Origin of the sequence: Umezawaea sp. (genome assembly GCF_036375055.1) — a bacterium.
In the GTDB taxonomy this organism is placed as follows: Bacteria; Actinomycetota; Actinomycetes; order Mycobacteriales; family Pseudonocardiaceae; genus Umezawaea.
Genome location: NZ_DASUSQ010000002.1, coordinates 57,672 through 106,618, shown reverse-complemented (window position 1 = coordinate 106,618; position 48,947 = coordinate 57,672). Strand labels below are relative to the sequence as shown.

The window sequence follows — 48,947 nt, the reverse complement described above, 5'->3', positions numbered from 1 at the left end:
CGCGGGGTCAGCTCTCGAAGTTCGGCATCGCGGCGCGGGCGTTGTCGCTGCGGCCCTTGGGCAGCTCCCACTCCTCCTGCCTGCCCAACGCGGTCAGGTCCAGGTAGTAGTACGACCCGCCGGTCGCCTCGGTGCCGCGGGCGAACGTCGAGTACGTGTGGAACACCCGGTCGCCGTCGCGGAGGAAGAAGCTCTGACCTGGTGCTTCGCCGGGGGTGGCGTCCTCGACCGGGCTGTAGTTGTACTCGGCCGGGGCGACGGACGGGTCGAGGGTGACGTGGAAGTCGTAGTTGAAGTCGCTGCGGAACGACGAGTACCAGGGGAACGTCCAGCCCTTCTTCGCCTGGTAGGCCTCGATCTTCGCCAGCGGCGCGCGGGAGACGAAAGCCATCGACGTGTCGCGGACGGCCAAGTGCCTGACCAGGCCGTCGGACACCTCGTCGGCCCCCGCGCTGCACGACGAGCAGCCCTCGTCCCAGCTCGGGTCGAACATGAAGTGGCCCAGCACGAGTTGGCGGCGGCCCTCGAACATGTCGAGCAGGCGGACCTCGCCGGACGGGCCGTCGAAGACGTAGTCCTCGTCGACCAGGACCATCGGGAGCGAGCGGCGTTCGGCGTTCAGCTCGTCACGGGCCCTCGTGGCGGCCTTCTCCTTGACCAGGAGCGCCTTGCGGGCCTCCAACCACTCCGAACGGGACACGACCTCGGGCAGGCTCATGGGAATCTCCTCTCGTCACAGGGGTAGACCTCCCGAGGACCGGACAATCATCGGTGTGGATGCGATCGAGCACGTGGCGGCCCTGTCCAGCGGGCCGCCGATGGACCCGGACCTGCGCGTCGACCTGCACTTCCACCCCGACCGCGCGCTCGCGGAGATCGTGCGCGACGGCGTGTACCGGTCGCAGTTCGAGACGGGCACGAGCAACGGCGGGTTGACGGCGCATCCGGGTGGGGACCGGTGGCGGTGGGAGAGCAGGCTGTTCGGCGGCGTGTACGACGAGGCGCCCGCCGCCCGGCGACCGAAGTACGGGGCGCTCAACCACCGGCGTCGGCCGGAGGGCGGGGCGATCCGGTTCGGGTCGGCGCACCTCCGGCTCACGGCGGACACGCTGACGCGCACGACGTTCTGCTACCCCGACAGCGTGTTCGAGCCGGTCCACTTCGGCGTGGCGGAACGGATGTCGTTGATCGAACTGGTCGAGGCGGACGACCGGGACCTGCTCGACGACTACGTCGAAGCCCACGTCCACGGTCCGGTGCGCGTCGACCGGGACGTGGAGGCGATCGTGCTCGACCCGTGCTTCCGGGGCACGGCCGTCGAGGACCTGGCGGGCGAACTGCCGTGCGCGGTCGAGTGGCACCGCGGGTTCCGCCTGCCCGTTCGGGACCTGACGGCCGACTACCGGGGCGCGGAGGTCGTCGAACTCGGCAGGAGGCTGGCGGTGGACGGGTTCCTCGACGCGCGGATCATCGGGCGTGCGCGCGGCCACGAGCACCCGCGGCTGGTGAAGATGCTGTGGCACCACGTGGCCCGGTTCGGGCTGGGCTAGAGCGCCGCGAGCTGCGCCCGGCCGTGCCGGGACAGCCACCTCTCGAACGTCATCAGCCCTGGGTGCAGCGCTCGCAGCGCCGGGACGTCGGCCCGGTCCGCCGCGGGGGAGTCGAACACGTCGGCGAGGCCGGGGTCGTGCTGCCTGATGATGTCCAGCGGGATCTGGTGGTAGGCGACGGGGTGGCCGAGCGCGCGGCCCAGGACCGTCGCGAGTTCACGGGGTGTGCGCTCGTCGCCCGCGATCGTCAGCGAGCGGCCCACGTAGGTCTCGGGGTCGCCGAACGCGAGCGCGGCGAACGCGCCGATGTCGTCCACGGCGATCATCTGGTACTTCGTGTCCGGGTCGAGGAGGTGCGTGAACGAGCCGTCCAGCACGTCCTTCGAGACGGCCAGGCCCTCCATGAACGTCGCCGGGCGCAGCACGGTCGCGGGCAGGCCGATGGCCGCGATGTGCCGTTCGACCTCCCACTTGCTGTCGAACGACGGCACGCCCGTGCGCGCGGAGGCCTCCACGAGCGACGCGTAGACCAGGTGCTCGACGCCCGCGGCCTTGGCCGCGTCCGCGACCGCGCGGCCCCAGCGCACCTCGGTCTCGGTGCCGTACCCCACCGGGGCTCCGGGGTCGTGCGGCGCGGGCTGCACGCTGAACGCGCCGTGCGCGCCGGTCATGGCCGCGACCAGCGACGACGGGTCGTCCATGTCGGCGGCCACGACCTCGGCACCGGCTTCGGCCAGTGCGCGGGCCGCCGGACCTGTGGTGTTCCGGGTGAGGGCGCGGACGTGCCACCCGCCCGCGAGGAGGTGGGCCGCTGTCGCGCCGCCCTGCTTGCCGGTCGCCCCGACCACCACGACGGTCTCGCCCAAAACTGCCTCCAAGGCCGGACTGTTTCGTCCCATACTATCTAGTACGGGACGAAACGGGTCAGGGCGCGGGAGGAGCGGTGCTGTGCCGCACGACCAGCGTCGTGGCCAGCTCGATCCGCCGGTGCTCAGGCTTCTCGCCGCGCGCCAGCGTGATCGCCAGCCTCGTGCCCGCGGAGGCCATGTCCTGCAACGGCTGCCGCACGGTGGTGAGCGGCGGGCCGACCCACTCGGCCAGCGGCAGGTCGTCGAAGCCGACCACGCTGAGGTCCTGCGGCACCCGCAGGCCTGCGGCGCGCGCCGCCTCGTACACGCCGAGCGCCTGGAGGTCGCTGCCCGCGAAGATCGCGGTAGGACGGTCGGGTCGGGACAGCAGCACGGTCGCCTGCTTGAAGCCCGACTCGACGTGGAAGTCGCCGTACCGCACCAGGTCGGGGTCGACGGTCAGGCCCGCGGTCTCCATCGCGGCGCGGTAACCGTCCACTCTGGCCCGACTGCACAGCACGCGCTCCGGGCCGCCGATCATGCCGATCCGGGTGTGCCCCAGTTCGAGCAGGTGGCGGGTGGCGGTGAGGCCGCCGTTCCAGTTCGTCGCGCCGATCGACGGGGTCTCCGGACCCGGTTCGCCGACCGGGTCGACCACGACGACCGGGATGTCACGGGCACGCAGCTTCGCGAGCTGCGTCGCGCTCAGGTCGGAGAACACCGCGATCACACCGAGCGGTCTGCGCGCGATCACGCTCTCCAACCAGCCGTGACCGGGAGTCAGCCTGCCCTGCGACTCGGACATCACCACGGCGAGCCCGTGCTCGCGGGCGACCTGCTCGGCGCCCCGGATGATCTCCAACGCCCACGCGCTCTCCAGCTCGTGGAACATCAGTTCGACCAGGGTGGACCGACGCGACCTGTCGTCGCCCCTGCGCTGGTACCCGTGGCGCCGGATGATCGCCTCGACGCGTTCCCGCGTGTGGGCGGCGACATCCGTGCGGCCGTTCATCACCTTCGAAACTGTCGGTACCGACACGCCAGCCTCTGTTGCGATGTCGGCGATGGTGATCTTTCCCGACACGGGCCCGCCGGCTGCGGAGGGCTCGGCTTTCGCTGACATGCCGGCAGTCTACGTCAGCAGACTGCCGGCCCGAAACTATCGACAGTTATTTGCCGAATCCGGCAGTCAGGCCGCTGAGCAGGTAACGCCTGCCGATCAGGTACACCACGAAGATCGGCATCACCGACAGCGTGACCGCGGCCAGCAGCGCGGGCACGTTGGTGCCGAACTGGCCCTGGAAGTTCCACAGCCCGAGCGTGAGCACGCGGCTCGACTCCGACTGCGTCAGCACGAGCGGGAACAGGAACCCGTTCCACGCGTTGAGCGCGGTGTAGACGACGACGGTCACGATGGCGGGCCTGGCCAGCGGCAGCACCAGGTACCGGAGCACGCCGAACGCGCTCGCCCCGTCGATCGTCTGCGCCTCGTACAGCTCCTTGGGCACGTCGCGGAGGCTGTTGGTCAGCACGAGCGTCGCCACCGGCAGCGCGAACGCCGCCGTCGGCAGGATGATCGCGGTGAGGCTGTCGTACAGGTTCAGCCTGGTGATCAGCAGGTAGACCGGGATGATCGTGGCCTGCGCGGGGATCGCCAGCCCGGCCAGCAGCAGGGTGAACCCGCGCTGCACGAGCTTGCTGCGGCTCCGCGCGACCGCGTAGGCCGCGGGAACCCCGAGCAGCACCACGATCGCGACCGTCGCCGCGGTGACGACGACGTTGTTGAACAGGTAGCCGCCGAACCCTCCACCCAGGACGGTCCGGTAGTTGTCCAGCGTCGGGTCCGACGGTGGCTTGAGCGGGCTGGAGGTCAGGTAGTCGGCCCGGCCGCGCAGGCTCGCCGCGACCATGAAGTACAGCGGTCCCACGACGAGGACGAGCCACACCAGCGCCGACGCCCCCGCGGGCCAGTTGCGCTTCACGCGCCCTCCTGCTGACTGGTCATGGACCGGAAGCCGGTCACCCGCATCACGAGCAGCGACAACCCGGTCCCGACGACGACGAGCAGCACGGCCATGGTGCTGGCGTAACCCATCTCGAACCCGCTGAAGCCGGTGATGTACATGTGCAGCGGCGCGATCCGGGACGCGGTGCCCGGTCCGCCGTTGGTGAGGATCAGCACGGTGTCGAACGTGGTCAGCGACCCGACGATCATGAGGATCGACGACGTGATGATCGTGTAGCGGAGCTGCGGCAGCGTGATGTGGAAGAACTGCCGCACCCGTCCCGCGCCGTCGATGGTGGCGGCCTCGTACAGCGTCTTCGGGATCGCCCGTGCCGCGCCCTGGTAGAGCAGCGTGTGGAACGGCACGTACTGCCAGGTGATCACGAACGCCACCGTGTACAGCACGATGGACGGGTTGCCGAGGAACTGGACGTCGCCGAGCGGTCCGCCGAGCGACTGGAGCACGCCGAAGTTCGGGTCGAGCATCACCTGCCACAGCAGGGCGATGGCGGCCGTGGACAGCAGCAGCGGCAGGAAGAAGATGGAGCTGAGCACCGCGCGGGAGCGCTGGCGGCCCGCGGCCCAGACGCCGATCAGCAGTGCGATCGGCGTCTGGACCAGCCACGAGACCACCATGAGGATCGCGGTGCGACCCACGGCGTCGTACGCCTGACCGTCGTCGGCCAGCCGCGCCCAGTTGTCCACCCCGTTCGGTTGCGGTGTGCCCAGCCCGTCCCACGACGTGAAGCTCAGCACCACGACGAGGACCATGGGCAGTGCCGCGAACAGCGCGAAGAACGCGAAAGCGGGTGCGGCGTACCAGAACGAAGGTCGTTGGTGCATCGTCAGCCCGCCGCCAGCGCGTCGACGAAGGCCTGCGGGGACGTCTTGCCCAGGAACAGCTCCTGCAACTGGGTCAGCATCTTGGTCGACTGGTCCGCGGTCAGGTCCTGGTCCCAGGAGAGCTGGAACACCGACGCCTTCTCGACCAGCTCGTAGATCCACGTGGTGTACTCGGAGTTCGCCGCCTTCGCGAGCTTGTCCTTCACCCCGGTCACCGCGGGCACGTCACCGGCGTCGATCAGCGACTGCACGTACTTCTCGTCGTTCAGCGCGGTCGCGACGTACTTCTTGGACGCGTCGAGCGTCTTCGACGCGGACGTGACCGAGTAGTAGTTGGACGCGTTGCCCACCACGGTGTCCGGCTTGCCCTTGCCACCCGGCAGCGTCGGGAACGGCACCCAGCCCAGCTTGCCGTTCTTCACGAAGTCCGGGCTCTGGCCGAGCTGGTTCACGTACTCCCACGATCCCATCAGGTGCATGGCCGCCTTGCCCTGCGCGAGGATGGTCGACGCGCCGCCCACGTCGTAGCCGACGGAAGCGTAGTTGGTGCCGAAGCCGCCGCGGTCGACGAGCTCCTTCACCTTGGTGGCGGCTTCGAGGACCGCGGGGTCCTTCCAGCCCGCCGGGCCGTTGTCCCTGATGTTCTTGAACACGTCGGCCCCGCCGATCCGGTCGAGCAGGTACTCGATCCACATCAGCTCGGTCCACGCCTGCGAGCCCGCCAGCGCGATCGGCTGCACGCCCGCCGCCTTGAACTTGTCCACGAGGGCCAGCAGTTCGTCCCAGGTGGTCGGTGGCGTGGCGCCCGCTGCGGAGAAGACGTCCTTGTTGTAGAAGAGGACGACCGGCTGCATACCGCGCATGGGGAGGCCGTAGTACTTGCCGTTGATCTTCGCGCCGTCCAGGACGCTGGGCAGGAACGCGCTCTTGAGGGAGGGGTTCTCGTCCAGCAGCGGGGTCAGGTCGGCGATCTTGTCGGCGTCGACGTACTCCTTGAGGTTGCCGCCGCCCCAGTTGAAGAAGACGTCCGGTGCGTTGGGCGAGCCGATCGCGACCCGCAGCTTCTGCTTGTACGGGTCGTTGCCGAAGGTCTCCAGCGTGCCCCCGGAACCCTCGACCGACGTCTTCTCGATCGGGTTGAGCACCGGGTCCTGCAAGGCCCACACCTTGAAGGAGCCGCCACCGCCGCTTCCCGCCGCGGGGCCCGAGGTACCGCACGCGGCTACCGCGGCGACCATCGCGACCATGGTGATCAGGGCGTGTGTTCTAGACCGGCGGAACATGCGACCGCCTTCCTCTCTGCCACGGTGCCGAGTTCGAAACATTTCGAAACCTGTTCGACTTGCGCAGACAGTAGGGCTACGCCAATAGGGTGTCAAGGGTCACTTTCGTGGCCCATTTGAGCCGTTCTCCCAGCTCATTGTGTTTCGAAGTGTTTCCGATAGTATCGGTCACAATTCAGGAACTTGCGTTGAGGAGGAGTTGGAGTGCATCCCGATTCCCGCACCACCGGAGCGGCGTGGGCCGATCCGAGCCGTCCCGTCGACGAGCGGGTCGACCTGCTGCTCGCCGACATGACGGTCGAGGAGAAGCTCGCCCAGTTGGTCGGGGTCTGGGTGGGGGTGTCCCCCGACGCCGCGGAGGTGGCCCCCGCCCAGCACGAGTTCTCCGAGCCGCTGCCGGAGTGGTCCGAGCTGACCAAACCCGGTCTCGGGCAGCTCACCCGCGTCTTCGGCACGAGCCCGCTCGACCCGGCCGTCGGCGCCAGGGTCCTGGCCGACACCCAGCGCAGGCTGGTGGAGGGCAGCAGGCTCGGCATCCCCGCGATGGCGCACGAGGAGTGCCTGTCCGGCTTCACCGCCTGGCAGGCGACCGTGTTCCCCATCCCGCTGGCGTGGGGGGCGACGTTCGACCCCGACGTGGTCGAGCGGATGGCCACCGCGATCGGCGAGCAGCTCCGCGGCATCGGCGTGCACCAGGGCCTCGCGCCGGTGCTCGACGTGACCCGCGACCCCCGCTGGGGGCGCACCGAGGAGACGATCGGCGAGGACCCGTACCTGGTCGGGCTGCTCGGCGCCGCCTACACCCGCGGCCTGGAGTCGACCGGGGTCGTGGCCACGCTCAAGCACTTCGCGGGCTACTCGGCGTCGCGGTCGGGCCGCAACCACGCCCCCGTCTCGATGGGGCCGCGCGAGTTCGCCGACGTGGTGCTGACGCCGTTCGAGATGGCGCTGCGGCTCGGCGGGGCCCGGTCGGTCATGCACTCCTACGCCGACGTCGACGGCGTGCCGCCCGCGGCGAACCCGATGCTGCTGACCGAGCTGCTGCGCGGCACGTGGGGCTTCGACGGGGTCGTGGTGGCCGACTACTTCGGCGTCTCGTTCCTGGAGAGCGCCCACGGCGTCGCGTCCTCACCCGGTCACGCCGCCGCGCTGGCGCTCGCGGCCGGTGTCGACGTCGAGCTGCCGACCGTCCGCTGCTTCGGCGACCCCCTCCTCGACCTCGTCCGCAACGGCGACGTGTCCGAGGAGCTGGTCGACCGCGCGGTCGCCCGCGTGCTGCGGCAGAAGTGCGAACTCGGCCTCCTGGACGCCGACTGGGCGCCCACCCCGGCGCCCGAGTCGATCGACCTTGACCCGCCCGCGATGCGCGACCTCGCCAGGACGATGGCGGAGCGGTCGGTGGTGCTGCTGGACAACAACCGCAACACCCTGCCGCTGGCGGCCCCGCGCCGCATCGCCGTCGTCGGTCCGTGCGCGGACGACGTGCTCACGCTGATGGGCTGCTACTCGTTCCCCAGCCACGTGGGCGTGCAGCACCCGGAGGTGCCGATCGGCGTCGAGATCCTCACCGTGCTGGAGGCGATCCGCGAGGAGTTCCCCGACACGGAGGTCGTGCACGCGCAGGGCTGCGCGGTCGACGGGGACGACCTCGGCGGCCTGGCCGAGGCGATCCGGGTCGTCCGCGACGCGGACGTGTGCGTCGCCGTGCTCGGCGACCGCGCCGGTTTGTTCGGCCGCGGCACGTCCGGCGAGGGCTGCGACGCGGAGGACCTGACGCTGCCCGGCGTGCAGAGCGACCTGCTCACGGCGCTGCTGGAACTGGACGTGCCGGTGGTGGCGGTCATGGTCGCGGGCAGGCCGTACGCGCTCGGCGAGTTCCGCGGCGCGGCGGCGACCCTCCAGACGTTCTTCCCCGGTGAGGAGGGCGCGGGCGCCATCGCGGGCGTGCTCAGCGGGCGGGTCAACCCGTCCGGCAAGCTGCCCGTGCAGGTGCCGAACGGGTCGGGCGGGCAGCCGTCGACCTACCTGCACCCCAAGCTCGGCGGGCCCGGCGGGGTCAGCTCGGTCGACCCGACGCCGCGCTTCCCGTTCGGCCACGGCCTGTCCTACACCGCGTTCACCTACCGCAGGCTGGAGCTGTCCCGCGACACCGTGCCCATCGACGGCGAGGTGGAGGTCTCCTGCGTCGTGCAGAACACCGGTCTGCGCGCGGGCGCCGAGGTCGTGCAGCTCTACCTGCACGACCCGGTGGCCTCGGTGACCAGGCCGGTGCGGCAGCTCGTGGGCTTCACCCGCGTCGAGCTGGAGGCGGGCGAGTCCGTGCGCGTGACGTTCACGGTCCACGCGGACCGCACCTCGTTCACCGGCGTCTCGGGTCGGCGGATCGTGGAGCCCGGCGTGGTCGACGTGCACGTCGGCGCGTCGAGCGAGGACACCCGCCTGTCGGGCAGCTTCTGCGTCGTCGGGTCGCCGCGCGAGGTCGGGTACGACCGCGTGCTCACGACCCCGGTGGCACTCGGCTAGCCGCGCGGTCGGCGTCGGCGGTCCGGCGCTGGGACCGGTAGAGGGCGGATGCCCGGCGCCACGCGTCGTGCGCCTCCCCGGTGCGGCCCAGCGCCGAGTACGGGTGGCCGAGGCGGTCCAGCGTCTCGGCCGCGCTGTGCGGTGCGTCGAGCTCGGCGTGCAGCGCCAGGGCTTCGAGGTAGTGCTCGACGGCGTCGGCGTGCCTGCCGTCCTCGTGCGCCACGATGCCCAGCGCGTCCAGCGCTCCCGCCACGCCGTGGCGGTTGCCGTGCGAGCGGGCCAGTGCCAGCGCCGTCGTGCAGTGCCGCCGGGCCCCGTCGAGGTCGCCGAGCCGCGCCGTGGCGGACCCGGCCGCGGTGAGCGCCACGGACTCCCACACGCGGTCGCCGACGGCCCGGAAGAGCCGCACGGCGTCGAACGCCTGCTCCAGGGCACGACCGCGGTCGGAGCGCAGGAACCACGTCGCCGCGAGGCACAGCCGCACGTGGCCCTCGAACCGCCGGTCCCCGGCCTGCTCCAGCGCCCGTTCCAGGTGAGCCAGCGACTCGTCCAGCTCGCCGACCAGCGAGCAGGCGTGCCCGAGGAGCTGGTGCGCCACCGCGAGCGCGTGCGGGTCGCCGAGCCTCCGCGCGGCGTCCAGCCCCCGCCGCCAGGCGTCGACCTGGTGCCCGTGGTGGGCGCGGCGGAGGTGGAACGGGTGCAGCGCCCACACCAGGTGCCACGCCGCGAGGTCGTCGTCGGTGGCGCGCAGCGCGGCGAGCAGGTTCTCGTGCTCGGCGTCGAACCAGCGCAGCGCGGCCGTGTCGTCGGCGAAGGAACCCACGGGGGCCAGCGGGATCGGCGCGGGTTCCGGGTCCAGCGGGAGCCGGGCCGCACCGGCGGTGCGGGTGTGGTGGTCGAGCAGCCGCGCCAGCGCCGCGGGCCGGTCCGGGTCGGGCAGGTCGGCCGCGTACCGCCGGACCAGGTCGTGCATCCGGTACCGGCCGGGGGAGCCTGCTGTGAGCAGCGACACCCGTTCCAGCGCCCGCAGGACGTGCTCCGGCCGCCCGGTCGCCGCCACCGCGGCGTCGACCCCGATGTCCGGTCCCGGCAGGCCGCCCAGCAGCCGGAACGCCGACGCCTCCTCCGGTGGCAGCGCCCGGTAGGACCAGGACAGCACGGTCGACAGGTCGCCGTGGTCGGCGCGCTCCAACGGGAAACCGGGGTGCGCCAGGGCCCGTCCGGCGACGAGCGCCAGCGCCAGGGGCAGGCCGCCGCACCACGCCAGCAGGTCGGCGTCCGGGACCCGCTGCGTGCCCAGCCGCCGGGCCACCAGCGCGCGGGAGTCCACGTCGGACAGCACGTCCAGGTGCACCGGCTTCGCCCCGTGCGCCGTGACGAGCCCGTCCAGCCGGTCGCGACTGGTGACCACGACGGTGCACGCCGACGTGCCGGGCAGCAGCGGCACGACCTGGGCGGCGTCCCGCGCGTTGTCCAGCACCACCAGCATCCGCCGGTCCGCCAGCAGGCTCCGGTACAGGCCCGCCCTCGACCCGGCGTCCGGCGGCACCGCGGAGGCGGGGACGCCGAGCGCGTCCAGGAAGCCGCGCAGCGCCGTGTCCGGGTCCAGCGGCTCGCCCGTCGGGTCGAACCCGCGCAGGTTCGCGAACAGCTGCCCGTCGGGGAAGCCCTGCCCGTGCGCCCAGCGCAGCGCCAGCCACGTCTTGCCCACCCCGCCGGTCCCGGTGATCAGCAGCAGCGGGGCGCCGGGGTCCAGCGCGGCCAGTTCGGCGGCCCGACCGGTGAACTCGGCGGGTGGCGCGGGCAGTTGGCGCGGCACGGGTTCGCTCAGCCGCGGATCCGCGGCGAGGACGCGCCGGTGCAGGTCGGTCAGGTGCGGGCCGGGGCTGACGCCCAGCTCGTCCGCCAGCCGTGCCCGCGTCCGGCGGAGCTGGTCGAGCGCGTCGGCCTGGCGGCCCGCGCGGTAGAGCGCCGTGGCCAGTTGCGCGACCAGCCGCTCGTCGAGCGGGTTGCGCTCCACGCGGCTCGTCAGCGGTGCGATCAGCGCGGCGTGGTCGCCGCGGCGCAGGCCGAGGTCGGCGCGGTCGAGGTCGACGGCGTGCCGCTCCCGCTCCAGCTCCGCCCGCACCCCGGTCAGCCAGGGCGTGTCCAGGCCCTCGAACGGCTCGCCGCGCCACAGGGCGTCGGCCCGCGCGTAGAGCACCTCCGCGTCCTGGTCCGGAGCCGTGCGGGCCAGGCGGACGAGCGAGCGGAACCGGTGCAGGTCAACGGTTTCCGGGTCGACGTCCACCACGTAGCCGCCCGACCGGTGGGTGATCGGGACGCCGGGGAGCGCGCGGCGCAGCCGGGTGAGGTAGGTGTGCAGGGTGCCGCGCACCCGCTGCGGGGGCCGGTCGCCCCAGACGCGGTCGACCACCAGGTCGACCGGCACGACCACGCCCGGCCGCACCAGCAGCGCGGCCAACACGCACCGCTGCCTCGCCGGACCGACGTCGAGCCGGGCACCCTCGCGCCACGCCTCCACCCCACCGAGCACCCGGAACTCCACAGATCCCCCTGAGCAGCGGGTTCAAGCGTTCGTCCAGAATTATCCCCGGTCCGCCGCGCACCGTGGCCCTCATGGGGAAACGCGTGGGGAAGTTTCGGGACCGGGCCGCCGAGGCGGCGTTCTTCGAGGCCTACCGGGAGGCGCTGACGCCGCCCGAGGAGGTCCACGACGTGCCGACGTCGTTCGGCACCACCAGGGTCTACCGGTACGGGCCGTCCGAGGGGGCGCCGATCGTGCTGCTGCACGGGCTCAACTCGACCTCGGCGCCGTGGAAGCCGTTCCTGGGGGCCTTCACCGGGGCGGGCCCGGTGTACGCCGTGGACTCGCTGGGCGAGGCGGGCGGCAGCGTGCAGACGGTGCCGTTCCGCTCCGCGGCCGACCGTGCCCGCGCGCTCGACGAGGTGCTCGCGGGGCTGGGGTTGAGCGGGGTGCACGTGGTCGGGGCGTCCGAGGGCGGCTGGCTGGGGACGAGGCTGGTCGTGCACGCGCCGGACCGCGTGGCGACGCTGAGCCTGCTGGAGCCGACGACCGTGACGTCGCGGTACTCACCGGGGGTGATGTGGCGGGGGCTGCTCGCCGGGGTGACGCGGTCGGAACGGCTCGTGCGGCGGATGCTGGTGTTCACGATGGGACGGGACCTGCTCGACCGGCCGGACGTGCGGGTGGTCCTGCTCGGCGTGAAGGCCTACCGGTCGAGGCTGCCGTTGCTCGTGCCGCTCCCGTCGGAGGAACTGCGGGCGGTGCGGGTGCCCGTGCTGGCGGTGTTCGGGGCGCGGAACGTCGTGCACGACGCCGTGTCGGCCGCCACCCGGTTGGGGGAACTGGTGCCGCACGCCGTGGTCGAGGTGTGGCCGGACGTGGGGCACGACCTGGGGCAGTTCGACGACACCCGGCCGATCACCGATCGGGTGCTGGGGTTCGTGCGGGAGCACGACTCCTGACTTTGTCGGTGCCCGTCGCTATGGTCCGGACGACCTGGTCAGGACTACCGGAGGACACCATGAGCTACGTGACCGGCGTGCAGCCCAACGGCACGCCCACCTGGATCGACCTGGGCATACCCGACCTGGAGCGGGCGAAGGAGTTCTACGGGTCCCTGTTCGGCTGGGAGTTCGCCTCGGCCGGGCCCGAGGCCGGGTACTACACGACGGCCCTGCTCGACGGGCGGCGCGTGGCCGCGCTCGCGCCGAACGAGGGGGAGACCGAGTTCTGGTGGAACGTGTACTTCGCGGCCGACGACTGCGACTCGGCGGCCAAGAGGGTCGTCGAGTCGGGTGGCCGGGTCACCGTCGAGCCGGTGGACGTGATGACGCAGGGGCGGATGGCGATCGCGATCGACCCGACGGGGGCGCGGTTCGGGCTGTGGCAGGGGCGCGACCACATCGGGTGCGAGGTGGTGAACGAGCCGAACTCGCTGGTGCGCAACGACCTCGCCACCCCGTCGCCCGAGCCCGCGCGGGAGTTCTACTCGTCGGTGTTCGGGTTCGCGCTGGACCGCAACGAGGACATGCCGGACTTCGACTTCACGTTCCTGCGCAGGCCGGACGGCCACGAGGTCGCCGGGATCTTCGGCAACCCCGAGGCCACGAGATCCCGGTGGGCCACGACGTTCGAGGTCGCGGACACCGACGAGGCCGTGGCGCGGGCCGTCGCCGGAGGCGGTGGGGCGGGGGAGGCGAGCGACATGCTCTACGGCCGCATCGCGACCCTCACCGACCCGTTCGGCACGGAGTTCTCGGTGATCACCAGGGCCTGACCGGTATTCTGCGGGCGGCTCCTCGACCAGTGCAGCCGACCCCGCGCGCGTGCCAGGCGGAACCACCGCCCCCCCGCGAGCGGGCCCTACCGCGGATTCGAGGAGTCGTTGTGGTGAAGCACGTGTCCAGTTCGCCCGTTCGAGACCTGCTGGCCCTGGTCGACCGGCCGGAGGTGATCTCGTTCGCGGGCGGGCTTCCCGCGCCGGAGCTGTTCGACCTCGACGGGGTGCGGGCGGCGTTCCACCAGGCGCTGTGCGAGCCGGTCGGTCGGCGCAACCTCCAGTACGCGCCGACCGAGGGCAACGCCGACCTGCGCGAGCTGGTGGCCGCCCGCATGACCGGCCGAGGCCTGCCCACCACCGCGGCCGACCTGCTGGTCACGACCGGGTCGCAGCAGGCGTTGACGCTGGTGGCGACCGCGCTGCTGGAGCCGGGCGCCGTCGTCGCCGTGGAGGAGCCCACGTACCTGGCCGCGCTCCAGTGCTTCCGGACGGCGGGGGCCAGGGTCGTGCTCGTCGCCGGCGACGAGCACGGCATGGTCCCCGAAGCGCTGGAGGAGGTCATCAGGGCGGAGTCGCCCTCACTGGTGTACCTGGTGCCCACGTTCGCCAACCCGACCGGCCGCACGCTGCCCGCCGAGCGCCGGACCGCCATCGCCGCGCTGGCGTCGGCCCACGGGCTGTGGGTCGTGGAGGACGACCCGTACGGCGAACTCCGGTACCGCGGGGAGCCCCTGCTCCCGCTGGCCGCGGGGGCGCCGGAACAGGTCGTCCACCTGGGCAGCTTCTCCAAGGTGGGCGCTCCGGGGCTCCGGCTGGGCTGGCTGCGCGCGCCCGCGACCCTGCTGCGCACGCTGGTGATCGTGAAGCAGGCCGCCGACCTGCACACGTCGACCGTCGACCAGGCCGCCGCCGCGATCTACCTGGCCGCCACCGACCTGGACGCCCACATCACCGGTCTCCGAACCGCCTACCGCGCCCGGCGCGACGCCATGGTCGCCGCCCTGCCCGCCGCCACCCCGCCCGGCACGACGTGGACCGACCCGGACGGCGGCATGTTCGTGTGGGTGACCCTGCCGGGTGAGGCCGACACCGCCGACCTGCTCAAGGCCGCCCTGGCCCACGACGTCGCCTACGTCCCCGGCGCGGCCTTCTACGCGACCACCCCGAACCACGCCACCCTGCGCCTGTCCTTCACCACCAACAGCCCGACCGTGATCACCACCGGCATCGCCCGCCTGGGGGAGGTGCTCCGCGGCTGACCGCGCCACCCGAGGGGCGCGGGTCGGGTGCCACGCGGCTCGGGCAGCGGTGCGGGCCGTCCAACCTCGCGCCGCCACCCACCGCGGCCACCCGACGGGCTCTGCTGGGGTGTCCCGTCGACGGACGGGAGCCCAGCGGGTCCAGCGGTGCGGCGTCCTACCCGCGTCGCTCACCGGGTGCCGTGTCCCGTCGACGGCGGGAGTCTCGCGGGCGGTCCCGTGGTGCGAGGCGTTCGACTTCGCGCCGCTCACCGGGTGCCGCGGGTGGTGTGTCCTGTCGCTGCGCGGGAGTTTCGCGGGCGGGGCCGGTGGTGCGGGGCGTTGGACTTCGTGCCGCTCACCGGGTGCTGCGGGTGGTGTGTCCTGTTGCTGGGCGGGAGTTTCGCGGGCGGGGCCGGTGGTGCGGGGCGTCCTACTCCGCGCCGCTCACCGGGTGCCGCGGGTGCCGTGCCCCGTCGGCGGGCGGGAACCTCACCGGCGGGTCCAGCGGTGCCACCAGCGGACCGGGGGCGGGGGCGGTGGTGGCACCGGGACCGCGGCGGGGGTCGGGCGGCGGGTCTCCTCCTGCCAGCGCTCCACCGTCCGGTCCGCGTTCACCGGAGCCAGCGGCACCCGCGGCCCGTCACCGAAGCGCAGCCAGTCCACGATCCGGTGGTTCAGGTCGGCCACCAACTCGCGCACCTCCGCCTCGGTCCTCAGACCGCGCACGGTGCCGGGCAGCGCCTCCACCTCCTTGCGCAGCAGCAGCGGGGTGGGGAGCAGGACGTCGCTCGGCAGGCCTTCCCGCCGCAGGTAGTCCTTGAGCCACCACTGCTCCTCGACGGGCCCCTGGACACCCGGCAGCGGTTTGCCCGCGCCGGGCAGGTCGTCGAACTCGCCCCGGTCGGTGGCTTCGCGGATCTGCCGGTCGACCCACGACTCGAAGGTCACGTCGGCGGGCTTTCGCTCGGTCACCCCTCCGATTGTGCCTGAACCGCCGTGAACGGTCCCGGAGCCGCGACCTCCCGACCAGTGTGTTCGCCGCCGAACCGGCGGGTCGAGCCGAACGGTTACCCTCCTCCGGTGACGGAAACGGATACCCCAGCCCCCACCGAGTCCCGACGGCTTGCGGTCGTGCTGAGCATCGCGGTGGCCGTGCTCGTGCTCGACCAGGCGTCGAAGTACTGGGCCGAATCCGCCCTCACCGGCAAGGCGCCGATCCCGCTGCTCGGCGAGTTCCTCCAGCTCCGCCTGCTCTACAACCCCGGAGCCGCGTTCTCCATCGGCAGCGGCTCGACCTGGGTCTTCACGATCCTCGCCGCCGTCGCCGTGGTGGTCCTCGCCCGCCTGGCCACCCAGCCCCAGCCGCGGCTGCGGGCCGTCGCGCTCGCGCTGCTGCTGGGCGGCGCGTTCACCCACCTGCTCGACCGCCTGTTCCGCGACCCCGGCTTCGCCCGCGGCCACGTCGTCGACTTCATCGACTACAACGGCTGGTTCGTCGGCAACATCGCCGACATCGCGCTCTTCTGCGGCGCGGTCCTCTTCGTCGTCCTCACGTTCCTGCACGACCGCGCGACCGCGGAGAGGTGACCGGGCGCGCGGAGCCGGTGCAGGGGGCTCCGCGCGCCCGGTCGTCCTCACCGGTCTAGCTGAACGGGTCGAGCGTGAGGTAGGCCTGCGCCGGGTTGCCGTCGTGGACGAGCGACTCGTGCGCGCCGACGTCGTCGAAGGCGAAGCCGTACGCCTTGCCGTCGACCATCTGGGCGTGGATCTTCTTGGAGTACTGGTTGGTCACGCCGTCCTGGTAGAAGCCCGAGTTGTTCGCGTCGGGCTGGTTGGGGTTGGACAGCAGCGTCGAGCGGTTGTACCCGGCGCACAGGGTGCGCGAGATCGGGCCGCGCACCTGGTCGTTCGGGGCGTCCAGGAGCTTGTAGCACCCGAAGATGCTGTCCGAGTCGGGCTTCTGGAACGACGTGACGACCTGGCCGGCGCTGTTGGTGAAGTTCATGGTGTTGCCCGAGACCCGGCCGAAGTACTTGAGGTTCGGCTGGTTGCCGAACGGCGTGACGGTGAGCGTGGAGGACGAGTACTTCGTCCACACCCGGTTCACGTAGTCGCTCAGCACGTTGGCGGGCAGCGCGCCCGCCTCGATGCCGTGGCCGGGGGCCAGCGCGCGGACGATCGTGCCGTCCGACCGGGTCCGGATCAGGTTCGCCCAGCCGCCGGGCTGGTTGCGCAGGGAGTTGAAGAAGGCGGTGTAGCCGCCGGGCTTCAACTTGCCGGTGGTCCTGGTCGCGCCGCTCGCGGGCCGCACGCCGACGTTGTAGGGCGCCGAGACGAAGTCGACCTGGGTGCTGTTCAGCCAGATGCCCGAGTCGTTCAGGGTGTACTCGGACCAGTTGAACAGGATGTTCGCGTTCGGGTCGGACGGGTTCTGCACGGCGGGCTGCACGAGGCCGCCCGTGGTCAGCTTGAAGACCAGCTTCTGGCCGTAGGAGAAGTAGACCCGGCCGGAGAACTTCGGCATCCGGATCGTCTTCGACTGCCCCTGCGCGGGCCCCGCGATCGACGCGTCCGGCGCGGCGGTCGGCGGGTTGCCCCCGGCGGGCCACGGGTGGAACCCGCCGTTCGCGTCCGCCCAGCCCTGGCGCCCGGTCGAGAGCTCCGTGCCCAGGTTGTAGATGTAGACCGCGTCGCCGCGACCCGAGTTGTTGGTGATCGTGAGCGGGATGGTGGCGGGAACGGCCTCGGCCGCGGTCGCCAGGGCGGTCATTCCGGACGCGGCGGTTGCCACGGCCGCTACCAGCGAGAACACCTTGCGTTTGACGTGCACCGGCTGTCTCCTCCTCAGGATGGAGTTGTGAGAGCGCTCTCACAGAGTTGCGCGGCAACCGGTGTCGTGTCAACGGCTGATCACGCCGACAAAGCGGACAGGTTTCCCGGATGAGCGGTTGTTGCTTAACCGATAACGGCGATAGCATGTTAATCGGCACCGATGAGGAGGTGGCCCGTGCTCGCCGTGCTGCTGTTGGGAGCCTCGTTGCTCACACCGGTCGCGAACGCTCCGGTCGACCACCACGAGTGGCGCTCCGCGGCCTTCGCGCAGGGCGTCTCCGAAGGGGTGCGCCCCGCGTCGGGCGGCCTGGTCGTCGACCGGCCGATCGGTCGCGAGGCGGGCTACGACTACGCCCGGTGGACGTCGCCGGTCCACCCCACGCGCTTCGGCGCGACGCAGATCGTCCCGTCCTGGAACGCCGACACCCCGGCGGGGACGTGGATCCGGGTCGACCTCCGCGGCCCGGGGACCGACTGGTACGTCATGGGGCGCTGGGCCTACGGCGACTCCGACATCGAGCGCACGTCCGTGCCGGGGCAGTCCGACGAGCACGGGTACGTCGACGTCGACACGTTCCAGGCGGCCGAGGGCCACGCCCAGCGCGAGTTCCAGCTCCGCGTCACGCTCTACCGCAAGGCGGGCACCCCGGTGACGCCGACGCTGTCGATGGTCGGCGCGATGGCGTCGGCCGTCCCCGACAGGTTCACCGTGCCCACCAGCGCGCCCGGCCCGGCCCGCGGCGTCGAGCTGCGCGTGCCGCGGTACTCGCAGAACCTGCACGCGGGCGGCGAGGCCTGGTGCAGCCCCACGTCCACGGCGATGGTGGTCGAGTACTGGGGCCGGGGGCCGAAGCCGGAGGAGCTGGACCCGAACCTGCCCGACCCCCGCGTCGAGCACGCCGCGGAGCACACCTACGACCTCGACTACGACGGCGCCGGGAACTGGCCGTTCAACACCGCGTACGCCGCGAGCTTCGGCCTGCGCGGCCACGTCACGCGGCTGCGGTCGCTCACCGAGCTGGAGCGGTACGTCGCCCGCGGCGTCCCGGTGATCACGTCCCAGTCGTTCCGCGAGGACGAGCTGGACGGCGCGGGCTACGGCACCGCGGGCCACATCATGGTCGTCATCGGCTTCACGAGGGCGGGCGACGTGATCGCCAACGACCCGGCGTCGAGTTCGAACGAGGCCGTGCGCCGCGTCTACCCGCGCGCCCAGTTCGAGACGATCTGGTTGCGCACCAAGCGCTACGCCGCCGACGGCTCGGTGGCGGGCGGGTCCGGCGGCATCGTGTACATCATCGAACCCGCTCGCTGAGCACCGTCCGGCGCGGGCGACCCCTCAGGTCGCCGCAGGCGGTCGGCCCGTGGCGTCGAGGTACTGCTTCGCCAGCCGCTTCGGCGCCCGCACCAGCCACGACTCGACGACCAGCTCCTCCAGTTCCGCCGAGCCGATCTCGTCGAGCCTGACCAGGACCATCGCGTAGCCGTCGAAGTGGGACGTGGTGAAGTAGACGTCCGGCGCGTCGGCCAGCAGCGCCTCCTTCACGCCCGGGTCCGCCACCCGTGCGCCCAGCACCGGCCCGGACGGCGCGTCCGCTCCCAGTTCCAGCAGGTCGGCCTTGCGCAACGGGCGCTCGCAGACGAACCCCTTGCCCTTCACCCGCCAGTCGCGCGGCGACCGCTCCTCCGCCTCCGGCAGCGCCATCGCGATCCGGTGTACCTCGTCCCAGGTGGCCACGTCAGCACTGTAGGACGCGGCGGGCGTTCCGGCCCCGCGAACGGGAACCCCGTCCGCGGGGTCATCCGGTGGCAACGCGCGGCGCGTAGCCTGCACGTCCTCGGCGAGGAGGCGCTCATGCCAGGTCGGAAGCACCCGTCCGTGCTGATCACGCGGTTGGTCAGCGAGCGCCCCGGCAGCTCGCAGGCCGCGATCCTGGCCGAGCTGCGCCGCTGCCTGCTCGACGGCGGCGTCCCGCCCGGCACGCCGATCCCGCTGGACGAGGTCGCGGCGGTGTTCGGCGTCAGCCGCATCCCCGTGCGCGAGTCGCTGAAGACGCTGATCGGCGAGGGGCTGGTGGAGCACCGGCCCAACCTCGGCTACACGGTCGCCAAGCTGACGGCCCGCGAACTGCACGAGCTGTACCTCGTGCGCGGGGTGCTGGAGGCGGCGGCGCTGAGCGCGGCGGTCGCCGCCGCGACCGCGCGGGACGACGACACCGCGCGGGCGGCGCACCGGAACCTGGAGGAGGCGGTGCGGGCCGGGGACGTCCAGGCCTACCACCGCGAGAGCCGCAGCTTCCACCTCGCGCTGGTCGCCCCCTGCGGGATGCTCCGGCTGCTCGGCATGTTCGAGGCCGCCTGGAACGTCACCGAGCCGTTGCGCCCCATGGCGCACGTGCCGGAGGCGGAACGCGCCCAGCTCCACAGCGACCACGACGCCATGCTCGCCGCGTTCGTGGCGCGGGACGGGAAGGCGCTCCTGGACGCCGCGCAGGCCCACCACCGGCGGCTCCAGTCCTCGCTGGAGCTGCTGCCGAGGCACACCGGGCTGTTCGCCGAACCGGACTAGGACGGCCGGAACCCCTGCCGTGGCAGAATATATGTTTCGCGTGATGGTTGCGTAACATCGCGCTCCTAGTTTTACCTGGCGTAGCCGTGATGGACTGGCGAGCCGGGAGTGATCATGACCGAGATCGTGCCGCACGCGGAGGAACTCCTCCCACCCGACCCCGGCGGCGACGCCAGTTCCGTGACCGGGGTCGTGAAGCCGAGCTACGACCCGCGCCTGGCGAACGAGGACCTGGTCCCGCTGGAGAAGCAGACCTGGGGCTCCTACAACATCTTCGCCTTCTGGATGTCCGATGTGCACAGCGTCGGCGGCTACATCACGGCGGGCAGCCTGTTCATGCTCGGCCTGAACAGCTGGCAGGTGCTGGTGTCCCTGCTGATCGGCATCGGCATCGTCCACTTCTTCTGCAACCTGGTCGCGAAGCCGAGCCAGGTCACCGGCGTCCCGTACCCGGTCATCTGCCGCAGCGTGTTCGGCGTGCGCGGCGCGAACATCCCCGCCGTCATCCGCGGCCTGATCGCCGTCGCCTGGTACGGCATCCAGACCTACCTGGCCTCCGCCGCGCTGGAGGTGGCGCTGCTCAAGCTGTTCCCCGGCCTCATGCCCTACGCGAACGTGCAGGAGTACGGCCTGCTCGGCCTGCCGCTGCTCGGCTGGGCCTGCTTCACCGTGCTGTGGATCCTCCAGGCGGCGGTGTTCTGGACCGGCATGGAGAGCATCCGCAAGTTCATCGACTTCTGCGGTCCGGCCGTCTACGTCGTCATGTTCCTGCTCACCGGCTACCTGCTGCACCGGGCGGGCTGGGACTCGATCGACCTGAACCTCGGCGAGGTCCAGCACACCGGGATGCAGGCCGTGCCGGTCATGCTCGGCGCCATCGCCCTGGTCGTCTCCTACTTCTCCGGCCCCATGCTGAACTTCGGCGACTTCTCCCGCTACGGCAGGACGTTCGCCGCCGTCAAGCGCGGCAACTTCCTCGGCCTCCCGGTGAACTTCCTGGTGTTCTCCATCCTCGTGGTGGTCACCGCGTCGCTGACGGTCCCGGTCTTCGGCGAGCTGATCATCGACCCGGTCCAGACGGTCGCCAGGATCGACAGCACGCTCGCCATCGTCCTGGGCGCGCTCACCTTCACCATCGCCACGATCGGCATCAACATCGTCGCGAACTTCATCTCCCCGGCGTTCGACTTCTCCAACGTCAGCCCCCAGAGGATCTCCTGGCGGGCGGGCGGCATGATCGCCGCGGTCGGCTCCGTGCTGATCACCCCGTGGAACCTCTACAACAGCCCCGACGTCATCCACTACACCCTGGAGACGCTGGGCGCGTTCATCGGCCCGCTGTTCGGCGTCCTGATCGCCGACTACTACCTGGTGCGCAGGCAGGAGGTGGACGTGGACGACCTGTTCACCATGTCCACCGCCGGCAGCTACTGGTACAGCAAGGGGTTCAACCCGCCCGCGGTCGTCGCGACGGTGGTCGGCGCGGCCGTCGCCATGGTCCCGGTCCTGTGGACCACCGGCCCCGGCATGAAGGGCGCGGCCCCGTACACCTGGTTCATCGGCATGGCCCTCGGCTTCGCCGTCCACGCCGTCCTCTCGCGCAGGCGGTGACCGTGCGCATCAAGGTCGTCAACCCCAACACCAGCGCCGCGATGACCCGCGGCATCCACGGCGCGGCACTGGCGGTGGCCGCGCCGGGCACGACGATCGAGTCGACCAGCCCGGCGATGGGCCCGGCCTCGATCGAGAGCCACTACGACGAGGCCCTCAGCGTTCCGGGCGTCCTCGCCGAGGTGGCCGAGGGCGAACGGTCCGGAGTGGACGGTTACGTCCTGGCCTGCTTCGGCGACCCCGGCCTGGACGCGGCGCGGGAACTGGCCGCGGGCCCGGTCGTGGGCATCGCGGAGGCCGCCATGCGCACGGCCACCTACCTCGGGCGCACCTTCACCGTGGTGACCACCCTGGCGAGGACCCGCGGCCGGGCCTGGGACCTGGTGGAGCGCTACGGCGTCACCAAGTTCTGCGCGGGCGTGCACGACGTCGACATCCCGGTGCTGGAGCTGGACCAGGACCCGGACACCCTGGAGAAGCTCACCGAGGCCTGCGCGTCCGCGCTGGCACGGGACGGGGCGGACGCCGTCGTGCTCGGCTGCGCGGGCATGGCGGACCTCTGCGCGGACCTCACCAAGGCGCTGGGCGCACCCGTCGTCGACGGGGTCAGGGCCGCGACGCTCCAGGTCCAGTCCCTGGTCGCCATGGCCCTGACCACCAACAAGCACGGCGAGTACGCCGCACCGCTGCCGAAGGCCTACTCCGGGCTGCTGCACCCCTTCACCACGTCACCCGGCTGATCCCGGCCGCACCACGACGGACACCACACGGGCCTGCCCGCGCTTCCACGAGGTGCTCACCGCCACGTACCGCGCGGACGCGCCGACCACCGCGGTCGCCCTGCGACCCCGCCCGAGAGCCGCGGCGGGGTCGTAGGCGCGTCCGTCCACGCTCGTCGCCACAGTCGCCGCGGGCACCGCCCCGGCGGTCCAGGTCACCACGACCTCCCCGACCGCGGCCACGGCACCGAGGTCCACCACCACCCGCCCACCGGGGCCGGGCGTCCACGACGTCCGCGGGTCGTCGTCGACCGCCGCGCCGGGATCGGACATCCCGGCGGGCAGGGGAGCGGACGGGAACGTCACCCGACCCGCGGCCAGGTCCGCCAGCGGGTACGGCCGCCCGCTGGGGAACACGACCTCGACACCGGGCACCACCGGCAGCTCCACGCCGCCGGTCTGCGCGACCAGCAGCATCGCCGCGGGCCCGGTCACCCGCACCCGCTGCCCGTCGAGCACCGCCACGGTGACCCCCGCCGGCACGGCCCCGCCCCCGATCCGCCGCACCGTGAACCGGGGCGCCTCGACCCGAGCCGACCCGGCCTCCAGCACCACGTCGTGGTCCGTGCCGACCGCGGTGGTGCGCTGAACCCCCTGGTACACCTTGACCGCCGTGCGCGACTGCCGCACCGACACCACCCCGGTCACCCGCCGCGCGCCGAGGTTGAACAGGCTCAGGTACCCGTCGGCCGCGCTCGCCCGCACCCCGTCCGGGCACACCGGCGCTCCGGCGCCCGCGATGGCCGCGAGGTCCCGGTCGGCCCCGACGTACCCCTCCACCAGGAACCCGGCGGCGGGCCCGTCGGACAGCGTCACGGTCCCGCCCCGCACCGCGATCGGGGCCGGGGAACCGTGCACGACGAACCCGGCCCGCCCGTCCACGTCCAGCCACTTCCCGGTGCTGCGCAGGTCGTCGCGCGGATAGGTGGCCACCACGTCCCACACCACCCCGTCGGCGGAGGTCTCGACCCGGTACGCCTGCCCGGCGGCGGCCTCCCAGTGCAGCCGCACCCGGTCCACCGGCACCGCGGCCCCGAGGTCCACCGCGAACCAGCTGTCGGACCGGGGCCGGTCCGCCCGCGAGACCGCCCACCGCGTGCCCGCGTCCCCGTCCACCGCGAACCCCGGCTCGCGCCCGGTGTCCGACGAGGAGGCCGACGCCGCGCGCCCGCGGGCCAGGTCCGCGCCACCGCCGTCCCCCACCTCGAAGGAGTAGAGCGAATAGCCGTACACCGGGTGCGGCACCACCCCGACCATCCGCACGTGCCGCGCGGACGTCCGCGCGAACACCAGGTCGTCGCGGCGACCGACGCCCTCGGCGGCGCGCACGGTCGCACTGCCCTCGGCCGCGGTGAACACCCGGTCGCCGTCCAGACCGGGCACGCCCGGCATCGCCAGGTTGTGCACCGACACGCGGCCCTCGCCCTCGGCGACCCCGGAGGTCGCGTAGACGACCGTCCCGGTGGGCAGCGTCGCCATGCCCGCCCGTCCGCTGTCGAACGTCAACACGCTCGCGGTCGCGTCGAACCCGTCCCGGACCCCGGTGTAGGCCCTGGCGAACCGCTCCCGCACCGCCAGCGCGGTGGACGGCAGGAACATCGGCGTGGTCCCGCTGATCACGAACAGCCAGTCGTCGTGCGAGGGCTGCCAGGCGAACTTCACCAGCCCGGCCTTGCTCACCGTCCCGGCCCAGGCCCGTTCCGACTGCTGCGCCAGCAACCCCGGCCCGGCACCGAAGTCCGTCGCCCCGGCGGCGAACCGGAACAGCTCCGCCGACCCCACCGGCACCGGTCGCGGGCGCAACTCGTGCAGCAGGTAGGAGATGGCGATCTCCGCGCGCGCCTCGGGCTCGTACTTCGGCTCACCGGAGAACTTCGCCATCCGGTCCGCGGGCGGGTACGCCTGGTACGCCTCCAACCGCGCCGCCAGGTCCGCCTCGGCCCGCGCCGCGTACCGGTCGCCCAGCACCTGCGCCCGGAACGCCAGCGGGATGACGTCCCGCCCGTACAGGTGTTCCCGGTCGCGCACCATCGGCATCAGCGGCTCGCCCGCGTCGCTCATCGTGCCCAGGATCGTGCGCCACAGCCGTTCCCCGTTCGGCTGGGCGGTGATCACCTCGGGCAGCGGCCGTCCGGCGAGCAGGAAGTGGACGGCGTTGCGCGCCGACGTCCGCCACAGCTCCTCCTGGTAGTGCGGCCCGAACGACCCGTGGTTCTCCACCACGTACGTGTCGTGCAGGTTCGTCGCGGTGTTCGCGCTCACCGCCACCCCGTCGACCAGCGCGGGGTTCGCGAGGTCGGCCGCGGGCAGGCCCGCCATGTTCCGGCTCCACCGCCCGAACGCCGCCCGCCACGCCTCCGGCACGGTCGCCGCCCACGCCAGCCCCGGAGCGAGGGACTGCGCGTAGACGCCCATCTCCTCCAGCTTGGTGTCGCCCCGGTACCCGCCCGCCGGTCCGTTCGGCGTCCAGTCTCCGGACCGCGGGTCGTCGCCGGACCCGAGCGACGTCGTGTACTCGGCCTGGGCCCGTGCGATGGTGTCCACGGCCTCACGGGTGGCGGCGTCCAGGTCGTCCCACAGCAACCGCGCCGCCAGCACGAAGTACGACTGGAACGTCGTGTCCCAGAACAGGGTCTTGCCCCACTCGGTGCCGCCGACGAGCGCGTTCGACGCCGCGAAGTGCCGGATCGTCGCCACTGTCCGCGCCCGCAGCACGTCCCGCTCGACACCGGCGGTCCCCGCGTCGTAGGCACCCCTGGTCACCAGGACCGCGTTGCCCAGCACCACCGCGAACCCGAAGTCCGTCCGCCGGTAGTGCCCGGCGGTGGCGTCGAACTGCGTCTCCGACCACCGCGTGTGCCGCAGCAGCACCCGGTAGTAGGTGTCCGCCACCGGATCGGCTGCCGCGGGCGCGGCCCCCGCCCCGGACCCGTCCCACGCGGTGATCACGGCGCTCGCCCCGATCAGCCCCAGCAACCGCCGACGGTTGAGCAGGAATTCGCCCACACCAGCCCCCGCTCGTTGACAACGTTGTCGCCTGTTCGTGCGGCCATGGAACCACGCGACACCGTTCGCACAGGAGCTTTCTGTCCTGAACCGGTCAGGCCTTGCTCCTGATGGCGGCACCCACGCTGGTCTGCCAGGATGCTGTCCAATCGCGACGAAGGAGCGGGCAATGGCCTCTCGCCTCAACCCCTACATCAGCTTCGAGGACGACGCGCGCGAAGCGATGGAGTTCTACCGGACCGTCTTCGGCGGCACCCTCGTGCTCAACACCTTCGGCGAGTTCGGCGGCGCCGAGGACGAGGCGTTCGCCGACAAGATCATGCACGGGATGCTGGAGACCGAGAACGGCTTCACCCTGATGGCCGCCGACACCCCGCCGGGCATGGACCACAACCCCGGCACCACCATCACCGTGAGCCTCAGCGGCGACGACGCGGACGACCTGCGCGGGTACTGGGAGAAGCTGTCCGAGGGCGGCCTGGTCACCGTTCCGCTGGAGAAGCAGATGTGGGGCGACGAGTTCGGCGCCTGCGTCGACCGCTTCGGCATCCCGTGGATGGTCAACATCACCGGGGGCTGACCGGCTCGCCGATCACCCGTCGGACGACGTCGAGCCGGGGTGCGGCCGACGCGGCTCCGGCCGCCCGCGCCACCACCTGCGCGCGGTCGCCCGATCGTGTGGAACGTCCAGCGCGCGCCGTCCCCGTAGCGGAGCACCGCGTCGTCCAGCGGATCCGGCAGCCAGGTGGCCGGTCGTGGGGGAGGGGTCGGCTGGGGTGCGGGTGGCCGGGTCGTCCGTCACTCACCGCCGTCGTCGGACAGATCGTCGTCCGCGTCCACCGCCGGGGTGCGTTCCCGCCCGCCGCACCTCGTCGGCCGGGTTCACCAGCGCCGAAGTCCGCGACCGCCAGGTGAGGGTGCTGCTCGCCCGATGCGCCGCACGGGCCGCAATCGCCCGGTGAAGGTCATCGGCCTGCGGGAGTTCCGCGACCACGTCGCAGCCGTCGTGGACGAGGTGGGGGCGGGCGAGACGTACCGCGTGACGCGCAACGGCGTTGAGGTCGCCGAACTCCGCTCCCCTCCTCGCCGCGGGCTGACCGCCGAGGAGCTCGTCGAACGGCACGGGAACCTGCCGGGGGGTGGCGTCGCGGAGCCTTCCGGCCGGCTCACGGGATTCCACGCGCCGCGGCGGGGACGCCCAGCCGCGCGGTTCCGCCTACGCGCCGGGTCGCCGCCGCCAACCGCGATCGGGGCCGCCCGAAGAACCACAGGCAGCCCCGATCGGGTGGAGATCACCAGCCGCGCTCGCGCCACTCCCCGAGCTTCGGACGCTCAGCACCCAGCGTCGAATCGTCACCGTGGCCGGGGTAGAACCACGTGTCGTCCGGCAGCTCCCCGAACACCCGCGTCTCCAGGTCGTCCATCAGCGACCCGAACTTCTCCGGGTCCGCCGTCTTCCCCGGCCCACCGGGGAACAGCGAGTCCCCGGTGAACAGGTGCCCGTGACCGGCCGGGTCGCGGTACAGCAGCGCGATGGAGCCCGGCGTGTGACCGCGCAGGTGGATCACGGTCAGCGGTACCTCGCCCACCAGCACCGTGTCGCCGTGCTCGACGAGCTGGTCCGGCGGTACCGGCAGGGGGTCCGCGTCGAGGGCGTGGGCGACGGTGTTCGCGCCGTTCGCGCCCGCCACCGCGCCCAGCGCCTGCCAGTGGTCGGCGTGCTGGTGGGTGGTGACGATCGTCTTGAGCCTCGGCCGGTCCTGCGAGTGCCCGACCAGGTCGGACAGGCGTTCGGGGTCGTTGGCCGCGTCGACCAGCAGGGCCTCGCCGGTCGCCCGGCAGACCAGCAGGTAGGCGTTGTTGTCCATCGGGCCCACGGAGAGCTTCGTGATGGTCAGCGCGTCCAGGGTCCGGCGTGCGGCGGGGCCGCCGGGGTCGACGTGCCCGGTGTAGTCCTCTTGTACGTCCACAATGGCCGACCGTAGTCGCTCGGCCACGGAAACGCGTACTCCTTCAGGGTCCCTACAGGTTGACCCATTAGGCTCAACGAAGATCGTTTCCGCACCCTCCGGACAGGTCCTCCCCCTCGTGTCGAACTCCTCACGCGCCTCCGCAAGGCAGATCAACTGGGACGTCTTGCGCGTGCTCGCCGTGTTCTCGGTCCTGTTGCAGCACGCCACGCACGCGGGCCCGCACGTGCACCCCGAGGTGGGCGCTCCGCCGTTCACCTTCCCCCTGGAGATGGGGGCCAGCGGGCTGGTCGTGATGTCGGCCTACTTCGCCTGCGCGTCGCTGGCGAAGGGCGAACCCGTGCGGTTCCTCCGCAACCGGTTGGCGCGCCTCCTCCCCGCCTACCTGGTGGTGGCGGTCGTCACGTTCTCCGTGCTGCGCTGGCTCGCGCCCACCGGCTGGAGCGGCCTCACGGTCGGCGACCTGGTGCTGAACGTGCTCATGCTCCAGAACTGGGTGCCCGGCGCGGCGCTCGTCGACTACTCGTACTGGACGCTGCCCGTGCAGATCACCGGCTTCGTCGCGGGTGCCGTGCTGTTCTCCAGGGTGCGCGGGCGGTGGCTGCGGGGTCTGCTGTGGACACTCGTGCTCGGACCGCTGGTCATGCGGGTCTGGACGAACGACCCCGGTGTCGTGCGCACGGTCTACGACGGGCTGGGCGTGCACCGCGCGCAGCTGTTCACCATCGGCGTCGCCGTCTGGCTGTGGTCGAAGAACAGGCTCGGCGGCGGTCACCTGGCCGCGCTGGTGGTGGCCGCGCTGTCCGCGCAGGCCGTCCACAGCTCGAACCCAGGGTCGACGCTCGGCCTCGGCGTGCTGATCCTCGGGTTCGCCGCGGCGGCGGCCGGGCCGGACTGGAACGTCGGGCCGGTCCGCGTGCTCGCGACGCCGATCAGGTGGCTGGCGGGCACCACCTACGGCGTGTACCTGGTGCACCAGGAGATCGGCTACGTCGTGATGGCCTACCTCGCTCGCCTCGGCGCCGGACCGGTGACCAGGCTCGGCGCCTTCCTCGGCACGGCCCTGCTGCTCGGCTGGCTGCTCACCAGGTTCGTGGAGCGCCCCGCGTTCTCCCGGCTCACCGCCGCGAGCCGGGGGCCGGTGCTGATCCGCCTGCTGCTCGCGGTCCGGCTGCTGGCACCCCGGTTCGTCGGCGGTGGCCCCGCTCACAGCCAGGCCGGGAGCCTCGGCACGTCGCCGCTGAGCCGCGCGCCGTCGTGGCGGCCGCTGAGCCACCCGATCACGTCCGAGGCGTCACCGCTGACCGTGACGGAGCTGTCCGTGCCCGCCGTGTTGAACTCCCACACCCGCTGACGGCCGTCCGGCAGCGCGACCTCCAGACGCACCGGCGGCACGTCCGGCTCGTCCACGAAGTGCCCGACCAGGCCGTCCACCAGGTCTTCCAGGAACTCCTCCGGGACGTCGTCGAAGTCGACGCCCACGTTCAGGTCGACCAGGTGGAACAGCAGTTCGCGCAGCCGCAGCCACGGCACCTGGTGGGCGAGCACCACCCCGCCGCTCGGCGGGGAGACCTCGGCCTCCCAGGCCGACGCGGGCACGGTCTCGGCGGCCGCGGCGAACCGCAGGCACGCCGAGTCCAGGTCCGCGCGCAGCAGTTGCAGCGTGCGGGTCGACCCCTCCTCGATGTCCGCGTCGCGGTCGCTCCGGCTGGTGTAGGCCTGGTGCTCCACGCCCGTCTTGGCCCACGTGAGCAGGTTGACCAGCGCGTCGGCGTTGCGGGCCACGTGGGTGATGACGTGCGCCCGCGTCCACCCCGGCAGCAGGCTGGGACCCCGCACCGCGGAGGTGTCCAGCTCCGCCACGGCGGAGTAGAAGGCCTCGGTGGCCCGGTCGACGGCGGCGAGGTGCGCGCCGGCGAGCTGCGCCGCGGCGGACTGCTCCCTGGGCGCGGGTACCGCGGGCTGCACCTGGGAACCGGTGTTGGCAAAGCTCATGTGGGTGCCTCTCCCCGACGTTGAGGCTCGGTGTCGTGTGGCGGCCAGCCTAGGAGTGTTCGCCGTGGGTCGGAAGAGCGTCGATCACGGGATGTCCCAGGTGGCGGTGCTTTCGACTCTACTCACGGCCAGGGGCGCGTGCCGAGGGCCGCAAGTCCCACACGAACGAGTGAACTAGGTCTCTTGACGCCGTGATCCGTGGGGCTGGTGGGGCGCAGGGGGCCACGGGGATCCCCGGTGCGGGCTCGGCGGGTCCGTCGCCTGAGGTCAGGGGCACCCGCGCCGTTTTTGTCGGTGCTCCCACCTAGCATGGTCGTCGGCTCACCTCCCGCGGCCAGGCCGCCCCCGCCCGGGGGCCGACCCGTCGCGCGGACACCAGTGGTGTTTAGTACGCTTTTTCGAACGTGTGTTCGGTACCGCACGAACCCGGCGTGTGCCGTACCGGACCGCCAAACCCGTAGCCGAAGGGAACCCAGTGGCCGACCGCCTTGTCGTTCGCGGCGCTCGCGAGCACAACCTGCGGGGCGTGGACCTCGACCTGCCGAGGGACGCCCTCATCGTGTTCACCGGGCTCTCCGGCTCGGGCAAGTCCAGCCTCGCGTTCGACACGATCTTCGCCGAGGGCCAGCGGCGCTACGTGGAGTCGCTGTCCGCGTACGCGCGCCAGTTCCTGGGGCAGATGGACAAGCCGGACGTCGACTTCATCGAGGGCCTGTCACCGGCGGTGTCGATCGACCAGAAGTCGACCAGCCGCAACCCCCGCTCCACCGTCGGCACGATCACCGAGGTGTACGACTACCTGCGCCTGCTCTACGCCCGCGCGGGCAAGGCGCACTGCCCGACGTGCGGCGAGCCGATCAGCAAGCAGACGCCGCAGCAGATCGTCGACCAGGTCCTCGCGATGGAGCAGGGCGTCAAGTTCCAGGTCCTCGCGCCGGTCATCCGCGGTCGCAAGGGCGAGTACCTCGACCTGTTCTCCGCGCTCCAGGCCCAGGGCTACTCGCGCGCGAAGGTCGACGGCACGGTGTACGCGCTGGCCGAGGTGCCGAAGCTCAAGAAGCAGGAGAAGCACGAGATCTCCGTGGTGATCGACCGGCTGTCGGTGAAGGCCAGCTCCAAGCAGCGCCTCACCGACTCGGTCGAGACCGCGTTGAGGCTGGCCGACGGGCTCGTCGTCCTGGAGTTCGTCGACCTGCCCGAGACCGACCCCGAGCGGGAGCGCGGCTTCTCCGAGCACCTGGCCTGCCCCAACGGCCACCCGCTCGCGATCGAGGACCTCGAACCGCGCTCGTTCTCGTTCAACTCGCCCTACGGCGCGTGCCCCGCGTGCACCGGTCTCGGCGTGCGCAAGGAGGTCGACCCCGAACTGGTGGTGCCGGACGACGAGCTGTCGCTCGGCGACGGCGCCATCGCACCGTGGGCGGGCGGGCAGACGGCCGACTACTTCATCAGGCTGCTGGAGTCGCTCGGCGAGGCCATCGGGTACCGGATGGACACGCCGTGGCGCTCGCTGCCCGCGAAGGTCCAGAAGGCCGTGCTGCACGGCGTGAACGAGCAGGTCCACGTCCGGTACAAGAACCGGTACGGCCGCGAGCGCTCGTACTACGCGAACTACGAGGGCGTCATCCCGTTCCTGGAGCGCCGCCAGGAGCAGACCGAGTCCGAGTACATGCGGGAGAAGTACGAGGGCTACATGCGGGAGGTGCCCTGCCCGACGTGCCAGGGCACGCGGCTCAAGCCCGAGATCCTGGCCGTCACGCTGCACCACGGCCGCAAGGGCGACAAGTCCATCGCCGAGGTCTGCGCGATGAGCGTGTCCGAGTGCTCGGAGTTCCTGGACGGGTTGAAGCTCGGCAAGCGCGAGTCGATGATCGCGGGCGCCGTGCTGAAGGAGATCCAGGCGCGGCTGCACTTCCTGCTGGACGTCGGGCTCACGTACCTGTCGCTCGACCGCGCGTCCGGCACCCTGTCGGGTGGCGAGGCGCAGCGGATCCGCCTGGCGACGCAGATCGGGTCCGGGCTGGTCGGCGTGCTGTACGTGCTGGACGAGCCGTCCATCGGGCTGCACCAGCGCGACAACCACCGGTTGATCGACACGCTGATCCGGCTGCGGGACCTCGGGAACACGCTGATCGTCGTGGAGCACGACGAGGACACGATCCGCACGTCCGACTGGGTGGTCGACATCGGGCCCGGCGCGGGCGAGCACGGCGGGCACGTGGTGCACAGCGGGCCGTACAAGGCGCTGCTGAAGAACAAGGAGTCGATGACCGGGGCGTACCTGTCCGGTCGGAAGCAGATCCCGATGCCGGAGGCCCGGCGGAAGGTCGACAAGAAGCGGCAGCTGACCGTGGTCGGCGCTCGGGAGCACAACCTGCGCGGGATCGACGTGTCGTTCCCGCTGGGGTGCCTGGTGTCGGTCACCGGGGTGTCGGGGTCGGGCAAGTCGACGCTGGTCAACGACATCCTGGCCACCGTGCTGGCGAACAAGCTGAACGGGGCTCGGCAGGTCCCCGGCCGCCACACCCGGATCAAGGGTCTGGAGGAGGTCGACAAGCTGGTGCAGGTCGACCAGTCGCCCATCGGGCGCACGCCTCGGTCGAACGCGGCCACCTACACCGGGGTGTTCGACCACATCCGGAAGCTGTTCGCCTCCACCACCGAGGCGAAGGTCCGGGGCTACCTGCCGGGGCGGTTCTCGTTCAACGTCAAGGGCGGGCGCTGCGAGGCGTGCGCGGGCGACGGCACGATCAAGATCGAGATGAATTTCCTGCCGGACGTGTACGTGCCCTGCGAGGTGTGCAAGGGGGCCCGGTACAACCGGGAGACCCTGGAGGTGCACTACAAGGGGAAGACGATCTCCGAAGTCCTGGACATGCCCATCGAGGAGGCGGCCTCGTTCTTCGAGCCGATCAACGCGATCCACCGGCACCTGAGGACGCTGGTCGACGTGGGGCTCGGGTACGTGCGCCTCGGTCAGCCCGCGCCGACGCTGTCGGGTGGTGAGGCCCAGCGCGTGAAGCTGGCCTCGGAGTTGCAGAAGCGGTCGACGGGGCGGACGGTGTACATCCTCGACGAGCCGACGACCGGATTGCACTTCGAGGACATCCGGAAGCTGCTCGGGGTGATCAACGGCTTGGTGGACAAGGGGAACAGCGTTGTGGTGATCGAGCACAACCTGGACGTCATCAAGACGTCGGACTGGGTCGTGGACATGGGGCCCGAGGGTGGGTCCGGTGGCGGGATGGTCATCGCGGAGGGGACTCCTGAGCAGGTCGCCGGCGTGGAGGCCAGTTACACGGGGCAGTTCTTGAGGAATGTGTTGGAGGGGGTTGGGGTTTAGGGGCGACCGTCGGGCGGCCATGCGGGTGGCCCGGCCACGCCATGGCTTCGGTCGACGGTGTCGCGTTGTCTGTGGCGCGCGGGAACGGACGAGACCGGCCGCTGGCGGAATCCTTCTTCCTGGTGGCCTGGTGGCCTGGTGGCCTGGTGGCCTGGTGGTCGGTCCTCTCCGGGGTCACCGCCGTGATCCGGCGGTGAGGCGGACGGTCCGGTGTGCCGTGGAGTCGCCTTGCCCGGACGCCGTGCGCGGCCGACAGCGACCGCCAAGTAGGGCACGGGGGTCTTGTCGAAGCGGGTGGCGATGGCGCGGAACTGCCTGAGCCGGTTGAAGCAGCGGTCGACCACGGTGCGTCGTGTGCAGGCGGTGCGGGCCTGGTCACCGGGCGGCCGGGGCCCGGTCGTCGGAACGCGATGCAGGCCATGCACGATGCCGGACCGCACCGACACCTCGCGGTCGAGGTCGTCGATCGCCTCGGAGACCACCCGCGCCTTCCCGACCAGCGTGGTGAGGGTGCCGTTGCGGCAGGCCCCGCCAGGTGTCACCTGTCGTGGCCTTGAACAGCATCCCGTCGGTCACCCGAGGGCTGTCCATCCGCGGACGGCCTTGCGCGCCCGAGACGGGCAGCGGCTCGATCGTCTACCACTGCTCGTCGGTCGGTTCGTGCCTGCGGATGACGAACCCAAGGTCAAAGCGGATCGGCCACACCCACTTCGCGGGTAGGCACTAGTTTTCTCCAGTCCCAGCGGTGGTGGCCGGTGTGACTCGGGGACCCCTCGATCTGCCCCCTTGATCGGGCTCACGGGCAGGTGGTGTCACCTGCCCGATCTACCAGGGCAAGGGGCAAATCCCCCGAGTAAATCGGCCACTGCTCCAGGGAAGGCGGTGGCCCGCTTTGGGTTGTGGGTTGGTTGCGGGTGCTGGGGATGTGCTCTGAGTAGAGTTCGGCCGCCGAACGGGTGAAGTGGTTCTGCCTGATGGGCAAGTTGGCTGGTGGGTTGGTGATACTTGCCCGGTGTTTTCTCACCACTACCGTTTTCGCAGCGTTTGGTTGGTCGACTGTCCGCCCGCTGATGCTTTTGACGTTCTCGCGGATCTCGCCAGTTACCCGCTCTGGTGGCCTGAGGTGCGTCGGGCTGTTCAGGTGGGGGAGGAGCGGGCCGAGTTGTGTTGTCGGTCCGTTCTTCCCTACGAGTTGGTGTTCGAGGCCAGTCACCACACCAGGGATGCGGAGCGGCTCGTGCTGGTCGCTGATCTTTCCGGTGATCTGAACGGCACGGTCGGGTGGCGGGTCCAGTCGTGGGGTGGTGGGGCTCGGTTGGTGTACGAGCAGGAGGTGGTGGTGGGGAAGCCGTTGCTCCGGGCGCTCGGGCCGTTGGTGCGGCCCGCGCTGGTGGCCAACCACCAGATGATGATGCGGCACGGGCGGCGGGGGCTGGTGACGTACCTGGCCGGGTTCGCCAAGGGGGCCGTGTCGCGGCGGTGACCGTCGGTGCTGGTCGTGGGGCTGGAAAAAATCTTCGACGAGTTTTGAACCATTCTCCGGGGCTGTCCGTGTTGTGGGCAGTCGGTCGCCGTGAACAAGGGGTGCGAGCGACCATCCAAGGAGGTTGGCACCATGTCTGGTATTCGTGCGTCCATTTTCGGGGCAGCGGCTGTTCTCGGGCTCACGCTGCTGAGCGCCTGCGGCCAGGCCGCGACCACCGCGGGCTCGCCCAACGCCGCCTCCGACGCGCAGAAGTTGGTGCAGGGCAAGGTCGTCGCGCTGACGTCGGCGACGGTGGGGGACCTCGGTCAGGTGTTGACCGGGAGCAACGGCAAGACGTTGTACCGGTTCGACGAGGACCGGACGGATCCACCGACGTCCACGTGCGTCGACGACTGCGAGGCGCAGTGGCCGCCCGCGCTCGCCCCCGAGGGGGATCTTGAGGTGCAGGGCGTGGACAAGGCGCTGGTGTCGACGTTGACGCGCAAGGACGGCACCAAGCAGTTGACGGTCGCGGGGTGGGCGCTCTACGAGTTCGCGAAGGACACCGGGCCCGGTGACACCAAGGGGCAGGGTGTCGGCGGTGTGTGGTTCGCGGCGACGCCGGAGGGCGAGAAGGCCAGCCAGAACACGGCTGAGGGGGCCGAGCCGGTGCTCGCGACGGCGGTCGTTCCCGGTCTGGGCACGGTGCTGACCAGCGGTGCCGGTCTGACGGTGTACCGCTTCGACAAGGACACCACCAGCCCCTCGGTCTCCAACTGCGAGGGCGACTGCGCGGCGAAGTTCCCGCCGGTGCTGACGACGTCGGACGACATCGCGGTGAAGGGCGTCGACAAGGCCTCCCTCGGCACGGTGCTGCGCAAGGACGGGAAGAAGCAGGTCACGGCGAAGGGCTGGCCGCTCTACACGTCGGTCGAGGACAAGGCCCCCGGCGACGCCAAGAGCCAGGGCTTCAAGGGCACGTGGTTCGCGGCGGCCCCCGACGGGCAGAAGGCCACCGAGAACAAGGAGATCGCGCTGACGACGGCGTCGGTCGGCAACCTGGGCACCGTGCTGACCGACAAGGGCGGCATGACCCTGTACACGTTCGACAAGGACGCCGCCGACGTCTCCAACTGCTCCGGCGACTGCGCGGTCAAGTGGCCCCCGGCCCTGGTGACGTCCGACGGCTTCGAGGTCCAGGGCGTCGACAAGGTCCTGGTCAGCACGATCACCCGTGACGACGGCGGCAAGCAGCTCACCATCGCGGGCAAGCCGCTGTACACCTTCGCGGAGGACGAGGTCTGCGGCGAGGCCAAGGGCCAGGGCGTCGGCGGCACGTGGTTCGCCTCCACCCCGGAGGGCAAGAAGGCAGGCGTCTAGTCCCACGACGAGGGGCCCGCCGGGTGGTCGCACCCGACGGGCCCCTCGCGCTGTGGGCTAGTTCTCCCGGAAGTCGCTCGTGCCACCCGAGTGGGTGCACTTCCACCGCGAGAAGTTGTAGTTGACGCCCTCGTGGGTGGCCATGATGTTGTAGTGGTCGCCGATCCTCGGCAGGTCACCGGGGCTGAACTGCCCGGCCGAGAAGGTCCCGAACGAGGAGAAGGTGCCGGTGCCGCCGCTCAGCGAACCGGGACCTCCCAGGATCGGGTAGATCCTCACGTCGGTGTAGTGGCCCTCCGGGAACTCCAGCGCCCCGCTGTCCCCGTCCCGCGACGTGGTTCCGGTGGTCTCGCTCATCGCTTCACCGCCGAACCGCTTTCCCGCCGGGAGCCCATGACCTGCTTGTGCTCCAACGCGTTCAGGCCGCTGGTCGGGTTCACCGTCCAGGTGTTGTCCTCGTTGAGCGTCGCGGTCACCGAGTAGATGCCCGCCGGGAACCGGATGGGCGTCGGGTTGGTGACCGACCCGATGTCGAGCACCTCGCCCTGGGTGTAGGTGCCCGCGGCGAGGTAGTAGACCGGGTGCGGGGTGAAGGTCAGGTTCAGGTTCGGCTGGGACTGGACGACGAACGTGCCCGACCCGGACATGCCGATGCCGACGCTGGCCTGCTTCAGCGGGATGCTCGCGTCCTCCTTGACGTAGAGCGACCCCGCCTGCGCTCCGGCGGTGGGCGTCTTCGTGAAGTTGTAGGCGCCGCCCTCGTGGGAGAGCCCGATCTGGTTGCCCGCCTGGGTTTCGGACGAGACGCCGACGACCTTCGGGTCGGCGGGCCACGACTGCGAGGCGTCGAAGAAGACGCCGGGGATGAGCCTGCCCGTCTCCGACCAGACGAACGAGTAGTCGATCGTCCAGCGGAACACGACCGTCGTCGTCGGGTGCGCGGGCTTCGCGAACCAGGCGAGCGACATGACGTTCGGGACGCCGATGTCCGGGTCCTTCTGGTAGGTGCACATGTCGACGAGGTTCGATGAGTTGTTGATGACGCGAAGGGTGTACTGGGTTCCTGCCATCTGCATTCCACTCCCTGTGTGGAAGAATTCTTTCGCCGGGGCACGGCGGCGTGGAAAAGGGTGTGAAACAATTCCACGAACGCCGGTTTCGCACTGCCGAAAGCACGTCGACCTGTCCCGGGATCATGAGACGCGACTTCGGGTGCGGTCGAAAGTCTGCCGCAGGGAACGGTTGATTCGGTAGTGGTGGCACCCAATCGAGGGTGTGGGCGGTCGGTGACCTCCAGCCCGGCGGCACATCCATCATTGACGAGAAAGTGTGGTCGCGTTCCCCGTTTCGGGTGAATTCGCGGCCAGGTTGTAGACGCTGCGGAGTGGATTTCCGGGCTGTGGTGCACGGTCGTGGATGTCGTTGGCCAAGACCGCACTAGTGCGGCACGGTCTTAAAGTTGATTCATTTTTTGGCGAGATGATCGATGTCGCTATTCGACAGCGCCGAGCTGGGCTGAACGGGTGACCGAATACGCCGAAAGGCCCGCCCGGCGAACTCGCCGGGCGGGCCTTCGTCAGCGGGAGGGCGGTTAGACGACCAGGCTGAGCCCCGCGGCCATGATGAAGCCGACCACGGACAGCACGGTCTCCAGCACGGTCCACGTCTGGAGCGTCTCCTTGACCGACAGGCCGAAGTACCGCGAGACGATCCAGAAGCCGCCGTCGTTCACGTGCGAGGCGATGATCGAGCCCGCCGCGATCGACATGACCAGCAGCGCCAGCTGGGGCTGCGAGTAGTCCAGGTCCGCCACGACCGGCGCGACGATGCCGGTGGTCGTGACGATCGCGACGGTGGCCGACCCCTGCGCGATGCGCATGCCGCAGCTGATGACGTAGGCCAGCGCGATCACCGGCAGGCCCATGTCCGACAGCGACGTGGCGAGCACCTTGCCGACGCCGGTCGCGGAGAGCACGGCGCCGAAGAAGCCGCCCGCGCCGACGACGAGCAGGATCATGCCGACCGGGCGCAGCGACTTGCCGGTCAGCTCGGTGAGCTGGTCGCGGGTCATGCCGCGGCGGTAGCCGAGCAGCCACGTGGCCAGCAGCACCGCGATGGTCAGCGCGACCGCGGGCGTGCCGAAGAACGTGAACACCCCGTACAGGCGGGAGCCCTTGGCCAGCAGGATGCTGCCGAACGTGCCCGCGAGGATCAGCACCAGCGGGATCGCGATGATCCCCAGCACCAGGCCGAGCGACGGCGGGTTCTCCACCTCGTCGTCGCCCCGCGCCTCCTCGGCGGCGGCCAGCATCTCCTCGGGCACGGGAACGTTGATCCGCTTGCCGATCCACGTGGAGTACAGGATGCCGCCGACGAACCACGCCGGGATCGCGCAGGCCAGGCCCATGATGATGATCCAGCCGAGGCCGACCTTCAGCAGACCGGCCGCGGCCACCGGGCCGGGGTGGGGAGGCATGAACGCGTGCATGACCGACAGGCCCGCGAGCAGCGGCATGGCGTACAGCACGATCGACTTGCCGCCCTGCTTGGCCGCCACGTAGACCAGCGGCGCCAGCACGAAGATGCCGATGTCGAAGAACACCGGCACACCGAAGATCAGACCGGCCAGACCCATCGCGAGCGGCGCGCGCTTCTCGCCGAACGCCCGCAGCAGCGACCCGGTCAGCACCTGGGCGCCACCGGACGCCTCCAGGATCGCGCCGAGCAGCGTGCCGAGGCCGATGATCGACGCGATGTGCCCGAGGATGCCGCCGAAGCCGCCCTCCAGCAGTGATCCCGACGCCTTCTGGGCCGATCCGACCAGGGTCTCCACCGGCAGGCCCGCGGCGAGCGCCACGAGCAGACCGGCGATCAGCAGGGCGATGAACGGCTCGACCTTGTACCGGATGATCATGATCAGCAGCAGGGCGATGCTGATCGCGGACAGCGTCAGCAGGCCGCCCGTTTCGTGTTGCAGCCAGTTGATCACATCGTGCTCCCGTTGTTGCGCAGGGAATGGCCGGGCAGCGCCCCGGTGTGCGTACCGCCGTCGATCACCGGCACCCCGTTGACGAGCACGTACGGGATGCCGGCAGCCGCCTGCCGGGGTTTGTCGAAGGTCGCGGTGTCCGCGACCTCCTCCGGGTCGAACAGGACCAGGTCCGCCGCGTAGCCCTCGCGCACGAGGCCGCGGTCGGTCAGGCGCAGCCGCTTCGCGGCCCGCCCGGTGAGGTGGGAGACGCAGTCCTCCAGGCCGAGCACGCCCAGCTCCCGCACGTAGCGCGCGAGGTAGCGCGGGAAGGTGCCCCACGCGCGCGGGTGCGGCCGGTCGCCGACCAGCAGGCCGTCGCTGCCGCCGGTGTGGGCCGGGTGGCGCATGATCGCCTGCACGTTGCCCTCGTGGCCGACGTGCATCAGGCACGACGTGCCGAGCCGCTCGGCCACCAGGGTGTCGAAGTACACCTCCGACGCCGCCCGGCCCGCGCTCGTCGCCGACGCGGCGACGCTGCGGCCGACCAGGTGCGCGTTCTCCGCGCGCCGCACGCCGTTGATCTCGATGGAGTTCCAGTCGACGGGCACGCCGTGGCAGCCGTCCGACCCGGTCTCCTCGATCTCCACCCTGATCCGCTCGCGCGCGTCCGCGTCGGACAGCCGGGCCAGCGTCGCCTCGGGGCCGCCCTCGGTGGCCCAGCTCGGCAGCAGCGCCGACAGGTAGGTCGCGCCGGGCAGGTACGGGTAGGTGTCGAGCGAGATGTCCGCACCGGCCGCGATGGCGTCGTCGAGCAGCGTCAGCAGCTCACCCGCGCGGCCCTCGTTCACCGGGAAGTTCATCGTGGCGTGCGCGAGGTGCAGCGGGCAGCCGGAGTCGAGCGACACCTGGACCATCTCCGCGTACGCCTCCAGCGCGCCCGCGCCGTAGCTGCGGTGGTGCGGGCTGTAGTAGCCGCCCAGCGACCCGGTGACCTGGCAGAGCTGGACCAGTTCCGACGTGCTCGCGTACATGCCGGGCGTGTAGGTGAGGCCGGACGAGAGCCCCACCGCGCCCTCCCGCAGCGACCGCGCGACGACGGTCCGCATCCGGTCGACCTCGGCGTCGGTCGCGGGCCGGTCCTCCCAGCCGACGCAGAGCATCCGCACGGTGCCCTGCGGCACCAGGTAGGCGGCGTTCACCGCGATGCCCCGGTCGAGCCGGTCCAGGTACTCGCCGACCGACCGCCAGTTCCAGTCGAAGCCCGGCGGGTCGTCGTTCCAGCCCGCGAGCTGACCGCGCAGGGTCTCCAGCACGGCGTCGTCCACGGGCGCGTACGACAGCCCGTCCTGGCCGAGCACCTCGCTGGTCACGCCCTGCGACACCTTGGCCAGGTGGTCGGGGTTCGCCAGCACCTGGAGGTCCGAGTGCGAGTGCATGTCGATGAAACCGGGAGCCAGCACGAGCCCGTCGGCGTCGACGGTCCGCCCGCCGGACAGCCGGTCGCCGATCTCCGCGATCCGGCCGTCGCGCACGCCGACGTCCGCCCGGTGCTCGGGTGCGCCGGTGCCGTCCACGACCCGCGCGCCCTTGAAGACGATGTCCACGCCTGCTCCCTAGAAGTAGGTCCGGACGAGGTCGACGACGGTCGTGCCGTCGACCACGGGGATGAGCCGCCACTTGTCGAACACGGTGCACGGGTGGGACAGGCCGAGCCCGATCCAGTCCCCGACCTCCACGGTGTCGTCGCCGATCGCCAGGAACGCGTGCTGGTCGTTCAGGGCCGTCACGGTCGCGCCCCTCAGCGGCCGTTCCACCCCCGCCGACCGCACGACCTGGGGCTCCGGCAGGCCCTCGTCGAACGACGCGTCGCGCTTGCCGATCGTCAGCAGCGCCAGGTCGGCCTGCGGCTTCGACGTGACCTGCGCCCACGCCCGCAGCGCGGACCGGAACGGCTGCTCGCCCTCGGTCCTGCCCAGCGGCGAGATGCCGCGGTAGAAACCGTCGTCGTGCGTCACGTAGGCGCCGCTGCGCACCACCGGCAGCACCGGCAGGTCCTCCGGCCACGGCCGGGTCAGCGCCGCGGCGACCTGGTCGAAGTACGCGCTGCCGCCGATCGTGACGATCACCTGGTCGACGCCGTCGAACCGGCCCTCGCCGTGCAGCCGCAGCACCAGGTCGCGCACCGCGTCAAGATAGGCGTCCACTGTGGACTTCGCCTGCTCGGACGCGTCGTGCGCGAGCGCGCCCTCGTACCCGCCGACGCCGACGAGCCGCAGCGCCGGGCTCTCCGCAACCGCTTGCGCCACCGCGACGGCGGTGTCCGCGTCGCGCGCCCCGGTCCGGCCGCCGGTCGCGCCGAGCTCCACGAGCACGTCGACCGGTCGGGAGGCGGACCCCAGCGCCTCGGTCATCGCCCGCACCCCTGCCACCGAGTCCACCCAGCAGGTGAACTCGAACGCCGGGTCGGCCGCCAGCTCGTCGGCCAGCCACCGCAGCGCGGCGGGGTCGACGAGCTGGTTGGCCAGCAGCACCCGGCTCACGCCGAACGCCCGGTACACCCTGAGCTGGCTGGCGTTGGCCGCCGTGATCGCCCACGAGCCGTGGTCGAGCTGGCGGGCGAACAGCTGCGGCGCCATCGTGGTCTTGCCGTGCGGCGCCAGCGCGACGCCGTGCCTGGCGCACCACCCCGCCATCGTCGTGAGGTTGTGCTCCAGCGCTTCGGCGTCGAGCACCACCAGCGGGCCGACGAAGCCGTCGGCGAACAGGTCGAGGCGCCGGTCGGCGACCTCGCCCACGGTGGCGCCGAACGTCGAGCTCGGCAAGCCCTTGAACTGCCAGTCGACGCGTTCCGCGCGCAGCGCGGCTACCGCGGTCCGATCGATGTCGGCGGAGTGCACGTGTCTCGCTCCTCACGTTGCATATTTTGCAACGGCTATTGCGCGATGTGATGCTGAAGTGTGTAACATTCGCCTGACCCGCCGTCAACGAGCAAGTCCGGAGGAAAGAAGCGGATGAGGTTCGAACAAGCGGGCGGTGTGGTCTGCCTGGGCGAGACGATGGTCGTGATGGTGCCTGCCGAACCCGGTCCCGCGCACGGCGTACGACACTGGAGCAGGGCGATCGGCGGCGCCGAGTCCAATGTGGCCTGTCATCTCGCCCGACTGGGCGTCACCAGTTCGTGGGTGAGCGCGGTCGGCGCGGACGCGTTCGGTCGCGCCGTGCTGGACGAGGTCGGCGGCGCGGGCGTGGACGTGAGCGCCGTGCACGTCGACCCGGACCGGCCGACGGGCCTGTACGTGAAGGAGGCCGACGCCTCGGGGAGCCCGGTCCGCTACTACCGGCGGGGGTCCGCCGCCTCGGCGCTGGGACCGGGGGCGCTGGACGGCGTCGACCTCGCGGACGTGCGGCTGGTGCACGTAAGCGGCATCACCGCGGCCCTGTCCGACAGCTGCCTCGCACTGCTGCGGGAGGTCCTGACCGGACCGCGGGACGGTCACCTGGTGTCGTTCGACCTCAACTGGCGGCCCGCGCTGTGGCGCGACCGCGACCCGGCCGTGCTGCGCGAGCTGGCCAACGCCGCCGACGTGGTCCTGGCCGGTGCCGACGAGGCCGAGGCGGTGTGGGGGACCGGCGACCCGCACGAGCTGCGCGCCCTGCTCCCCGACCCGGCGAGCATCGTCGTGAAGCAGGGGGAGAGGGGCGCCACGCTCGTCGAGGGCGACGTCCACACCTACCAGCCCGCGCTGCGCGTGGACGTGGTCGAGCCGGTCGGCGCGGGTGACGCGTTCGCGGCGGGTTATCTTGCCGCCCACCTGGCCGGGAACCCTCCGGCCAGGCGACTGCGTGCGGGTCACCTCCAGGCGGCCGCCGTGCTGTTGACCACCGAGGACGTCGGGCGGCCGCTGCCCGCCGCGGTCACCGGACCGCTGCTCGACGCCGACGGGCCCACCTGGGCTGCGGCGCACCTACGGGAGAGCCCATGAGCCAGAGCCTGGACCGCGCGTTGACGCTCGTCGGCGAGCTCGCGACCGGCCCCAAGACGCTGGAGGAGCTGTCCGGCGTGGTCGACGTGCACAAGTCGACCGCGTTGAGGCTGCTGAGAACCCTGGAGTCGCACCGGTTCGTGCAGCGCGAGGGCGTGCACCACTACCGGCTCGGCACCGCGCTGTTCGACCTCGCCAACCGCGCGCTGGAGGAGCGGGACGTCCGCCGCAGCGCCGAAGCCGCGCTGCGCGAGCTGAACGCGCTCACCGGCTACACCGTCCACCTCGCGAGCTACGAGGGCGGCGAGGTGATCTACATCGACAAGTACGACAGCACGCACCCGATGCGCATGTACTCCCGCGTCGGCCGCCGCGCGCCGCTGCACTGCACGGCCGTGGCGAAGGTGCTGCTGGCGGACCTGCCGGAGGCCAAGCGGCGCGAGATCGCCGAGTCCATGGAGTACCCGAGGCTCACCGCGAACACGATCACCGACCCCACCGCGTACCTGGCCGAGCTGGAACGCGTGCGCGACCGCGGGTACGCGATGGACAACTCCGAGCACGAGGACTTCATCCACTGCATCGGCGCGCCGATCCGCGGCTCCCGCGGTGAGGTGGTGGCGGCCGTCTCGATGTCCGTCCCCAAGGTGCTGCTCGACCTCGAGGGCCTGCTGGCCCTCGTGCCCAACCTGCTCGCCACGGCGCGAGCGGCGTCCATCGAGTGCGGCTACACGCCGCGCGACTAGAGAGGTTCCCACCTTGCCGAAGATCGAGATCCACACCGACTCCGCGCCCAAGCCCATCGCGAAGTTCTCGCAGGCCGTCCGCAAGGGCAACATCCTCCAGGTCGCCGGTCAGGTCGCGTTCGACGCCGAGACCGGTGCGATCGTCGGCGACACGGTGAAGGAGCAGACCGCGCAGACCCTGCGCAACGTGGCCACCGTGCTGGAGGCCGCGGGCGCGAGCTTCGACGACGTCGTGATGCTGCGCGTGTACCTCACCGACACCGCCCACTTCGGCGAGATGAACGACGCCTACGGCGAGTTCATGACCGAGCCGTACTCCGCCCGCACGACCGTGTACGTGGGCCTCCCGGCAGGCCTGCTGGTGGAGATCGACGCGCTGGCCGTGCTCGGCGACTGACCCGACGACCGGGGCCGCCCTCCGGTGGCGGTCCCGGTCCGCGTCACGCGTGCCCGTCGCGCCGCACCTCGGGCGGGGCGTCCAGCGCCCGGCGCAGCTCGTCGGCGAACGCGCGCGTCGTCGCGGTCTCCGACCGCGAGCAGATGTCCAGCGCCCGCGACCGGCACGACCTGGCCAGGTCGTGCTCGCCGAGGTCGTCGTGCGCGGTCGCGAGCAGGCCCAGCATCTCCACCAGCGCCGTCGTGCGCATCGGGTTGACCGCGGCCACGGCCTCCCGCAGCCGCACGACCGCGTCCGCCGCGTCGCCCTGCCCGTGCAGCACCGCGCCGAGCCGGAACAGCGCGTCCGACTCGGTGTTGCGCGCCTGCGACGACCGCGCCAGCACCAGCGCCTCCTCGGACGCCGCGCGCGCCCCGTCCCAGTCCCGCAGCGCGATCAGGTTCGCGGCCAGCCGCAGCAGGTTCACCGCCAGCGTCTCGCGGTCGTGCCCGTCCGGCTTCTCCTCGACGCGGGCGCGGTGGAAGGCCACGCACTTGCGGTGCACCTCGGCCGACTCGGCGTACCGGCCGAACAGGTGCAGCAGGATCCCCAGGTTCGACAGGGCGAACTGCACCGACAGCTCGTCGCCCGCCGCCTCGAACCCCTCCACGGCCCGCACGGCGAACGCCCTCGCCTCGTCCAACCGTCCCAGGCGCCGTTCGATGGCCGACCGGTAGTACAGCGCCCACGCCTGCTCCAGCGGGTCACCGCAGTCGACCGCCGCCGCCCACGCCTGCTCGTGCACCACCAGCGCCGCGTTCTGCTGGTCCAGGAGCACGCACAGCGTCCAGCACAGGAAGTTGAGCTGCACGGCCTCGTCGCGCCTGCTGCCGAGCGCGCGGGCCGCGTCCACGCCGTAGCGGAACACCTCGTGCCACAGCACGCCGTCACCGCGCTGGTCGGAGTACCAGTGCATCGCCGTCGCCACGTCCAGCACCGTCCGGTGCCGCCGCGCGGCGTGCGCCAACCGCAGCGCGCCGATCCAGTGGCCCGTCTCCCGGTGCAGCCACGCCGCCGCCTTCTCCCGGTCCCCGGCCGCCCCGTTCGGCCCGAACACCCGCGCCGACGCCCGCGCCTCGCGCAGCAGCCAGTCGATCGTCCGCCACCGCGCCTCGTCGACGGCCTCGTCCGTCTCGTCCGCGCCCAGCCGTTCCCGCGCGAACACCCGCAGCAGGTCGTGGCACACGTACCGGCCCGCGGTCGCCGACACCTCCACGAGGCTCGCGTCGACCAGCTCCTCCAGCGTCTCCTCGGCCGCGTCCTCCTCGACCCCCGCCGCCACCGCGACCAGCGCGGGCGTCACGTCCCCGCCGGGCACCAGCGACATCCGCCGGAACACCAGCGCCGCCCGCGCGTTCAGGTGCTGGTACGACATCAGGAAAGCGGCCCGAACCCGCAGGTCGCCGGACGTGAGCGCGCTGAGCCTGCGCCCCTCGTCGCCCAGCTGCTCGGCCAGGTGCCCGACCGTCCAGCGCGGTCTGCTCGCCAGCCGGTTGCCCGCGATCCGCAGCGCCAGCGGCAGGTGCCCGCACAGGTCGGCGACCCGTTCGGCCGCCGCCCGTTCGGCGGACACCCGCTCCAGACCGGTGATCGCGCCCAGCAGCCGCACGGACTCCGCGCTCGACAGCACGTCCAGCGCGAGCCTGGTACCCACCTCCAGCCCCCCCAGGGTCTGCCGCGACGTGACCAGCACCAGCGACGACGACCCGGTCGCCAGCAGGGGCCGCACCTGCGCCTCGTCGGCCGCGTTGTCCAGCACCAGCGCCGTCGACCGCCCGCGCAGCTCCGCCCGGTACAGCGAGGCGCGCTCCTCGTCGACCGCCGGGATCCGGTCCTCCGCGACCCCCAGCGTCCGCAGCACCTTGTGCATGACCTCGCCCGGCGGCACCGGCCGCGCGTCCATGCCGCGCAGGTTCACGAACAGGCAGCCGTCCGGGAAGCGGTCCGCCAACCGGTACGCGGCGTGCACCACCAGCGTCGTCTTGCCCGCGCCCGGCGGCCCGTGCACCACGACGACCTCCGTGGCCCGCCCCCCGGCCGCCACCCGCTCCAGCCGCCGCAGCTCCTCGACCCGCCCCGTCAGGTCCGGCACGTCCGGCGGCAGCGCCCACGGCGCCGCCGGGGCCTGGTGGCGCATCCGCCCGGCCTTCGCGGTGTCGACCAGTTCCCGCAGCTCCTCGCCGTCGAGCCGGAGCACCCGCGCCAGCGCCTCCACCGTCCGCCGCTGCGGCCCCTTCGCCCGACCGCGCTCCATGTCGCTGATCGCGCGCACGCTCACACCGGACCCGGCGGCCAACTCCTCCTGCGTCAGAGCGGAACGGACGCGGTGGGTGCGGAGCAGGTCGCCGAACGTCGTGGACACCGACCGCACATTAGCGGGCGGCCACCCGGCGCTACCCGTCGAACCGCTGTGCTGATAGACGTTGCGCATGAAGTGGTGCGCATGAAGTGGTACGCGGACGGCGCCGCGCGGTTCACCCGTCAGGTCATCGCCGACGTGCTGGCGCTCGGCTGGGTCGCGTTCTGGGTCTGGTTCGCGCTGGGCGCACGGGACGGCGTCCTCGCCGCCCGAGCCCCCGGCGACGGCCTGGTCAGCGCGGGCAACCGCGTCCACGACGCCTTCTCCGACGCGGCGGGCAGCGCGGGCCGCGTGCCGGTGGTCGGTGACGACCTGGCAGGCGCCCTGGGCAAGGGCACCGACGCGGGCACGACCCTGTCCGACGTCGGCCGCTCGCAGATCGAGGCGGTGGAGACGGTCGCCCTGTGGCTGACGGTGGCGCTGATCGTCCTGCCCGTCGTGTTCCTGCTGATCACCTGGCTGCCGCTGCGGGTGCGGTTCGCGCGCAGGGCGTTCGCCGCCAGGCGGCTCCGCGACACGGGCCGCACCGACCTGCTGGCACTGCACGCGCTCAACACCATGTCGCTCGCGCAGCTGGCGAGGTTCGACGGCGATCCGGTGGACGGCTGGCGGCGCGGGGACCCCGAGGTGATCGCGACGCTGGCATCGCGCAGGTTGGCGCGGCTGGGCATTCGCGGGTAGGCCGCCTGCCGGCCTTTGGCCTACGGTATCTGGTCTACGGAATTCTGTATGCAAAATCCAGTCGGCTAGTAGTGGGCGCGCCTAGGTTCGTTGTGGGCGGATCAAACGGGGGATGGGCTGGAGCGTCAGCCTGTTCACCGCTGTCTGGAGCCAGCAGGCAAGGCTGAGAATGCGGGCTGCCTACCGTCGCCGGAGTCGATGCACCGATAGGCCTGTCCCGGACTCCGCGGGTCCAATCGCCGAGGTCGACTGCTCGGCAGGCTGATCGGTGGCTGTGCGCCTGCTTGTTGCTGTGCCGGTGAGTCGATCCAAGTCCACGCGAGCCCGTTCGCCAGGGGTGAGCGGGTCGTCGCGTTGGCCTGGGGCCTGTGGGCATGCTGGTCGTGCGGCTGTAGGCCGATCTTGACCCCCGCGAGCCCGCCCGCCCAGTCCACCCGCCCAGCTCAAGCGCTCAGCTCAAGCGCTCGTCAAGCCGGCCCGGAACCCTCGCCCCTGTCTACCGCCGCCAGGCCCTCACCGGACCCACCTCGTGATCCAGGTGCTCGCGTCACCGAACCCACCCGCAGACCGCCTGCATGCAGACGACTGCCTGCTGTCGTCGGGGTCGAGCGGTCAGTACACCGGACCCGTGTACTTCTCACCCGGTCCGGCGCCCGGCGCGTCCTGCACCACCGACGCCTCCCGGAACGCCCGCTGCACCGACTGGAGCCCGTCCCGCAACGGCCCCGCGTGCGGTCCCAGGTACTCGACCGACGCGGTGATCAACCCGGCCAGCGCGGTGATCAGCCTGCGCGCCTCGTCGAGGTCGCGGCGGGGGCTCGTGTCGGGATCCTCGTCGGCCAGGCCGAGGCGTTCGGCGGCGGCGGACAGCAGCATGACGGCCGCCCTGCTGATCACCTCGATGCTGGGCACCTCGGACAGGTCGCGGACGTCGACTTCGGGCTGCTCGGTCACCCCGCCATTGTCGCAAGACGCCCGAGTGGGTCGCCGATTCGGGGGTTGACAACCGCATCTGCTACTCTTTACGGCGCGACCAGCCCTCGTTCGTGCGAGGGCGGCAAGTGGAGCCCCGCTCCCACCCGTGCAGCCGTCAAGGCGGCCGGGTTCCGGTCCCAGCAGAAGGCCACCGTGCCGTTCTGCCTGACGCGTTCGCGCGTCGGCTCGGGTGATCGGTCGGAGGCGGGCCCCGCACCAGCAATGGTGTCGGGGCTCTTGTTTTTGGCGCACAACGAGTCTCAAAGGACGTGAATGACAAGTCCCTCGAACCGAGGTGCTCCCGCCAGCACCGAGCCGCGCATCAACGACCGCATTCGGGTGCCGGAGGTCCGTCTAGTTGGACCGAACGGCGAGCAGGTCGGGATCGTTCGCATCGAGGACGCGCTCCGACTCGCCCAGGAAGCGGATCTTGACCTCGTGGAGGTCGCCGCGCAGGCTCGGCCGCCGGTTTGCAAGCTCATGGACTACGGCAAGTTCAAGTACGAGAGCGCGCAGAAGGCCCGCGAGTCACGCCGCAACCAGCAGCTGACGGTCATCAAGGAGCAGAAGCTCCGGCCGAAGATCGACCCGCACGACTACCAGACGAAGAAGGGCCACGTGGCCCGGTTCCTGTCCGGTGGTAACAAGGTCAAGGTGACCATCATGTTCCGCGGTCGCGAGCAGTCGCGTCCGGAACTGGGTTACCGGCTGCTGCAGAAACTGGCGGAGGACGTCGCCGAGCTGGGCTTCGTCGAGTCCAACCCGAAGCAGGACGGCCGCAACATGATCATGGTGTTGGCGCCGCACAAGACCACGAAGACCCGTCCCCTGAAGCCGGACTACGGCGACGGTGTGGACGTCGCGTCCGAGCAGGACGCGGGTACAGCGCAGGAGTGATCTTGCGGCTTCGGCCGCAAGGCGCATGGCCGCCCCATCCCGGTGGCAGCACGAGACGAGGACGGAAATGCCGAAGAACAAGACGCACAAAGGGACCTCCAAGCGGATCAGGGTCACCGGTAGCGGCAAGCTGCTTCGCGAGAAGGCGGGCAAGCGCCACCTGCTCGAGAAGAAGTCGAGCAAGCTGACCCGGCGGCTCAGCGGCACGGTCGAGGTCGCGAAGAACGACGTGCCTCGCCTGAAGAAGCTGCTCGGCATCTGAGCCTGCCCCACCCCCTTGGACACCGGGGCCCCGGCGCCACCCGCCGGGCCCCACGAGATCGACAGGATGAACAGTGGCACGCGTCAA

The 48,947-nt window shown here is 71.5% G+C and carries 41 protein-coding genes and 2 pseudogenes (1 of these 43 only partly in view); 22 read left to right on the top strand and 21 right to left on the bottom strand.

Features of this window, described 5'->3' with window-relative positions:
• Positions 1 to 7: 7 nt before the first annotated feature.
• A complete protein-coding gene (locus VFZ92_RS00560; protein WP_330873627.1) occupies positions 8 to 718 on the bottom strand; it encodes a DUF899 domain-containing protein in 711 nt (236 codons plus the stop codon).
• 100 nt (positions 719 to 818) lie between these two features.
• Here VFZ92_RS00560 and VFZ92_RS00555 point away from each other — a divergent pair, with 100 nt between their 5' ends.
• Positions 819 to 1,550: a DUF3626 domain-containing protein gene (locus VFZ92_RS00555; protein WP_414719771.1), complete on the top strand. Its 732-nt coding sequence runs from the start codon at positions 819 to 821 to the stop codon at positions 1,548 to 1,550.
• Here the strand turns inward: VFZ92_RS00555 and VFZ92_RS00550 are convergent.
• From VFZ92_RS00550 to VFZ92_RS00530, 5 genes are read right to left on the bottom strand one after another with little or no spacing between them, the layout of a single operon-like run.
• A complete protein-coding gene (locus VFZ92_RS00550) occupies positions 1,547 to 2,428 on the bottom strand; it encodes an NmrA/HSCARG family protein (protein WP_330873626.1) in 882 nt (293 codons plus the stop codon). The two genes, VFZ92_RS00555 and VFZ92_RS00550, sit on opposite strands and share 4 nt — an antisense overlap.
• 46 nt (positions 2,429 to 2,474) lie before the next feature.
• Complete coding sequence (locus VFZ92_RS00545) at positions 2,475 to 3,521, bottom strand: LacI family DNA-binding transcriptional regulator (protein ID WP_330873625.1); 1,047 nt, start codon at positions 3,519 to 3,521, stop codon at positions 2,475 to 2,477.
• A 46-nt stretch (positions 3,522 to 3,567) separates the two neighbouring features.
• Positions 3,568 to 4,380, bottom strand: a complete 813-nt coding sequence (locus VFZ92_RS00540; protein WP_330873624.1) for a carbohydrate ABC transporter permease — start codon at positions 4,378 to 4,380, stop codon at positions 3,568 to 3,570.
• The gene (locus tag VFZ92_RS00535; protein WP_330873623.1) at positions 4,377 to 5,246 is read right to left on the bottom strand and encodes a sugar ABC transporter permease; all 870 of its coding nucleotides are present in this window, start codon (positions 5,244 to 5,246) and stop codon (positions 4,377 to 4,379) included. The genes VFZ92_RS00540 and VFZ92_RS00535 overlap by 4 nt, the downstream gene beginning before the upstream one ends.
• A gap of 2 nt (positions 5,247 to 5,248) precedes the next feature.
• Complete coding sequence (locus tag VFZ92_RS00530; RefSeq protein WP_330873622.1) at positions 5,249 to 6,484, bottom strand: extracellular solute-binding protein; 1,236 nt, start codon at positions 6,482 to 6,484, stop codon at positions 5,249 to 5,251.
• A gap of 249 nt (positions 6,485 to 6,733) precedes the next feature.
• On the opposite strand from VFZ92_RS00530, the gene VFZ92_RS00525 reads away from it, so the two are divergent.
• Positions 6,734 to 9,052 (top strand): glycoside hydrolase family 3 N-terminal domain-containing protein, encoded by a 2,319-nt coding sequence (locus VFZ92_RS00525; RefSeq protein WP_330873621.1) that lies wholly within the window; start codon positions 6,734 to 6,736, stop codon positions 9,050 to 9,052.
• Here VFZ92_RS00525 and VFZ92_RS00520 read toward each other — a convergent pair.
• Complete coding sequence (locus VFZ92_RS00520; RefSeq protein WP_330873620.1) at positions 9,027 to 11,588, bottom strand: AfsR/SARP family transcriptional regulator; 2,562 nt, start codon at positions 11,586 to 11,588, stop codon at positions 9,027 to 9,029. The two genes, VFZ92_RS00525 and VFZ92_RS00520, sit on opposite strands and share 26 nt — an antisense overlap.
• Positions 11,589 to 11,671: 83 nt before the next feature.
• On the opposite strand from VFZ92_RS00520, the gene VFZ92_RS00515 reads away from it, so the two are divergent.
• The 3 genes from VFZ92_RS00515 to VFZ92_RS00505 all read left to right on the top strand — a co-directional run bounded on the left by VFZ92_RS00515 (position 11,672) and on the right by VFZ92_RS00505 (position 14,618).
• Entirely contained in the window at positions 11,672 to 12,541 is an 870-nt protein-coding gene (locus VFZ92_RS00515) for an alpha/beta hydrolase (protein WP_330873619.1), read from the top strand.
• A 59-nt stretch (positions 12,542 to 12,600) separates the two neighbouring features.
• A complete protein-coding gene (locus VFZ92_RS00510) occupies positions 12,601 to 13,356 on the top strand; it encodes a VOC family protein (RefSeq protein ID WP_330873618.1) in 756 nt (251 codons plus the stop codon).
• Positions 13,357 to 13,466: 110 nt separating this feature from the next.
• Complete coding sequence (locus VFZ92_RS00505) at positions 13,467 to 14,618, top strand: PLP-dependent aminotransferase family protein (protein ID WP_330873617.1); 1,152 nt, start codon at positions 13,467 to 13,469, stop codon at positions 14,616 to 14,618.
• Positions 14,619 to 15,089: 471 nt separating this feature from the next.
• Here the strand turns inward: VFZ92_RS00505 and VFZ92_RS00500 are convergent, their stop codons facing one another.
• Complete coding sequence (locus VFZ92_RS00500; RefSeq protein ID WP_330873616.1) at positions 15,090 to 15,572, bottom strand: DUF1992 domain-containing protein; 483 nt, start codon at positions 15,570 to 15,572, stop codon at positions 15,090 to 15,092.
• A 108-nt stretch (positions 15,573 to 15,680) separates the two neighbouring features.
• Here VFZ92_RS00500 and lspA point away from each other — a divergent pair, with 108 nt between their 5' ends.
• A complete protein-coding gene (gene lspA, locus VFZ92_RS00495) occupies positions 15,681 to 16,187 on the top strand; it encodes a signal peptidase II (protein ID WP_330873615.1) in 507 nt (168 codons plus the stop codon).
• A gap of 55 nt (positions 16,188 to 16,242) precedes the next feature.
• On the opposite strand, the gene VFZ92_RS00490 is transcribed toward lspA, so the two are convergent.
• Positions 16,243 to 17,430, bottom strand: a complete 1,188-nt coding sequence (locus tag VFZ92_RS00490; protein ID WP_330873614.1) for a glycoside hydrolase family 64 protein — start codon at positions 17,428 to 17,430, stop codon at positions 16,243 to 16,245.
• A 162-nt stretch (positions 17,431 to 17,592) separates the two neighbouring features.
• Between VFZ92_RS00490 and VFZ92_RS00485 the strand changes: the two genes are divergently transcribed.
• Entirely contained in the window at positions 17,593 to 18,747 is a 1,155-nt protein-coding gene (locus VFZ92_RS00485) for a peptidase C39 family protein (protein WP_330873613.1), read from the top strand.
• Between the two features lie 24 nt (positions 18,748 to 18,771).
• Here VFZ92_RS00485 and VFZ92_RS00480 read toward each other — a convergent pair whose 3' ends face one another.
• A complete protein-coding gene (locus tag VFZ92_RS00480; RefSeq protein ID WP_330873612.1) occupies positions 18,772 to 19,170 on the bottom strand; it encodes an MmcQ/YjbR family DNA-binding protein in 399 nt (132 codons plus the stop codon).
• Between the two features lie 117 nt (positions 19,171 to 19,287).
• Between VFZ92_RS00480 and VFZ92_RS00475 the strand changes: the two genes are divergently transcribed.
• The 3 genes from VFZ92_RS00475 to VFZ92_RS00465 all read left to right on the top strand — a co-directional run bounded on the left by VFZ92_RS00475 (position 19,288) and on the right by VFZ92_RS00465 (position 22,352).
• Positions 19,288 to 20,001 (top strand): GntR family transcriptional regulator, encoded by a 714-nt coding sequence (locus VFZ92_RS00475; protein WP_330873611.1) that lies wholly within the window; start codon positions 19,288 to 19,290, stop codon positions 19,999 to 20,001.
• A 114-nt stretch (positions 20,002 to 20,115) separates the two neighbouring features.
• Positions 20,116 to 21,612, top strand: a complete 1,497-nt coding sequence (locus VFZ92_RS00470) for an NCS1 family nucleobase:cation symporter-1 (RefSeq protein ID WP_330873610.1) — start codon at positions 20,116 to 20,118, stop codon at positions 21,610 to 21,612.
• Positions 21,609 to 22,352 carry an aspartate/glutamate racemase family protein gene (locus VFZ92_RS00465; RefSeq protein ID WP_330873609.1) on the top strand — a complete coding sequence of 248 codons (744 nt, stop codon included), beginning with the start codon at positions 21,609 to 21,611 and terminating at the stop codon, positions 22,350 to 22,352. The genes VFZ92_RS00470 and VFZ92_RS00465 overlap by 4 nt, the downstream gene beginning before the upstream one ends.
• On the opposite strand, the gene VFZ92_RS00460 is transcribed toward VFZ92_RS00465, so the two are convergent.
• Positions 22,341 to 25,397: a discoidin domain-containing protein gene (locus tag VFZ92_RS00460; RefSeq protein WP_330873608.1), complete on the bottom strand. Its 3,057-nt coding sequence runs from the start codon at positions 25,395 to 25,397 to the stop codon at positions 22,341 to 22,343. The genes VFZ92_RS00465 and VFZ92_RS00460 overlap by 12 nt on opposite strands.
• A gap of 169 nt (positions 25,398 to 25,566) precedes the next feature.
• Between VFZ92_RS00460 and VFZ92_RS00455 the strand changes: the two genes are divergently transcribed.
• Complete coding sequence (locus VFZ92_RS00455) at positions 25,567 to 25,977, top strand: VOC family protein (RefSeq protein ID WP_330873607.1); 411 nt, start codon at positions 25,567 to 25,569, stop codon at positions 25,975 to 25,977.
• 98 nt (positions 25,978 to 26,075) lie between these two features.
• On the opposite strand, the pseudogene VFZ92_RS00450 reads toward VFZ92_RS00455, so the two are convergent.
• Both VFZ92_RS00450 and VFZ92_RS00445 read right to left on the bottom strand, forming a co-directional pair.
• Positions 26,076 to 26,138, bottom strand: a pseudogene (locus tag VFZ92_RS00450) (DUF2510 domain-containing protein); the annotation flags it as partial.
• 551 nt (positions 26,139 to 26,689) lie between these two features.
• Positions 26,690 to 27,367, bottom strand: a complete 678-nt coding sequence (locus VFZ92_RS00445) for an MBL fold metallo-hydrolase (RefSeq protein WP_330873606.1) — start codon at positions 27,365 to 27,367, stop codon at positions 26,690 to 26,692.
• Position 27,368: 1 nt separating this feature from the next.
• Here VFZ92_RS00445 and VFZ92_RS00440 point away from each other — a divergent pair.
• Positions 27,369 to 28,445 (top strand): annotated as a pseudogene (locus VFZ92_RS00440) (acyltransferase family protein); the annotation flags it as partial.
• A gap of 128 nt (positions 28,446 to 28,573) precedes the next feature.
• On the opposite strand, the gene VFZ92_RS00435 reads toward VFZ92_RS00440, so the two are convergent.
• Positions 28,574 to 29,362, bottom strand: a complete 789-nt coding sequence (locus tag VFZ92_RS00435; RefSeq protein ID WP_414719768.1) for a maleylpyruvate isomerase family mycothiol-dependent enzyme — start codon at positions 29,360 to 29,362, stop codon at positions 28,574 to 28,576.
• A 475-nt stretch (positions 29,363 to 29,837) separates the two neighbouring features.
• On the opposite strand from VFZ92_RS00435, the gene uvrA reads away from it, so the two are divergent.
• From uvrA to VFZ92_RS00415, 3 genes are all read left to right on the top strand, one after another.
• Positions 29,838 to 32,705 carry an excinuclease ABC subunit UvrA gene (gene uvrA / locus VFZ92_RS00430; protein WP_330873604.1) on the top strand — a complete coding sequence of 956 codons (2,868 nt, stop codon included), beginning with the start codon at positions 29,838 to 29,840 and terminating at the stop codon, positions 32,703 to 32,705.
• A 961-nt stretch (positions 32,706 to 33,666) separates the two neighbouring features.
• Positions 33,667 to 34,188, top strand: coding sequence for an SRPBCC family protein (locus VFZ92_RS00420; protein WP_330873603.1), 522 nt, complete (start codon positions 33,667 to 33,669; stop codon positions 34,186 to 34,188).
• Between the two features lie 132 nt (positions 34,189 to 34,320).
• Positions 34,321 to 35,550, top strand: a complete 1,230-nt coding sequence (locus VFZ92_RS00415) for a hypothetical protein (protein WP_330873602.1) — start codon at positions 34,321 to 34,323, stop codon at positions 35,548 to 35,550.
• Between the two features lie 57 nt (positions 35,551 to 35,607).
• Here the strand turns inward: VFZ92_RS00415 and VFZ92_RS00410 are convergent, their stop codons facing one another.
• The 5 genes from VFZ92_RS00410 to VFZ92_RS00390 form a co-directional block, all read right to left on the bottom strand.
• A complete protein-coding gene (locus VFZ92_RS00410; RefSeq protein WP_330873601.1) occupies positions 35,608 to 35,907 on the bottom strand; it encodes a hypothetical protein in 300 nt (99 codons plus the stop codon).
• The gene (locus tag VFZ92_RS00405; protein WP_330873600.1) at positions 35,904 to 36,620 is read right to left on the bottom strand and encodes a hypothetical protein; all 717 of its coding nucleotides are present in this window, start codon (positions 36,618 to 36,620) and stop codon (positions 35,904 to 35,906) included. Before VFZ92_RS00405 ends, VFZ92_RS00410 begins: the two co-directional genes overlap by 4 nt.
• 521 nt (positions 36,621 to 37,141) lie before the next feature.
• Positions 37,142 to 38,539, bottom strand: coding sequence for a gluconate:H+ symporter (locus tag VFZ92_RS00400; RefSeq protein WP_330873599.1), 1,398 nt, complete (start codon positions 38,537 to 38,539; stop codon positions 37,142 to 37,144).
• The gene (locus VFZ92_RS00395) at positions 38,536 to 40,125 is read right to left on the bottom strand and encodes a D-aminoacylase (protein WP_330873598.1); all 1,590 of its coding nucleotides are present in this window, start codon (positions 40,123 to 40,125) and stop codon (positions 38,536 to 38,538) included. Before VFZ92_RS00395 ends, VFZ92_RS00400 begins: the two co-directional genes overlap by 4 nt.
• 9 nt (positions 40,126 to 40,134) lie before the next feature.
• Complete coding sequence (locus VFZ92_RS00390) at positions 40,135 to 41,418, bottom strand: amino acid deaminase (protein ID WP_330873597.1); 1,284 nt, start codon at positions 41,416 to 41,418, stop codon at positions 40,135 to 40,137.
• A gap of 114 nt (positions 41,419 to 41,532) precedes the next feature.
• On the opposite strand from VFZ92_RS00390, the gene VFZ92_RS00385 reads away from it, so the two are divergent.
• From VFZ92_RS00385 to VFZ92_RS00375, 3 genes are read left to right on the top strand one after another with little or no spacing between them, the layout of a single operon-like run.
• Positions 41,533 to 42,504, top strand: coding sequence for a sugar kinase (locus VFZ92_RS00385; protein WP_330873596.1), 972 nt, complete (start codon positions 41,533 to 41,535; stop codon positions 42,502 to 42,504).
• Positions 42,501 to 43,250 (top strand): IclR family transcriptional regulator, encoded by a 750-nt coding sequence (locus tag VFZ92_RS00380; RefSeq protein ID WP_330873595.1) that lies wholly within the window; start codon positions 42,501 to 42,503, stop codon positions 43,248 to 43,250. The genes VFZ92_RS00385 and VFZ92_RS00380 overlap by 4 nt, the downstream gene beginning before the upstream one ends.
• A gap of 13 nt (positions 43,251 to 43,263) precedes the next feature.
• A complete protein-coding gene (locus VFZ92_RS00375) occupies positions 43,264 to 43,647 on the top strand; it encodes a Rid family detoxifying hydrolase (protein WP_330873594.1) in 384 nt (127 codons plus the stop codon).
• Between the two features lie 43 nt (positions 43,648 to 43,690).
• Here VFZ92_RS00375 and VFZ92_RS00370 read toward each other — a convergent pair whose 3' ends face one another.
• A complete protein-coding gene (locus VFZ92_RS00370; protein WP_330873593.1) occupies positions 43,691 to 46,048 on the bottom strand; it encodes an ATP-binding protein in 2,358 nt (785 codons plus the stop codon).
• A gap of 81 nt (positions 46,049 to 46,129) precedes the next feature.
• On the opposite strand from VFZ92_RS00370, the gene VFZ92_RS00365 reads away from it, so the two are divergent.
• Entirely contained in the window at positions 46,130 to 46,726 is a 597-nt protein-coding gene (locus VFZ92_RS00365) for a hypothetical protein (RefSeq protein ID WP_330873592.1), read from the top strand.
• Between the two features lie 612 nt (positions 46,727 to 47,338).
• Here the strand turns inward: VFZ92_RS00365 and VFZ92_RS00360 are convergent.
• Positions 47,339 to 47,680: a DUF1844 domain-containing protein gene (locus VFZ92_RS00360; protein WP_330873591.1), complete on the bottom strand. Its 342-nt coding sequence runs from the start codon at positions 47,678 to 47,680 to the stop codon at positions 47,339 to 47,341.
• A 294-nt stretch (positions 47,681 to 47,974) separates the two neighbouring features.
• On the opposite strand from VFZ92_RS00360, the gene infC reads away from it, so the two are divergent.
• The 3 genes from infC to rplT form a co-directional block, all read left to right on the top strand.
• Positions 47,975 to 48,598, top strand: coding sequence for a translation initiation factor IF-3 (gene infC / locus VFZ92_RS00355; protein WP_330873590.1), 624 nt, complete (start codon positions 47,975 to 47,977; stop codon positions 48,596 to 48,598).
• 67 nt (positions 48,599 to 48,665) lie between these two features.
• Positions 48,666 to 48,860 carry a 50S ribosomal protein L35 gene (gene rpmI, locus VFZ92_RS00350; protein ID WP_259629493.1) on the top strand — a complete coding sequence of 65 codons (195 nt, stop codon included), beginning with the start codon at positions 48,666 to 48,668 and terminating at the stop codon, positions 48,858 to 48,860.
• Between the two features lie 73 nt (positions 48,861 to 48,933).
• Positions 48,934 to 48,947, top strand: partial view of a 50S ribosomal protein L20 gene (rplT, locus tag VFZ92_RS00345; RefSeq protein WP_259629492.1) — the beginning only. Its footprint extends 379 nt past the window's final position; only the first 14 of its 393 coding nucleotides appear in the window; its start codon is at positions 48,934 to 48,936; its stop codon lies off the right edge, out of view.

Bases quoted from the DNA above. Each gene is read 5' to 3' on its own strand.
- VFZ92_RS00410 (WP_330873601.1), bottom strand. From the start codon at position 35,907: ATGAGCGAGACCACCGGAACCACGTCGCGGGACGGGGACAGCGGGGCG.
- VFZ92_RS00560 (WP_330873627.1), bottom strand. From the start codon at position 718: ATGAGCCTGCCCGAGGTCGTGTCCCGTTCGGAGTGGTTGGAGGCCCGC.
- VFZ92_RS00455 (WP_330873607.1), top strand. From the start codon at position 25,567: ATGGCCTCTCGCCTCAACCCCTACATCAGCTTCGAGGACGACGCGCGC.
- VFZ92_RS00535 (WP_330873623.1), bottom strand. From the start codon at position 5,246: ATGCACCAACGACCTTCGTTCTGGTACGCCGCACCCGCTTTCGCGTTC.
- infC (WP_330873590.1), top strand. From the start codon at position 47,975: ATGACAAGTCCCTCGAACCGAGGTGCTCCCGCCAGCACCGAGCCGCGC.
- VFZ92_RS00365 (WP_330873592.1), top strand. From the start codon at position 46,130: ATGAAGTGGTACGCGGACGGCGCCGCGCGGTTCACCCGTCAGGTCATC.
- VFZ92_RS00470 (WP_330873610.1), top strand. From the start codon at position 20,116: ATGACCGAGATCGTGCCGCACGCGGAGGAACTCCTCCCACCCGACCCC.
- VFZ92_RS00475 (WP_330873611.1), top strand. From the start codon at position 19,288: ATGCCAGGTCGGAAGCACCCGTCCGTGCTGATCACGCGGTTGGTCAGC.
- VFZ92_RS00510 (WP_330873618.1), top strand. From the start codon at position 12,601: ATGAGCTACGTGACCGGCGTGCAGCCCAACGGCACGCCCACCTGGATC.
- VFZ92_RS00380 (WP_330873595.1), top strand. From the start codon at position 42,501: ATGAGCCAGAGCCTGGACCGCGCGTTGACGCTCGTCGGCGAGCTCGCG.
- VFZ92_RS00555 (WP_414719771.1), top strand. From the start codon at position 819: ATGGACCCGGACCTGCGCGTCGACCTGCACTTCCACCCCGACCGCGCG.
- VFZ92_RS00515 (WP_330873619.1), top strand. From the start codon at position 11,672: ATGGGGAAACGCGTGGGGAAGTTTCGGGACCGGGCCGCCGAGGCGGCG.
- VFZ92_RS00530 (WP_330873622.1), bottom strand. From the start codon at position 6,484: ATGGTCGCCGCGGTAGCCGCGTGCGGTACCTCGGGCCCCGCGGCGGGA.
- VFZ92_RS00545 (WP_330873625.1), bottom strand. From the start codon at position 3,521: ATGTCAGCGAAAGCCGAGCCCTCCGCAGCCGGCGGGCCCGTGTCGGGA.
- VFZ92_RS00385 (WP_330873596.1), top strand. From the start codon at position 41,533: ATGAGGTTCGAACAAGCGGGCGGTGTGGTCTGCCTGGGCGAGACGATG.
- VFZ92_RS00435 (WP_414719768.1), bottom strand. From the start codon at position 29,362: ATGAGCTTTGCCAACACCGGTTCCCAGGTGCAGCCCGCGGTACCCGCG.
- rpmI (WP_259629493.1), top strand. From the start codon at position 48,666: ATGCCGAAGAACAAGACGCACAAAGGGACCTCCAAGCGGATCAGGGTC.
- VFZ92_RS00405 (WP_330873600.1), bottom strand. From the start codon at position 36,620: ATGGCAGGAACCCAGTACACCCTTCGCGTCATCAACAACTCATCGAAC.
- VFZ92_RS00485 (WP_330873613.1), top strand. From the start codon at position 17,593: ATGAGGAGGTGGCCCGTGCTCGCCGTGCTGCTGTTGGGAGCCTCGTTG.
- VFZ92_RS00415 (WP_330873602.1), top strand. From the start codon at position 34,321: ATGTCTGGTATTCGTGCGTCCATTTTCGGGGCAGCGGCTGTTCTCGGG.